The following is a 55449-nucleotide window of genomic DNA, read 5'->3' on the forward strand; positions in this document are numbered from 1 at the left end:
CCGAGATGGACCTCGTCGTCACCCTGGTCAACGACTACGTGCGCGGCGCGGCCCGCACCGCCGTCGACGCCGCCCGCGCCGAAGCCGAGACCGGCCGCACCGACCAGCAGTGGTGGGACGCCTACCAGCCCGCGCTCGCGGACGTCATCGATCCGGCCCGGTTTCCCACCGCCGTTCGCGTGGGCGGCGCCGCGGGCGCCGAATACGGCGCCGCATACGATCCCGACCGCGCCTTCGAATTCGGGCTGCACCGCTTGCTCGACGGCCTGGGACAGTTCGTCGACGCCCGGTGAACCACCCTGTGGGCAGCCGAAATTCGGTGGAGCCGTTGCCCTCGCTCGGCCTAATGTCGGCGGAATGAAGGACAACGCGGCACTGCTCAACGTCGTCGATGTCGAGGCGACGTGCTGGTCGGGCCGCGCTCCGGCGGGCGCGGTGAGCGAGATCATCGAGATCGGCCTGACCGTGGTCGATCTCGCGGCGCGCGAACGAATCGGCAAGCACCGCATCCTGGTTCGGCCCGAGCGCTCGTCGGTCAGCGAATTCTGCACCGAACTGACCGGACTGACCCAGGACGAGGTGGACACCGGCGTCTCGTTCGCCGAGGCCTGTCGAATCCTCGCCGCCGAGCACGATGCCGGAGCCCGCGCCTGGGCGAGCTGGGGCGATTACGACCGCAAGCAATTCGCCAGCCAGTGCGCCATGACCGGTGTCGCGTATCCCTTCGGGCAACGGCACGCCAACGCGAAGCTGGTGTTCTCGGAGGCCTACGAACTCCAGCGTCGCCAGGGCATGGCGGAGGCCCTGCGAATCGCGGGTCTGCCCTTGGAGGGTCGCCACCACCGAGGCGAGGACGACGCGTGGAACATCGCCGCGCTGGTGCTCGACATGGTCGAGCGCGACGCGTGGCGCCTCACCTCGACGACCTACTGACCGCCTGAGACGACGCTGTCGGACGGCAATCCGTCACCAGACCGCGCATGATCTCTGGTCACAGGCCCTCCCGGGACCGCGGCGCGACACCGCTCGATCGTACGGCCCGGACGTCTCAGAAGCGTTGGCGCCGACCGTCATCGATGGTGGCGGGTGAAGAACTGCGCGATGGTGGCGGTCGCGTTCAGGGCCGGGCTGGGCGGGTCGGCGCCCAGGAGGCGTTCGCGCATCGGGGTGGGGTCGGCTCCCGGCCACTGGTGGCCGGCGCCGTCGATGGTGATCAAGGCGACTTCCCGGCCGGTGGGGCAGGTGGCGCGGGAGGTGCTGACCGGGCCCGCGGTGGTCGTCTCCGGATCGGGGCATCCGTTGTGGCGGCGCCATTCGATGTGCAGGTCGGGCACGGGTGGTCCGTCGATGACGGTGCTGGTGTTGTCGCCGGGGCCGCCGTCGTAGCGCACGGCCTCGTCGGCGGTGCCGTGGATGTGCAGTACCGAAATCGGTGCGGGAGTGGGACACTCGGCGAGCTGTGTCGCGGCTACCGGGGCGACGGCGGCGAAGAGCGCGGTGCGGCAGGCGAGGGTGTAGGCCATGATTCCGCCGTTGCTCATGCCGGTGAGATACACCCGGAAGGGATCGATTCCGTGGTCGTTGATGATAGCGGCGACCATCGCGGAGACGAACGCGACGTCGTCGACGGATCGGCGCTCAGCGGGCCCGCAGCAGTCGCCGCCTTCGGTGTTCCATGCGCGTGCCAGGCCGTCGGGGTAGGCGACCACGAAACCGTCGGAGTCCGCTTGTTCGTTCCAGCCATAGGCGCGTTCGGCCTGCGCGCCGGAACCGTATCCGCCGTGCAGGACGACCACCAGCGCAGCGCCGGCGCGCGCACCGGCGGGCCGGTAGACGCGGTAGTCGCGCGAGATTCCCCCGCTTTCCAGCGAGTGCTCGGTCGATCCGGTGGGCTGGGCGGCCGCGTCGCCGGGGCGGGCGGTGCAACCTGCGGCGGTGAGCAGGAGTGCTGCGGCGGTGAGGACGGCCAGCAGCGGTCGAGTCGGAGACATACGCGATTATAGACAAGGGTCTTGTCTATTTGTCGAGGGGCAGAGTGGCCTGCCAGAGTGCTGGTTATGACCATCCGCTCGCACCGCACCGTTCCCGGTCTGGTCCAAGCCCTGGCCGAGGCGAACACCCGTACCTTGCGGGGGGTGTTCGCCGACGAGGGTCTGGACGGGTTGCGTCCTGCGCACGTGCTGGTATTGGCCAGGCTTCTCGGTGGCGGTCGGCGTGCAGTGGATTTGGCCACGGACATCGGGGTGTCCCCCCAGGCGGTCGCGCAAGTCGCGGTGACGCTCGAGCGCGCCGGGTATGTGTCGCGCGTGAGCGACCCCGCCGACGCCCGCGCCAAGCTGCTGTGCCTCACCGACCGCGGCCGGTACGCGCTGCGGGTGACGCGAGCCGCAGGCGAACAGGTCGAACAGCGATGGGGCCAGGCACTCGGCGAAGACGACCTGGACCGTCTGCGCCGCCTGCTGATCGCCGTGCTCGATCTCGAAAGCGGCGAACAGACCTAGGCTCTGTCTAGTCGTTCACGACCGCGTAGGCGAAACCGTCCCAACCCTTCGCGCCGACCGTTTGCAGCACCGTCGCGTCCAAACGCGGTTCGGCAGCGAGCATTTCGACCAGCTCGCGGCTCGCCCGCACCGCCGGATCCTCCGACGCGCCGTCCGCCACCGCTCCCCCGCGCACCACGTTGTCGACGATGATCGTCGAACCGGGCCGGGTCAACCGCAGTGCCCAGCGCACGTAGTTCGAGTTGTTCACCTTGTCGGCGTCGATGAACACCAGATCGAACGGCTCGGGCGCCTCGGCCTCGAGCACCGGCAGGCTTTCCAGCGCCGCGCCCACCCGAATGTCCACCCGATCGCCGACGCCCGCCTTGTCGACGTTCGCGCGCGCCACCTCCGCGTGTCGCGGGTCGAATTCGAGCGTGATCACGCGGCCCGCCTTCCCCACCGCGCGCGCCAGCCAGATCGTGCTGAATCCGCCCAGCGTGCCGATCTCGAGCACCCGGCGCGCCCCGGTCGAGCGGGCGAGCAGCGAGAGGAACTTCCCTTGCGCCGCCGACACATCGATGGCGGGCAACCCGGCCTCGGCGTTCGCCGCCAACGCCGCTTCGGTCTCCGGATCTCGCACCAGATTGTCCACGAGGTAGGTGTCCACGTCGGCCCAGCCAGAAGTCGTCATCCCTGCAGTCTGCCACCGGAACTTGCCGAAAACCGGTCTCGCCTGGTCCGCGCCGCAGTAGTCTCGGCCACAAACAGAGACCAGCGCGTCTCACTTTCAACCTACGACCACCCGGAGTGCCACACCGCCATGACGACCGTCCGGAACCGCTCCCGCGCCATCGCCGCCGCGGGCCTGCTCACCCTGTTCGCGGCGACCATGCACGCCCCGGCATCGGCCACCCCCGCCGACGGCGGCGCCGAATATGTGGCGCTCGGCGATTCCGGCGCGGCGACCACGGGCGTGCAACGGTTCGACACGAGTGCCCCACCGCAGTGCGCGCGCTCCACCGCGAACACCCCCAAGCTGGTCGCCGCCGATCTCGGTCTGCGGCTCGACGACCGCACGTGCAGCTCGGCCCGGATCCCGCACCTGACCACCAGCCAAGGACCCGGCATCGCACCGCAATTCGACGGACTCGGCCCGAACACCCGGCTGGTCACCGTGCACATCGGCGCGAACGACACCGAGATGACCAGGTTCGTGGTCGCCTGTCACCTGGCCGGGCTGCGCGGCGGCACGTGCGCCGACCCGGCGTGGGATTCCGCGATCGACGCCATCTCCGGCGCGTACTCCGCCGCACTGCAACGTATTACGGCGCTCGCCCCGAAGGCGAAGGTGTTCGTGGACGGTTGGCCGCTCTACGTCCGCGACGGCGGCTGCCCCGAACTGGTCGGCCTGCGGCCCCAGGACGCGGCCACCGTGCAGCGTGCCTTCGACCGCCTGAACTCCGTAGTCGCCAGCGCGGCAGCGGAATACGGGGCAACCTATATCGACACCCGCACCCCGGCCGAGGGTCACGACATGTGCGCGCCGGAGGGCGTCCGCTGGTTCGATCCGCTGGTGGCCACCGAGACCCTGGTGCCGTACCACCCGACGCTCACGGGCATGCGCGGCGTCGCCGACGTCATCGTGGCGGCGGTGCGCGCATCGGGATTCGCTGGCTGAGAACGGTTTCCGGCTACACCCCGGCCTCGGCCAGCTCGTTCTCGATGTCCACGACCGCCGCGACGACCTGCGTCAGGTTGCGCACCAGCGCCCCCAAGCCGATCAAGGAGCTCGCCATCTTCATCAGCATTCGGGAGACGGTCATGGTGGCGGTGGAGATCCCGAAGACGGCACGGGCGACGAGCGCCGGGGACGCCGTTCCGGCGCTCGCGATGAGGATGGCGGCGATAGAACTTCGCGAGAGTGATGCCCTTGGCGATATCGTCGGCGATCTCGAAGGCAGGTGACGACCCACCGACTATGACGCGGCCAGGGCACTTTCGGTTCCGTCCGAAAGCCGCGGCGGGCTCACTCCAGCCAGGACTTGCGGCGGTAGTACATGTCGTCCTCGTCCGGCTCGTCCGGCGTGACGGTCCGGTCCCGGTCGGGCTTGCGTGCGCCCTGCGGTGGCTGCGGCGGGGTGTAGGCAGTGGGCGGGGTGGAGACCGGCTCCGGCGGGGTCGGCGGGGCGGTGGGCGCCGGATCGGGGAAACGCTCGGTGTACTGGCCGACGATGGCCTGTCCCGCTCTGTCGTCGCCGACCACGCTGTGCACCAGATCGGTGACCTGGTCGCGCAGCCGGGCCTGGGCGCGGCGGGTGCATGCCATGAGTTCGGCCGCGACGGCGGCGGGATCCATGCCGCGGGTCGCCGCGGCGAGCGTGATGCCGGTGGTGACGCCGTTGGCGTCGACCGTCACGCTGATTCGGTTGTCCGCCGAGCTCTCCGTCACCGACAAGGCTTCCATCCGGCCGTGCAGGTCTTGGTACTTCTGCGCCGTGCGTTGCAGATTCTCCGCCCAGCGGTCCATTTCGTCGGCGGCCTGATTCGGATCGCTCAACACTCGCGTCCCCTTCCACGCAGTGACAACCATGTCGGCCCGAGCGCGAACGAGATCCGCCCCCGGGAGTTTGCTCGCAGGACCTTACCGAGGCCGCGCGGCGGGCGCGTTACGGGCCGCGATGATTTTTCGGGGCGAACGCCGTCGGTATCGGTGTACGACAACGACACGTCGAGGAGAACACCATGCAAGCATTCGCCGCGGGAGCACCCTGCTGGTTCGATGTCACGGCTCCGGACATTCCGGCCTCCGCCGAGTTCTACTCCGCCCTGTTCGGCTGGACCGCCGAGGATCAGGGCGCCGAGGCGGGCCACTACACCATCCTGCGCCAGGGCGACGCCCAGGTGGCGGGAATCGCTCCGGCCGCCGCGCCGGACGGCAGCCGCTTCCCTGCGGCCTGGACGCCGTATTTCTCGGTTTCCGACGCCGCCGCCACCGTCGCCGCGGCGCGGGACGCGGGCGCGTCCGTTTTCTGCGAACCGATGGACGTCTTCGGGCAGCTGACCTTCGCGGTCCTCGTCGATCCGGCGGGCGCTGACTACGCGATCGCCCAACTGATCACGCACCCCGGCACCCAGAACTGGGGCGCCGTCAACGGGCCGTGCTGGGTGGAGTACGCCGCGCCCGGCGTCCCCGCCGACGCCATGGCGCACTACGCGAAGGTTCTCGGTTGGAAGCACACCGACGCCGCCTGGGAGACCGCGGCCGAAAACCCCTACCAGGCACTCTCTCCCGGTTCCGGTGGACACGAGTTCGGCGGCGCCCACCACGCCCAGCCGGGTGAGCCCGCGCCCTCCTGGTCGACGACCATCCGCGTCGCCGATGTGGACGCCGTGGTCGCCCGCGCCGCGGAACTGGGCGGCAAGCTGCTCGCCGAACCGCAGGACATGCCGGGGCCCTCGCGCGTCGCCGCGCTCGCCGATCCGGCGGGCGCCGCGTTCGCGATCATGTCGTTCGGCGCCTGACACCGTCGCCGGGCGTTGCTCAGAAGAGGAAATACCGTTGGGCCATGGGCAGTTCCGTCGCGGGCTGCTCGGCCCACACCTCGCCGTCGACCCGGACGGTGAAGGTGTCGGGCTCCACCTCGATGCGCGGCAACGCGTCGTTGAGCGGCATGTCGGACTTCGTCAGACGGCGAACGTTCTTGACGGGCACCAGCTTTCGGCGCACGGCGAGGCGGTCCGCCAGTCCGGCTTCGACGGCCTGCTCGGACACGAAGTGCAGCGAGGTGGCCGCCGCGACCGGCGCCGCCGCGCCGAACATCGGGCGCGGCAGCACCGGTTGCGGGGTGGGAATGGAGGCGTTGGCGTCGCCCATGGCCGCCCACGCGATCGCGCCGCCCTTGAGCACGGCGTGCGGGCGAACGCCGAAGAACGCCGGATCCCACAGCACGAGGTCGGCGAGTTTGCCGACCTCCACCGAGCCGATCTCGTGGTCCAGGCCGTGCGCGATGGCGGGGCAGATGGTGTATTTGGCGATGTAGCGGCGCACCCTGGCGTTGTCGGCGGCGCCGTCACCGCGCAGCGGGCCGCGGCGGCGCTTCATGACGTGCGCGGTCTGCCAGGTACGCAGCACCACCTCGCCGATCCGGCCCATCGCCTGAGAATCGCTGCCGATCATGGAGATGGCGCCCAGATCGTGCAGCAGGTCCTCGGCGGCGATGGTGGACGGGCGAATCCGGCTCTCCGCGAAGGCGAGATCCTCCGGAATGGACGGGCTCAGGTGGTGGCAGACCATGAGCATGTCCAGGTGCTCGTCGAGGGTGTTGACCGTGTGCGGCCGGGTGGGGTTCGTCGAACTCGGCAGCACGTTGGGATGCGAGGCGACGGTGATGATGTCGGGCGCGTGCCCGCCGCCCGCCCCCTCGGTGTGATAGGCGTGGATGCCGCGTCCGGCGATAGCGGCGAGGATGTCCTCGACGAAACCGGCCTCGTTCAACGTGTCCGAGTGCAGCGCGACCTGCACGCCGGAGGCGTCCGCGACCCGCAGGCAGGCATCGATCGCCGCCGGAGTCGAGCCCCAGTCCTCGTGCAGCTTGAAACCCGATGCACCGGCGCGCAATTGCTCCCACATGGCCTCTTCGCTGACGGTGTTGCCCTTGCCGAGCAGCACGATGTTCAGCGGCCAGTGATCGGTGGCCTCCAGCATCCTGGCCAGGTGCCAGGCACCCGGTGTCACGGTGGTCGCCTTGGAACCCTCCGCGGGGCCCGTGCCGCCGCCGACGAGGGTGGTGATCCCGCCGCCGAGCGCCTCCTCCATCAGCTGCGGGCAGATGAAGTGCACGTGGCAGTCGATGGCGCCCGCGGTGACGATGCGGCCGTTGCCCGCGATGATCTCGGTGGACGGGCCGACCACGAGGGCCGGGTGCACGCCCGACATGGTCTCGGGGTTGCCCGCCTTGCCGATACCGCAGACGCGGCCGTCGCGAATACCGATGTCGGCCTTGACGATTCCCCAGTGGTCGATGATCACCGCCCCGGTGATCACGGTGTCCGGCGCGCCCTCGGCGCGGGTGGCGCGGGACTGGCCCATGGATTCGCGCAGCACTTTGCCACCGCCGAAGACCGCCTCGTCGCCCGCGAGACCCGGTCCGCCGCAGCGGTCCTCGGTGATCTCGATCAGCAGATCGGTGTCGGCCAAGCGGATTCGGTCGCCCACGGTCGGCCCGAACAGTTCGGCGTAGCGGGCCCTGCTCAGTTCGGTCATCGCTGCCCTTCCGCGGTCCGTGGCGCGTCCAGCGTTCCGGGCGGCGACAGGCCGATGCCGTGCACCTCGCGGGTCCCGGCCAGCGGCACCAGCGAAACCCGTTGGCCGAGGCCGGGTTCGAATCGCACCGCGGTACCCGCCGGTATATCGAGCCGACGTCCGTGCGCGGCGGCGCGATCGAAGTCGAGCGCGGGGTTGGCCTGCGGGAAGTGCACGTGGCTGCCGACCTGCACGGGACGGTCGCCGGTGTTCACCACGTCCAGCTCGACGCGATCGCGACCCGCGTTCAGCTCGATCACGCCCTCGGCGCAGAAGTATTCGCCAGGAATCATGTGTACGCCCTAGGCGATCGGATGGTGGACCGTGACGAGTTTGGTGCCGTCCGGGAAGGTCGCCTCCACCTGAACGTCGTGGATCATCTCGGGCACGCCCGCCATCACGTCGCCGCGCGCGAGCACGGTACGCCCGGACGACATCAGCTCGGCGACGGTGCGCCCGTCGCGCGCGCCCTCGAGCACGTGATCGGTGATGAGGGCGACCGCCTCCGGATGGTTGAGCTTCAGTCCGCGGGCCTGTCTGCGCCGGGCCAGCTCGGCGGCGTAGCTCAGCAGCAGGCGCTCCTGCTCGTGCGGCGACAGTCGCATCCGGACTCCTCACCGGTCGACGGACGGGTGACGGTCATTCTGGCACGCCCGTTCCCGTCGCGCCGGTCGACGGCGCGCAGTCGGCGCTCGGGTCAGTCGCGCTTGGGCAGGTTCTGCAGCCGGACCTGACCGCGGGCCACCACGCGCTGTTCCTCGTCGGTGATCACGACCTGCCACAACTGCTGGGTGCGACCCTGGTGCAGCGGGGTCGCCTCGCCGTAGAGAGTGCCCTCGCGTACGGCGCGCAGGAAGTCGGTGTTGTTGTTGACGCCGACGACGGTGCCGCGCTCGCCGTACCAGACGCCGCCGCCGATGCTGGCGAGCGTCTCGATGACGGTGCAGTACACGCCACCGTTCTGGATGCCCGCGGGTTGGTAGAGGTGCGGCTTGACGACCCACTCGCCGCGCACCAGGTCCGGCCGCAGCTCGGTGTAGCGCAGACCGATCAGGTCCGCGAAGGTGCCCTCGCTGACCTTGTTCATCAGCTCCGGCGTGACATCGGCCAGCGAGCGAACGGCCCCGAACTCCTGTTGCGTCATGAACCCAGCTTTACACCACACGAAACCGTCGAACGCGGCGGGTTCAGTTCCCGGCCAGGGTGATGGTCCGGCCGTTGAGCGGCTGGGTCGGCCGGTTGCTGTGCGCGAACAGCGAGTGGTACAGCTCGATCTCCTCCGGCGCGACCGCGACCGGTTCGCTCAACACCGTCCAGGACACGCCCTCGCTGCACGGCGGCGTCGTGAGCGAACCGCGGTAGCGGAACTGATCGCGCACCGCGGGCAGGAACGCCGACGGATCCAGCGGTCCGTCGAAGGCGACCGCCGCTTCCGCGGTTCTCGGCGCGGCGGCCAGCACCGGTCCGAACACCGAGGAGCCCTGGCCTGCCTCCATCAGCACCCCGAGCACGGCGACTCGCCCGTCGGCGTTCTTGTGCACGAGGTGCAACTCCATCGCGGCGCCGTGCCCGTCGACGGTGTGCTCGCTGGGCAGATGGAAGTGGAACTGGAGCAGCTCGTAGGGTTCGCCCGCGACGAGGATGCGGTTGCCGCTGCCCGCGGGCACCTCGGCCTGAACGGTGTGGCCGTTGTTGACCAACCGGACCCCTGGGATCGGCCGGTAGTCGACGTCGATGTGGTCGGCGGGGTCGAGCCGGGCGGATCCGGACAGGTCGATCGGCGACTGTTCGTGGCCGCTGCGGCAGGTCAGGAAGTCGCGGTCCAGGTCGGCCCAGTGGTCGGGCCCCTCGGCGTCGTAGTCCCAGTGCGCGGGCATGTGTGCGGGCGGACTCTCGACGTGGTCGCTCGAGGTCGACTGTTCCGCGCCGCACGAGATCGCGGCGAACACTGCGGTCACGGCCAGCAGGGCGGCAAGCGGACGCGAACGAAACGCTCTAACGGACAAAGCGGATACAGCTCCTCGGCATCGGCACACGGGGTCCCGACACGTGCCCCGAACGGGCCGGTACTCGGCGGTGGTCGACGCGCCGGTCTGTACGGTTTGCGGCGAAAATCCCTTCGAGTCAGGGGATCTCGCGGTTCGTGTCGGCCGACAGAGTAGGACCGCTCCGGCGCGACACGCCAGGGGCGCGGGCGGCGAAAAATGTCACACGACAGGCGCCGAGAAACGACTTGTTGCCAAGTTAGGTAAGCCTGACCTATACTCATCTCGGCGTCAGGATCGAGAGAGTCCCGAGGGCTGCGGTGACCCCGATCCACTGCCGCGGCGGGCTCCACGTCACCACGTGGGGCCCGCCGCTCTTACGTTCGACGCCTTGTTTCCGGCTTCCTCGCGCGCGCGAACATCGCACCGCGACAGTACATGTCGAGTTCGTGTCGGCCGTCGACACACGATCGCAAAGAACTGGACACACGACCGTCCCGGAGCGTTCATCGCCGCGGGCGACGGCGGTTCATCGGGTGGACAACGCGAGTGATCAAGCTCGGGTGCGCCTCGCGGAGGCTTTCCGTCTCCACCCGCGAGGCGCAACGTTCCAACCTGATGAGGGGAAGTATGAGCATGAATCGCTCCAGCGGTCTGCGAAGCGGCGGCCGCGTCGCGGGCGTCGGCGCCGCCGCGGCCGTTGCCATGGGCCTGCTGTCCACCGGCGCGGCCGACGCGGACACCTTTGTGCCACTGCCGAACGGGGAGCGGGTCGGACCGGGCGTCACGATCGCCAGGACCGGTGAGCGCGCGGTGATCTCGCCCTCGCTGGCCGCCAACGGCGCGGGCCGGGTCGCCTGGGTCTCGGGTACCGTCGTCGCCGACGTCACGGTCACCCCGGAGGGCGAGGTCGGCCCCAACAACGGCCCCGCCAACGGAGCGGGCACCAACAACTCCTCGACGCACGGCGCCTCCCAGCTGAACACCGGCTACATCGTCGGCTGCCAGGTGAGCATCGGCGACGACGCGATCAGCGCGGGCCTCTCCGGCGGCATCGACCTCAGCGGCGGCAGCATCGGCGGCTCGATCGGCCTCGAGCTCGGCCCCGGCCAGGTGAAGTTCGTCCAGATCGACTACAAGGACATCCTGAAGCCGGGTGTGTACTCGGTCGAGTACCAGGACGTGGAGATCGAGATCCAGGGCTGCGCGGGCTACGCCCAGGCGCGCGCCTACACCGTCGTCGAGATCATCGGCGACCACTACTCCAAGACCACCCTCTACGGCGCGCCGTTCAGCATCGGCTGACGTCGGCAGTGGTCCACGAAACACACTCGCGCTGAAGCGACTTCAACCCTCGAGGGGCAATACAACCATGATCGATCGCAAGAGCATCGCACGGGCGGCGGGGCTCGGCGCCGCGGCCACCGTCGCGGTGGGCCTTTTCTCCACCGGCGCCGCGCACGCCGACACCTTCGTCCCGCTGCCCGGCGGCGAGATCACCAAGACCCTGTCCGACGGCACCGTCGTCACGGTGCGCCTGGTCGGCGAGTCCGCCACCATCAGCCCGTCGCTCGGTTCGACCCCGGTGCACCGCAACGCCTGGGTGTCGGCCAGCGCGCAGGTCGAGCTGTCCGGTCCGAACGCCAAGGGCGGCAAGATCTACCCGGGTTACGTCGTCGGCTGCCAGGTCAACATCGACGGCGGCGGCGTCGAGGGCGGCGTCAGCGGCGAGCTGGACTGGAGCGGAGACCAGGTGGAGCCGAACGTCGGCGCCGAGAGCGGCGGCGAGCTGTCGCTCGGCCCCGGCCAGGCCAAGTCGTTCTACGTCCTCGACATCGAGGAGGCCGACGACTTCGGCAACGAGTCGCACGAGAAGCGCAACAAGTTCAAGGGCACCAGCGGCAGCGTCACCTGGGCCGACACCACCATCGGCCTGTCCGGCTGCGGTGGGTACGCGCAGGCGCGCTCGTTCGTCAAGGTGAAAGTCGAGACCACCAACGTGATGTCGGTGATCACGCTGTGGGGCAAGCCCTTCAGCATCGGCTGATCTCGCCACCAGAGTCATCGGGGCCCGGCGTCGACACGCCGGGCCCCGGTCGTTTCCATCGAAACGCCCGCGCTGCCAGGCGTTCCGAAACGGTCTCGGCTCGTAGCCGAAAGGCGCTCAGCGGGACCAGAGTTCGGTGTTCGGCAGCGAGGCCAGCTCCGCGTGCACCTGGTCGTCGACGGTGACGCTCACCCCGTAGCGGCCCAGTTCGACGGACAACCTGTGCGCGACGGCCGCGGAGGCGCGATATTCGAGGACGGCTCCCCCCTCGGGGAAGCGCAGCCGCACGCGGACCTCGTCCGCGGACTCGTCGGCCGTCATGACCCCGCTCGACGGGCGCGCACGCCCGTTGGGGCACCGGAACCTCCGGTGGCACACCGCTGGGTTCGTCGGTCGCGCGCTCGGCTCATCGGGCGGTCGATCCGCCGAGGCACTGCGTCCTCCTCCGTGACGAACTACGGTGTCCGGCCGGGGATTCCGGTGTCCGGTTGGGTGCGCAACACTGCGATCGCGGGAACCGCGCACGACTCCACGACCGGGGCTGCCTCACGGTGATCATGGTGACCGAGCTTCATTGCGACGATTCGATCGATCAGTTTGCGATCTCATGACGAACCCGCGACCGCGGGCAGGACCACCACGAAACGCGCACCGCCCCCGGGCCGTTCGACGCATGCGATGGCGCCGCGGTGCGCGGCCACCGTCTCCGCGACGAGGGCGAGTCCGATGCCGGTGCCCGCCGTGGACCTCCTGCTCGTGCGGACCGTCGCGAAACGCTCGAAGATGCGCTCGCGGTCGGGCTCCGGGACGCCGGGACCGGCGTCGTCGACGGCCAGCACGGCGCGCTGCCCTTCCCTGCCGACCCGCACCCCCACGACGCCTTCCCCGTGCCGGTCGGCGTTCTCCAGCAGGTTCGCCACCGCGCGCTCCAGCTCGATCTTGCGGCCCTCGACGACGACGTCCGCCTCGACGTGCAGCAGCGCGGTGTCGTAGTTGCGCGCCGCGAGGGTGTTGGCCAGCAGCTCGCCGAGCGAGAGCGGCTCCAGATCCGAGCGGTGGATGCCCGCCTCCGCCCTGGCCAGCGCGAGCAGATCCTCCAGCAGGCGGCGCAGGTGGTCGAGTTCGGCGTTCACCAGGCCGAGTGCCTGGCGCGGCCGCTCGGGCAGTTCCTCGGTGTGCCTGTTCATCACGGCGACGCCGGTGGTCAGCGTGGTCAGCGGGGTGCGCAGCTCGTGGCCGATGTCGGAGACCAGCCTGCGCTCGCGCTCGATGCGCCGCTGCAGCGCGTCGACCATCGCGTTGAACGCGTCCACCGTGGTCGAGAGGTCCCGGTCGCGGGAGATCGGCAGCCGGATCTCGTGCTCCCCCGCGGCGATTCGGGCGGCGGTCCTGGCGACTTGGCGCAGCGGCTTCAGCGCGTGGTGGCTCGCCCACACGCCGAGCGCCGCGCCGATCGCGACCGCGGCGAGTCCGCAGACGATCAGCACGTTGCGCAGCATGCGCAGGGTGGCCTCCAGTTCGGTCAATGGCGCGAATTCGTAGAGCACACCGCCCTTTTCGCCCAATACGACCCCGGTCCGCAGGAATGACTGCCCGTCGAGAGTGACGCGTTCGGTAGGTCCCGGCCCGCGCCGGCCGTGCCCCTGCGGCAGCACGACCGCGGGATCGGAATCGAAATCCGGGTCGCTGCTGAACCATTCGGAGTTCCACCGCAGCAGCAGCACGGTGTCGGGCGGCGGGTTCAACGCGCTCAGCGCGGTGGCGCCGCTCGCGCCGGGGTCGTCGAGCAGGGCGCGCAGCATTTCGGCGTGCGCCTCCGCACCCCGCTCCACCACCCGGACGCGCTGGGATTCCATGTAATCGCGGCCGATCATGAAGACGGACGCGACGAGAACCAACGCCACCAGGCTCGCGCTGGACGCGAAGGCGAAGACCACACGCCCGCGCAGACTCCGCAGCGGAACCAGCGCGCAGCGCCGGTCAGTCCTGGACATCGAGGCGATAGCCGAGGCCGCGCACGGTGACGATGAGGCGAGGATCGGACGGGTCGCGCTCGATCTTGGTGCGCAGCCGCCGCAGGTGCACGTCGACGATCCGTTCGTCACCGAAGAAGCCGCGGTCCCAGACCCGGTCCAGCAGCACGGGACGACTCAACACGAAGCCGGGGTTCTCGGCCAGTTCACACAGCAGCCGGAATTCGGTGAGCGTGAGGTGCAGGTCGTCCCCGCCGCAGCGAACCGTGCCGCGCTGCGGCGAAAGCACAAGGCGGCGAGCGCCGTCCAGCACGATGTCCTGGGGCGCGTCGCGTTCGGCGGTCAGACCCGCGCGCCTGCGCAGCGCACGCATGCGGGCGGTGATCTCCTTGACCTCGAACGGCTTGGTGACGAAATCGTCCGCACCGGCCTCCAGGGCGGCCACGACGTCGTGGGTGTCGTCGCGGGCGCTGACCACGATGATCGGCACCTGGTGCTCGCGCCGGATCTCGCGGATGCAGGTGAACCCGTCCATGCCGCCGAGCATCAGATCGATGATCATCACGTCCGGTGCGCCGTTGTCGCGCAGATGATCCAGCGCTGTCTCGGCCGCTTCGGCCTCGGCGACGTCGTAGCCCTCGTCCTCCATCGCCAGCCGCAACGCGGTCCGTACCCGGTCGTCGTCCTCGACGATCATCAGCTGCGTACTCATCGCCACTCCTCGCGCTGACAATCAGAGCCTCCCGAGACACCGACGCGCCGCGTCAGCATCGGCCGCGGTTCACCGGCGCGCAGAATACCCAACCCAGATGACGGCGAAACGCCTCCGCGGCGAACGCGGGTGAACTCAGCGAACCAGGCAGGCGGCGCGGCGGACCGGCAGTCCGCGCTCCTCCAGCGCGAGCAGCAGTCCTTGTCCGCGCCGGGCGCCGTCCTCGGCGTTCGTGCGGGCCAGATCCGGCACGTAAGTCGCGGCGCCGACTAGGGATTCGCCGACCAGCGACCAGAACCGCCGCGCGCTCAGACCGGCACAACGGGCGAGGCCGTGCTGGATCAGGGTCAGCGACGGTTCGCAGCGATGCGCCAGCCAGACGAACATGGCGCGCTCGCAGGGCAGCGTCACCACACCGGGCTCCCCGCTGGATCGTTCGCCGTCGATCGCGCGAATGGTGATGTCCTCCACACCCGCCCAGTCGATGCCGCCGTCGTTGTCGTGGTGCACCCAGAGGTTCTCCAGGCCGGGATCCCATGCTTTGCCCTCGGCGACGAGCAGCGCGGCAACCCGCCCGATCACCGCGTGGATCAGCGCGGTCGCGACCACTTCGGCGGCGGTGTCGGCGCTGATCATCTCGGCGACGTGGCGGCGGTACATCAGCTCGATGCGACCTTCGCGCAGGCCTTCGGAAAGCTTCCACCACCGGCGTTTGCCCTGATCACCCATGGCGGCAACGGCATACACTCGCGGATGCTCCGGTTGCAAGGCCCGCAGCCGGGTGCAGGCACGACCGAACGCCACCTCGGCGTCGCGGACCTGACGGGTTGTCATTGGCTCGAGCATCGAACCTCCTCGGGATCGGCTCCTCATAGAGTCGAGTTCGGAAGATAGGTTAGGCTTACCCAACCTGGCAACCCCGGGGCACAACATCGGTTCAGCACCACAACGAGTCAGGAGCAGTACGTCGCCGTGACACCCCTTGGCACCGTGAGGCGGCGTCGCCTGACCGGCCTTGTCCTCCTGTTCGCGCTGTTGTTCCTGGCCGCGGTGGCCAGCATCGCGCTCGGTTCCCGCTCGCTCGCGCCCGGCACCGTCTTCGACACCGTGCGCGACGCGTTGACCTGCCCGGGCGGCCCTTTCAGCTGTCCGGCGCAGACCGCCGAGGACCAGATCGTGCGGTCGCTGCGGTTGCCGCGCACGGCGCTCGCGGTGCTCACCGGCATCGCGCTCGGCGTCACCGGCGCGCTGGTCCAGGGCTACACCCGAAACCCGCTGGCGGACGCGAGCCTGCTCGGACTGAATTCCGGCGCCGCGTTTCTCGCCGCGCTGAGCATGTACGTATTCGGCTTCACCATGCCGGAGCAGTACATCTGGTTCGCGTTCGCCGGAGCATTGCTGACCGGACTCGCCGTCTTCGGTTTCTCGTCCATCGGCGGCGGCAAGGCCAGCCCGCTCAGCCTGGTGCTCGCGGGCGCCGCGCTCACCGCGTTCCTACAGGCCATGACGAACGCCATTGCGCTGCTGGACCCCGCGGCGCTGGACACCTATCGCTTCTGGGTGGTCGGCGCGGTCGCCGGGCGGGACGCGCACGTGTTCTGGCAGGTGCTGCCGTTCTTGGCAATAGGTTTGGTGCTCGCCGTCGTGGCCGCGCCCGGTCTCAATCTGCTCACCCTCGGCGACGAGGTCGCGCGCGGACTCGGCGTGCACGTCGGCCGCAGCCGCGCGCTCGGGCTCACCGCGGTGGTGCTGCTGTGCGGAGGCGCGACCGCGGCCGTCGGGCCGATCGCCTTTCTCGGACTCATCGTCCCGCACGCCGCGCGGATGTTCACCGGACCCGACTTCCGCTGGCTCATCCCCTATTCGGGATTGCTCGGCGCACTGCTACTGCTGGTCGCCGACGTCGCGGGCAGGCTCGTCGCACGGCCCGGCGAGCTCCAGGCCGGTGTGATGCTCGCCCTCGTCGGCGCGCCGTTCTTCATCGCGCTCGTGCGCCGCCGAAAGCTGGTGAACCTGTGAGACTCGAACGCTCCGGCACCGCGACCACCGGGAGGACACGGTGAACGTCGACGTGAGAACCACGGACGCGCAGCCCGATTCGGCAGGCCTGCGGAAGGTGCGGCCCGCCTTGCGGATCGGTCCGGTCTCGCTGGTGCTGCGACCGGTGATGGTCGCGACCGTGCTAGCGCTCGCCGCGCTCGCCTTCGCGCTGTTCTGCGTGGACATCGCCGTGGGCGACACGCACATTCCGATCGGGCGGGTGCTCGACGTGCTCTCCGGCGGCGGCAGCCGATCGCAGCGCTACATCGTGCTGGACTCGCGGCTGCCGCGGGCACTCACCGCCCTGGTCGTGGGCGCGGCGCTCGGCCTGGCGGGCGCGATCACGCAATCGATCCTGCACAACCCGCTGGCCAGCCCGGACATGCTCGGCATCACCACCGGCGCCAGCCTCGGCGCGGTGTCGGTGCTCGTCGCCACCGGCGGCGCCACGACAGGTTTCGCGGCCACCCTCGGCGCGCCGCTGGCCGCGCTGCTCGGCGGATTGCTCACCGCCGCCGTGATCTACGCGCTCGCGCTCGGACGCACGGCCACCGGCGAATTCGGCGCGACCGGTCTGCGGCTGGTGCTCATCGGCATCGGCGTCAACGCGCTGCTCATGGCGGGCATCAGCTGGGTGCTCACCCTAGGGACCTGGCAGGACGCCTCCCGCGCACAGCTGTGGCTGACCGGATCGCTCAACGGTTCCACCACGAACCAGCTGGTGCCCGCGACACTGGCGCTGGCTTTCGTCGCGCTCGTCGCCGTGGGTTCGGCGCGCACACTGGCGGCGCTGCGGCTCGGCACCGAGACCACCCGTGCGCTCGGCGTGCGAATCCAGACCCAGCAGGCCATCCTGATCGGCTCGTCGGTGGTGGCCGCCTCGGTCGCGACCGCGGCCGCCGGTCCGATCGCGTTCGTCGCGCTGGCCGGGCCGCAGATCGCGCGGCGGCTGCTGCGCACGCCGGGCGAACCGTTGATCGGTTCGGCGCTGATCGGTGCGATCCTGGTGGTCGGAGCGGACGCGGCCGCGCGCACGCTGTTCCCGATCGACCTGCCCGTCGGCATCGTGACCGCCGGGTTCGGCGGACCGTTCCTGCTGTACCTGCTCGTGCGTCTGAACCGGAAGGCGACCCTGTCATGACCGTCACCACCACCGCCACCGCGCACCAGCTGGCCGCAGCGGACATCAGCCTCGGCTACGGCGACCGCGTCATCGTCGACGGACTCACCCTCGACATCACCCCCGGCGTGATCACCACCGTCATCGGCCCCAACGGCTGCGGCAAGTCCACCCTGCTGCGCTCGCTCGGCCGGTTGCTGCGGCCGCGCGAGGGCCGGATCCTGTTGGACGGCAAGGCCATTTCCTCGATGAAGACCAAGGACGTCGCGCGGGTGGTCGGCATGCTGCCGCAGACGCCGGTCGCGCCGGAGGGATTGACGGTCGCCGACCTGGTCGCGCGCGGGCGTCATCCGCACCAGTCCTGGATCCGGCAGTGGTCGGCGGCCGACGAGACGGAGGTGATGACCGCGCTCGAGCAGACCGGCATCGCCGACCTGGCCGACCGCGCGCTCGACGAGCTCTCCGGCGGCCAGCGCCAGCGCGCCTGGATCTCCATGGCGCTGACGCAGGGCACCGACATCCTGTTGCTCGACGAGCCGACGACCTACCTCGATCTCGCGCATTCGCTCGAGGTCCTCGATCTGGTCGACCGGCTGCACGACGATCTCGGCCGCACCGTGGTGATGGTGCTGCACGACCTGAACCTGGCCATCCGGTACAGCGATCAGCTCGTCGTCATGCACGCCGGACGGATCGTCGCGCAGGGCGCCCCCGGCGACATCGTCACCGCCGCACTGCTGAAAGAGGTCTTCGGGTTGGACGCCTCGGTGCTCGAGGACCCGGTGTCCGGCAGGCCGATGATCGTGCCGATCGGCACCCGGCACGTGCTGCCCAGCGCGACCGCGGATTGATCCATCCGGTTCGCGAGGTATGACCAATACCACACAGCTACCGGACAGTTACGACAGGGTGTAGTACGCATTCGTGTCGTTGGGTCCGTAAACTTGGGGAATGGCAGGACTCGGTGAACTCGAGAAAGCGGTCATGGACCAGTTGTGGTCGAGCGACGAACCGCAGACCGTCCGGCAGGTGCACGAGGCACTGGCCGCGCGCCGCGAACTCGCGTACACCACGGTGATGACCGTGTTGCAGCGACTCGCCAAGAAGAACTTGGTGGTCCAGCGGCGTGACGACCGCGCGCATCGGTACGCGCCCGTGCACACTCGCGACGAACTGGTCGCCTCGCTCATGGTGGACGCGCTGCAACAGGCCGACGCCGCGGGCAGCCGCGCCGCCGCGCTGGTGCATTTCGTGGAGCAGGTCGGACGTGACGAAGCGGATGCGCTCCGCGAGGCACTCGCTAAGCTCGAAGCATCCGAAGGCAACCAACCACCGCCCAAGTAGTATCGGGGATGGCCGCACGGCCCCCGGGCCTCACAAAGCCGTGAGCGCCAGGCCCCACAACGCAGTGAGCTGAGTCGATGAACGCAACCGCGCCGGTCTTCGCCGGTCTCGCCTTGCTTCTCGCGGGGCCCGCCCCTGCGCTGCTCAGCCGCGCGACCTGGCCGTATCGGACACCCCGCGCGGCACTGGTGTTGTGGCAGGCCATCGCGCTCGCCGCCGTGCTCAGCGCCTTCGGTTCCGGTCTCGCCATCGCCGCCGAACTGCTGGTGCCCGGGCCCGACGGACGTCCCACCACCTCCCCCACCCGCGAGATCGACGCGCTGGGCCTGCCACTGTGGCTGGCCTACGTCACCGTCTTCGCGCTGACCCTGTTGATCGGCGCGCGGCTGATCTTCTCGGTGATCCGCGTCGGGGTGCACACCCGCAGGCGCCGGGCACGGCACCGGATGCTGGTCGACCTGCTCGACCAGAGCGGTCCACACCGGCCCGCGCACGACATCCGGGTGCTCGCCGCGCCCGAACCCATCGCCTACTGCCTGCCCGGTCTGCGCCAGCGGGTCGTGCTCAGCGCGGGCACGCTGACCAACCTGGATCACTCCGAGGTCAAGGCGATCGTCAGCCACGAGCGCTCGCACCTGCGGGCCAGGCACGATCTGGTGCTCGAGGCGTTCACCGCGGTGCACGAGGCGTTTCCGCGGGTGGTGCGCAGCAAGGCCGCGCTCGGCTCGGTCAAGCTGCTCATCGAGTTGCTCGCCGACGACTCCGCCGTCAAGGTCACCGGTCCCAAACCGCTCGCGCGGGCACTGGTGGCGTGCGCGAAGTCGACCGCGCCGCAGGGCGCGCTCGCCGCGGGCGGTCCGACCACGCTGATCCGCATCCAGCGGCTGAGCGGGCGGATCGGCGATTTCCGGATCGCCTCGGCCGCGTACCTCGGCTCGGTCGCCATCCTCGTCGTTCCCACGTTGGCCGTCGCGGTACCCTGGCTGGTCGAACTCAGTCGGTTGTTCCGCCACTGACCTCCTCGATCCGGCGGTCGCGCCGGTCGCCTCGCTTCACCCCGTTCAGGACGTCGCGGTCCGCCGCGCCCGTTCGCGTGCCGAGCAGTCGTCGCGCACGTCGAAACACGAAAGGCCCCCACCCTTTGACTCCCTCGCCCGCCGCCGCGGCGCCCAGCGTCACCTTCGCTGATCTGGGCCTGCCCGTTCCGCTCGTCCAGGCGCTACGCCGCGACGGCATCGAGGCGCCCTTCCCCATCCAGGCCGCGACGGTCCCGGACACGCTGGCGGGCAAGGACGTCCTCGGCCGCGGCCCGACCGGATCCGGCAAGACCCTCGCCTTCGGGCTACCCATGCTGGCGCGGCTCGCGGGCGGCGCCGCCAAACCGGGACGGCCGCGCGGACTGGTGCTGGTGCCGACCAGGGAGCTGGCCGCGCAGATCGAGCGCGCGCTCGACGAGCCCGCGCTCGCGCTCGGCCTGCGCATCGCCTCGGTGGTGGGCGGCTCGCCGATCAAGCGCCAGGCCGATCGGTTGGCGCGCGGCGTCGACCTGCTCATCGCCACCCCCGGCCGGTTGCAGGACCTGATCCTGCAAGGCTCGGCCGACCTATCCGACGTGCTGATCACCGCGCTGGACGAGGCCGACCACATGGCCGACATGGGCTTCCTTCCGCAGGTCACCAAGTTGCTCGACCGGACGCCGAAGGACGGTCAGCGCCTGCTGTTCTCCGCGACCCTGGACGGCGAGGTCGACAAGCTGGTCAAGCGATACCTGCGCTCGCCGGTGACGCACTCCACCGCGCCGCCGTCGGCCGCTGTCGCCACCATGTCGCACCACCTGCTGTACGTGCGCAAGAACGACAAACGCGACGTCGTCGCCGAGATCGCGTCCCGCGACGGGCTCACCATCCTGTTCGTGCGCACCAAGCACGGGGCGGACCGGCTGGCCAAGCAGCTGCGCGCGGCCGGTGTGGCGGCGGGCGCGTTGCACGGCGGCAAGGCGCAGAACAACCGGACGCGCACGCTCGCGGCCTTCGCGGACGGCAGCGTCCCGGTGCTCGTCACCACCGACGTCGCCGCGCGCGGCATCCACGTCGACGGCATCTCCCTCGTCGTGCACGTCGACCCGCCCGCTGAGCCCAAGGCCTATCTGCACCGGGCGGGCCGCACCGCCCGCGCGGGCGAGGACGGCGTCGTCGTCACCTTGGTCACCGAGGTGGAGCGGACCGACGTGGAGAAGATGACCCGCAAGGCGGGGGTGGATATCGAGGGTCTCGAGGTCGCACCCGGGGATCGCCAGCTGGCCGCGATCACGGGTGCGCGGAGGCCGTCGGGAGTTCCGATCATCCTGTCCGGCGCCGCAGTGGTGAAGTCCGAAGGGGCAGGCGAACGCGGGGCAGCGAAGTCCAACGGACGCCGGGCGTCCTCGAGTGCGAAGTCCACCAGGAACCGGACTGCCGCGGGTGCGGATACCACCGGGCACCGGGCTGCCACAGGCGGAAAGTCCAGCCGACGTGGGGCTGCCGCAGGCGCGAAGCTCGGCGGACCTCGAGCCGCCGTGGCGACGAAGTCCGATGGACGCACCGCTGCTGTACGTGCCGACGGTGTTCGTTCGACCGAAAGCCGCGGCCACGCAGTCGAACCCGCGCGCCGATCGACCGCGGACGGCACGTCGGCTCCGAACCGCCGCCGCACCGACACCCGCGACCGCATCGCGCCCCGCTCCGACGGCTCCGCTCCGGCCCCCCGCACTCGCTCCGGCCGCCGCTCCGCCGACCCCACGCCGACCCGCGACACCACGGGCCAGCCCCGTCGCCGCGGCACCGGCGGCCAGCGCCGCCGCAGCAGCTGACCACCTCGCGCACTGGGTTTCGCTCACCGACACACGGTCCCGGCTCGGCGTGTCCCGCACACCTCTCGCACGCCTCGCGCGAGCACCGCGGCTGTACGGCCGGTAGCTGGTGGATGGCAGGCGCGACACGCCCGGGATGCATGGGCGACGCGCCGAATGGGTGCCCGCGTATCGGCAGGTCCGCTAATTCGGGGCAAACTGCATTGATGCCGCATCATCCGTTGGGGGCCGTGGTTTGCGCGCTCGTCGCCGCGTTGTTGTTCGCGGTGGCGGCGGTGGCGCAGCAGCGGGCTGCGGCGGCGGTGCCGGAGGAGCAGTCGCTGGTCGGGGCGCTCGTGCGCAGTCCGCGGTGGTGGGCCGGTGTCGGCGGGGACGTGGGCGGGTACGGGATGCAAGTCGCGGCGCTCGCGCTGGGGCCGGTGCTGCTGGTGCAGCCGATTCTGGTCAGTTCGCTGGTGTTCGCGCTGCCGCTGTCGGCGCGGCTCAATCGACGGCGGGTCGGGGCGCGCAACTGGGCGGCCGCGTCGGCGCTCGTCGCGGCGCTGGCCTGCTTCCTCCTCGTCGGCAATCCTTCCGAAGGCGATTCGACTGCGCCACTGCGGGATTGGGTGGTCCCGCTGGCGATCCTGCTCGGCGCGATCGCCGCCGCGGTCGCCGTCGCGCTCGGCAGTGCCGACCGCGGCCGCCGCGCGTTGCTGTTCGGCGCGGCGGGCGGCGCGCTGTACGGGCTGGCCGCCGCGCTGACCTCCTACGTCACCGATCTGTTCGAGCACGGCATCGGCCATGTCCTCGGCAGCTGGCAGACGTGGGCGCTGGTCGCCTCCGGCCTGGTCGGCGTCTACTTCCAGCAGCGCGCGTTCCAAGCCGGTTCGCTCACCGCGTCCCTCCCCGCCGTCACCATCGCCGAACCGCTGGCCGCCGCCTTCCTCGGCCTCACCGTGCTCGACGAAAACCTGCGCACCAACGATTTCGGAGTGCTGATCACCGCGCTCGCCGTAGTCGTCATGTGCGCCACCACAATCCAACTCTCCCGCGCACAAGCCGCCGCCTGACCACTCGAGTCGCACACGGGACGGTGCCGATCCCCTGTCGGCGTTGTCCGCTCGAGGCACCGGCGACGAGTCCGACACACGGACGCCCAGTCCCGCCAGTTGGGACCGGCGCCCCGCTGCGCCGGAGAATCGCCGCGCAGCCCCGAGCTCACGGTTAGTATGGGTCAAGTGCAGTTTCTCCCTGGACACCAGCCGCCGTACGACCTCACCTACGACGACATCTTCCTCGTCCCGAACCGGACCGACGTCGCGTCCCGATTCGACGTGGACCTGTCGACCGTCGACGGTTCCGGCACCACCATCCCCATCGTCGTGGCGAACATGACCGCGGTCGCGGGCCGCCGCATGGCCGAGACGGTCGCGCGGCGCGGCGGCATCGTCGTCCTACCGCAGGACCTGCCGATCAGCGCGGCCGCCGACACCATCGCGTTCGTCAAGAGCCGCTCGCTCACCGCCGACACCCCGGTCACGCTGGACCCGGATCGGTCGGTCTCCGAGGCCGTGGCGCTGATGCACAAGCGCGCGCACGGAGCTTTGGTCGTGGTCGAGGGCGGCAAGCCGGTCGGCGTGGTCACCGAGGGCTCCTGCACCGATGTGGACCGTTTCGCCCGGCTGCGCGAGGTGGCTGTCACCGATTTCGTGCAAGCACCCGCCAGCACCTCCCCCCGCGAACTGTTCGATCTGCTCGAGTCCGAGCACGCGCATCTTGCCGTGCTCACCGCCGAGGACGGCTCGCTGACCGGCGTGATGACCCGCACCGGCGCCATCCGCGCGGGCATCTACCAGCCCAACGTCGACGGCAACGACCAGCTGCGCGTCGCGGCCGCGGTCGGCATCAACGGCGACGTGGCCGCGAAGGCCAAGGCGCTGGTCGACTCGGGCGCCGACCTGCTCGTCATCGACACCGCGCACGGCCACCAGGCGAAGATGCTCGAAACGTTGCGCGCAGTCGCCGATCTCGGCCTCGGCGTGCCGCTGGTCGCGGGCAATGTGGTCTCGGCGGAGGGCACCCGCGATCTCGCCGCGGCGGGCGCGGACATCGTCAAGGTCGGTGTCGGCCCCGGCGCCATGTGCACCACGAGGATGATGACCGGCGTCGGTCGCCCGCAGTTCTCGGCCGTGGCCGAATGCGCCACCGCCGCAAAGGAACTCGGCGTGCACATCTGGGCCGACGGCGGTGTCCGGCACCCGCGCGACGTGGCGCTGGCGCTGGCCGCGGGCGCGTCCAACGTGATGATCGGTTCCTGGTTCGCGGGCACCTACGAGTCCCCCGGCGATCTCCGGGTGGACCGCGACGGCAACGCCTACAAGGAGAGCTTCGGCATGGCCTCCAAGCGCGCCGTCGCCGCGCGCACCGCGACCGACAGCGGCTTCGATCGGGCGCGCAAGGCACTGTTCGAGGAGGGCATCTCCAGCTCGCGTATGCGACTGGACCCCGAGCGCCCCGGCGTGGAGGACCTGATCGACCACATCTGCTCCGGCGTGCGCAGCGCCTGCACCTACGCGGGCGCCCGCACCCTCACCGAGTTCCACGACAAGGCCGTGCTCGGCGTGCAGTCCGCGGCGGGTTTCGCGGAAGGACGTCCGCTGCCCAGCGGATGGTGAGCACCGACACGCGAACAGCGCCGTTACCGGCCGACGCGCTTCACCGCGTCGGCCGGTAACATGGTGGTTGCCGGGTTCGCCCGGCGCCACGATTCCGCATGCCGAAAGGAACAAGTTGTCACCCGCGTCCGAGGGCGCCGCACAGGAGGGCTCCTCTACCGAGCCGGGTGACAAACCCGGCGCTCTCCTTCTCGCAGCAAGCCAGCCCGAACCAGCTCGTCCCCGCGCGTCCCGTGATTCCGCGCTCCGCGGGCGGTGTTGATCGTGTCCACCGTCCTCACGATTCTCAGCCTGGTCGGGTTCGTCGCACTCACCGCAGGCACCGCGCTGTTCGTCGCGGCCGAATTCTCTCTCACCGCCCTGGAACGCAGCACCGTCGAGGCGCACGCCCGCACCGGTGACGTGCGCTCGCGGATGGTCCGGCAGGCGCACCGCACGCTGTCGTTCCAGCTGTCCGGCGCCCAGCTCGGTATCACCATCACCACGCTGATCACGGGTTACATCGCCGAGCCGGTGATCGCGCGACTGCTCGCGCCGGTGTTCACCACGATCGGCTTGAACTCGAGTGCGGCCAACGGCGTCTCACTAGCGCTCGCCCTGGTGCTGGCCACCTCGCTGTCGATGATCTACGGCGAGCTGGTGCCCAAGAACATCGCCATCGCCAAGCCGATGGCGACCGCGCGGATGACCGCGGGCCCGATGGTCGGCTTCTCGGTGGTGTTCAAGTGGATGATCCACTTCCTGAACAGCACCGCGAACTGGGTGGTGCGCCGCCTCGGCGTGGAGCCCGCGGAGGAGTTGCGCTCGGCGCGTTCGCCGCAGGAGCTCGGCTCGCTGGTGCGCACCTCGGCGCAGCGCGGCGCGCTCGATCAACGCACCGCGCTGGTGATGGACCGCTCGCTGCAGTTCGGCGAGCGCAGCGCCGAGGAGCTGATGACGCCGCGGGTGAAGGTGGAGTCGCTGGACAAGTCCGACACCATCGCCGACCTGATCGCCGCCGCCAGCCGCACCGGCTACTCGCGGTTCCCGGTGATCGACGGCGATCTCGACAACACCCTCGGCGTGGTACACGTCAAGCAGGCGTTCACCCATCCCGCGAACGCGCGGCGCACCATCCCGCTGCAGCTGCTGGCGCGTCCCGTTCCGGTGGTGCCCGCCAGCCTCGACGGTGACGAGGTGCTCGAACGCGTCCGCGCCGACGGCATGCAGGTCGCGCTGGTCGTCGACGAGTACGGCGGCACCGCGGGCATGGTCACCATGGAAGACCTGATCGAGGAGATCCTCGGCGACGTGCGCGACGAGCACGACGAAGAGGAGCGCGACGTGCGGCGGGTCTCCGACGGCTGGGACTGCTCGGGCCTGCTGCGCATCGACGAAGTCTCCCGCGCCACCGGCTACGACGCGCCCGAGGGCGAATACGAAACGCTCGGCGGCCTGGTGCTGACGGGTCTCGGCCGCATCCCGGTGGTCGGCGACGAGGTGGTGCTGCCGAATTCGAACGCCAACCACCGACACTCGTACGAAGCCGACCAGGGCGGCTGGATCGCCAAGGTCGAACGCATGGACGGCCGCCGCATCGACCGCGTCCGCCTGATTCCCGTCACCCCGGAGGCGCTGATCGCCCACACGTCGCAGGAGCACAGCCATGGGTGATCTGTTCGGTGTCCTGCTCACGGTGGTGCTGCTCGCGGGCAACGCCTTCTTCGTCGCCGCCGAATTCGCGCTGATCTCCGCGCGGCGCGACCGCCTCGAGGCGCTGGCCGCCCAGGGCAAGCGCAACGCCACCACGGTCATTCGGGCCGGTGAGAACCTGTCGATGATGCTGGCCGCCGCGCAGCTCGGCATCACGATCTGTTCGATCCTGCTCGGCCGCGTCGGTGAACCGGCCGTCGCGCACCTGCTGGAGGGGCCGTTCGAGCTGCTCGGCCTGCCCGACCAGCTGCTGCATCCGGTGGCCTTCGCCATCGCGCTGACCATCGTGGTGATCCTGCACATCCTCTTCGGCGAGATGATCCCGAAGAACATCGCGCTGGCCGGACCGGAACGCAGTGCGCTGCTGCTCGTTCCGATGCACCTGGTGTGGTTGCGGATCGCTCGTCCGCTGATCGCGATCTACAACCTGGCGGCGAATCTCTCGCTGCGGCTGCTGCGCATCGAGCCCAAGGACGAGCTCGAGGCCACCGTGTCCAGCGTGGAGCTCGCCGAGATGATCGGCGAGTCCCGTTCGGAGGGTCTGCTCGACGAGGAGGAGCACCGCCGCCTGACCCAGGCGCTCGGCACGTCCGATCGGATCGTCGCCGACGTGATGGTGCCGCTGGCCACGACCCGCTCGGTGCCGTTGCGCGGCAACGGAACCACGCTCGGCGACATCGAGACCGCGGTCACGGAGACCGGCTTCTCCCGCTACCCGGTGCGGGCGAGCGACGGTTCGCTGGTCGGCTACCTGCACGTGAAGGACGTGCTGGACAAGGTCGCCGACGAGTCGGCGGGCCCGAACACTCCGATCCCGCGCACCGACATCCGCCCGCTGCCGACGGTCGGCACGGGCACCACGCTCTTCGAGGCACTGGCCCGCCTGCGCCGCACCAGCAGCCACTTGGGTCGCGTCGTCGACACCCGCGGCAATACCGTGGGCATCGTGGCGCTGGAGGATCTGGTCGAGGAGTTCGTCGGCACGGTTCGCGACACCACCCACCGGATCGCCGAATGACGTGGGGCGTCACCGTGGTCCGGCGCGGTATCCAACCGCGCCGCGCGGTGGCGCCGTGCGGGTTCCCGACCGACGGTTCGGCAGCGCCCGTCGTCATGGGCGACGGTGGGGTACTGCCGCTGGTCATCGCCCGCGAATGCGCGCCAGGTGGCTCACCCGGACTCCGCCCGGCGGACTTCGCACCCGGATCGCCTTCACTCGTCCAGCCCGCGCGACGCTCGGTGACGGCGTCGTTGGTACGGCGGCGGTTCGCGGACGGCCTGCGTATCTCGCCCGATCGTCACGAGTCGCGCGAGGAGTCGGCGTGACGGTCGACAGGGTGCTGGCGGAATCGGAGTGGCGCGAGCGCGCCGCCGCGTATCGGGCGCGGTTGGACGAGCTCGTCGGACCGTATCTGGAGCGACGGGCCGCCGGTAACACGCATCCGGTGGTCGACTTCCTGTTCACCTATTACGGCAACAAGCCCGCCCAGTTGCGCCGGTGGCATCCCGGGTTCGGTGTCGCGTTGGCCGGGGCCCGCGAGTACGACGGGGCCCGGGGCTACCGCCGGGTCTCGGAGGCCGAGTGGTCCGGCCAGCTCGGGGCGCACGAGCTGTCCCCGCAAGTCGCCACAGCCGAGCGGTCCGGCCCGGCGGGTGCTTCTGAGCGCCCCCACCAAGTCGCGATACGCGAGCGGCCATACCTCGCCGCGGCGCTGGAGCAGTCCAGCCCGGCCGCGGCACCCGAGCGATCAAGCCCTACCGCGGCACCCGAGTTCTCCAACCAGGTCGCAGCGAGCGGGCAGACCGGCCCGGCCGCGCTGCCCGACGGAACCGGCCGGGTAGCAGCGGACGAGCTGACCGGCGAACGCATGGCCGGGCGGGGTCCGTGGGTCGTGTACGCGGCGGATCCCGCGTACCTCGCGCGCCGCCGCGACACCCTTGAATTCGTCGCGAACCTGTTGCGCGCCACGGCCTCCCGGCCCGCGCAGCTGTCTTGTTTCGGACTGCACGAGTGGGCGATGGTCTACCGCACCGACGACGTCCGCCACCGGCAGGTGCCACTGCGGCTGGGATCCGCGGGCACTGATGCGGTGGTCGAAGCGATGTCGTTGCGCTGCACCCACTTCGACGCGTTCCGCTTCTTCACGCCGGAGGCCGTCGGCCGCAACGCCCAGCCGCTCACCCGCGCCGACCAGGTCGCCAGGGAACAACCGGGTTGCCTGCACGCGAACATGGATTTGTACAAGTGGAGCTTCAAACTCGTTCCGCTGGTCCCCTCCCGGCTGGTCTTGGACTGCTTCGAATTGGCCTGCGACGCACGCGAACTCGATATGCGCGCCAGCCCCTACGACCTCACCGACTTCGGCTACATCCCGATCCCCATCGAAACCCCGTCCGGGCGTGCGGAGTACGTCCGCCGCCAGGCCGAGATCGCCGAGCGAGCCGCGACCTTGCGCACTACCTTGCTCGACGCCTGCGAACACCTACTCGCGGCGAGTGCCGATCACGTCGCCAGGTGATCAGGCTGCCGAAAGCATAGAGAAGTCTCAACCGGCGCGCCGCAGACTCCGCACCCAGGTCATTTCACCGGTCCCCATTCGCCTTCACATTCCGGCAAGTCCGCCTGAGCTGAGAGGTGGGCTGGGGGTGGCACCGCGCAGCGATGCCACCCCCGGGTTGCCTACGCGGACCTAGCCGCGCCTGCGCTTGTTGTAGAAGTACATGGTCAACGGGAAGAAGATCACCAGTAGCACAGCCGAGGACAACAGCACGAGCAGCAACTGCCCCGCGGTCACGTCACCCTTCATCAGGCCACGGGCGGCAGTCGCCGCGTGACTGACCGGATTGATGTCGACGATGAACTGCATCCAGCGGGGCATGGTTGCCGAGTCGACGAAGACGTTGCTGAGGAAGGCCAGCACCATCAACAACATGCTGCAGGTGAGCAGTGTTTCCGTCTTCTTGGCGAGCACGCCGATCACGGTGAAGATCCACGCGAACGAGAACGAGAACACCAGCAGCAGCAGGATGGCGAAGATCAGACCGATCGCGCCCGCCTCCGGCCGGTAGCCGAGCAGCATCCCGAGACCGGCGGTGAACACCAGCGCGAACAGGTACCGGCCCAAGTCGGCGACCATGGTGCCGACCAGAACGGCCGGCTGCCAGAACGGCATGGACCGGAACCGGTCGAAGATGCCCTTGACGATGTCGGAATTCACCGCGATGCCGGTGCTCGCCGTCTGCGTCACCGCGCCGACGACCAGCACGCCCGGCAGAAAGTACTGCAGGTAGTCGTCCGTCGATCCGGCGAACGCACCGCCGAACAAGTATTGGAATACCAGCAGGAAGATGATCGGCATCAGCATGATGTCGAAGAGGACTTCGACTGCCGAGTTCTTCATTTTCAGCAGCGCCCGCTCAGCCAGGGCGAACGTGGCCGTGACGGGATTGGACCGCGGCGGTGCCCCGTTGGCCAGCAGAACCGAATCCAGAGGGTCGACGATGCCTGCTCGCGGGGAAACTGTCATGTTCGGGGTGCTCACGCCGCATCCTCCTCGTTCTCAATGGCGGTGTCGTCTTCGGCGGGATGACCGGTCAGTTCCAGGAACACCTCATCGAGGCTCGGCTGGCCGAGCGCGTAACTGACGATGTCGATTCCGGACTGTGCGAGCACGCCGAGCGCGTGCGCGACCCGTCCGGTATCGGAGACGGCGGCCGAGAGCGTCGCCGGATCGGATCCGAGGTGCACCGAGACGCCGAGCAGCTCGGCCAGAACGGATTCGGCTTCGCCCCGCTGCTGCGGGTCGCGCACCCGGACGTGCAGCGCGCCCGAGCCGACAGAAGCCTTGAGCTCGCTGGGGGTACCCTCGGCGACGACCTTGCCGTGGTCGATCACCGCGATTCGGTCGGCGAGTTGGTCGGCCTCGTCGAGGTATTGGGTAGTGAGCACCACCGTGGTCCCCCGGGCGACCACCCCGCGGACGAGATCCCAGACCTGGTTGCGGCTGCGCGGATCCAAACCGGTGGTCGGCTCGTCGAGGAAGATGAGCAGTGGGGTGCTGACGACGCTCGCCGCGATGTCCAGCCTGCGGCGCATCCCGCCGGAGTAGGTCGAGGCCTTTCGGTCGGCCGCATCGGCGAGGCCGAACGCGTCCAAGAGGTCGTCGGCCTTCTGTTTGGCCGTAGCGCAGGGGTACCCGAGCAACCTCGCCAGGAGCACCAGGTTCTGGCGGCCGGTGAGATCCTCGTCGACGGAAGCGAACTGGCCCGTCAGACCGACCAGTTTGCGCACCGACTCGGCTTCGGCCACGACATCGTGACCGAAAACCCGTGCCGTACCACCATCCGGTTGTAGCAGCGTGGCGAACATCCTGAGCGCGGTGGTCTTCCCGGCCCCGTTTGGGCCGAGAACGCCGTAAACATGTCCGCTCTGCACGGCAAGTTCGAGACCGTCCACCGCACGAGTTTCTCCGAAAACCTTGACGAGGCCATTGGCCTCCAAGGCAAGAGAGGAATTCACTTTCAGCTCCCCAGAGAATAGTTGACCCACTCCGTGGACGAATGCGTTCTTACCGTTGAATCCATTGATCGGGCCCACGGGTCGGGTGGAGCGCGCTGCCCCGATCAGGAGGCTACACGAGATGCCTTCCGACCGCCTATGAGTGTCACGAACTTATAACAAACAGCCTCTGAGCTGCGCTGGAATACGCGCCCTATAGCGGCAGTCCCTATTGCAATATTATCCGACTAATAGGTCTGTTTAATAGCGCTATTCGACTGTGGATATAGCCGACCGATGCTTGTCTGTCAGCTGCCCCAGCAACGGAACGAGCTCGTTGGGACTCGGCTCGGCCAGCATTTCCTGGCGGATACGTTCCGCGCTTTCGGTGAACGACGGCTCAGCCAGTACCCGCTGGATCTGCTCGCGCAGGACAGAAACTGCACGGCGTGCCCCAGGTCGACCTTGCTCGACGCCTGCGAACACCTGCTCCCGGCGAGTGCCGATCACCTCGCCAGGTAGATCCCGCACAACTCGACCGTGACATGCGGCACCGCGAGGTCGGCGAGATCCAGCAGCCGACATCCTCGGCCCACCACGCCGGATTGTTACCGTGAAATATGCCCAGCGAATCCCCGGTAGCGGCGACTCTGCGTCGCGAGCAGCTCCGCGACTTCCTTCGCACCCGCCGCGCCCGGCTCACCCCCGGTGACGTCGGCCTGATCGCCGCGGGCAAGCGGCGCACGCCGGGGCTGCGCAGGGAGGAGGTCGCGATGCTGGCCGGGGTCGGCGTCTCCTGGTACACGTGGCTCGAGCAGGGACGCGACATCAACGTGTCGGCCGAGGTGCTCGACGCGGTCGGTCGCGCACTGCGCCTGACCGAGCCCGAGCGCGCGCACCTCTACGTGCTGGCCGGTCTCAATCCGCCCCGCGCGGGTGCGGCGCGCGACACCGAGGTCTCGTCTCAGCTTCGGCAGGTGGTCGACGCGTGGGCGCCACGTCCGGCGATCCTGCGCGACCGCTATTGGAATCTGCTCGCCGTCAACGAGGCGACGCGCATCGTCTTCGGCTATGACGACACCGACCGCAACTGCATCGTCTCGTTCTTCACCAACGCCCGCTACCGCGGCATGCACGACCCGTGGACGTTTATCGCGCCCGCGGTCGTCGCCGCCTTCCGCGCCGATGCCGACCAAGCCCCCGACGATCCGGAGTTCCGCCGCGTCATCGACGAACTCGCCGCGGTGAGTACCGAATTCGCCGAGCTGTGGGCCCGGCACGACGTCGGCGTCCCCGCGCAGGGCGTGAAAGCGGTGCGCCATCCGGCGGCGGGCGAGCTGTTCTTCGACGTGACGACCTTGGTGGTCGCGGACCGCCCCGATCACCACCTCGAGCTGTACCACCCGCGGCCGGGCACCGCGACCGAGGAGCGGGTCGCCCAGCTCTTGCGGAGCCCGGTAGCCGCCTCGGTCTGATCACCAGGGTGGTGTTGCCGGACCCATGTCGACCACGCACTGTTCGCCACGCGTCGGGCTCGGCAGGCTGAATGCCATGACGCACAACACTTCCGGCACATTCCGATTCCAGGACAAGATCGCGCTCGTCACCGGCGGCTCGAGCGGGATGGGCCTGGCGACCGCGCGACGACTGCTGGCCGAGGGCGCCTCCGTGGTGATCACCGGCCGGGACAAGACCCGGCTCGATGCCGCGGTCCAGGAACTCGGCGGCGGTGACCGCCTGCTCGCGATGCCCGGTGACGCGTCCAGCCTCGCCGATCTCGACGCATTGGCCGACGCGATCCGGGAACGCTTCGGACACCTGGACGTGGTCTTCGCCAATGCCGGTGTCGCTTCGTTCCAACCGCACGCCGACGTCACCGAGGCCGAGTTCGACCGCGTGGTCGACATCAACTTCAAGGGCGTGTTCTTCACGATCCAGAAGACTCTGCCGCTGCTGTCCGACGGCGCCGCGATTGTCGTCAACGCCTCGTGGACCCTGCACCGCGGCATGCCGGGCGCTTCGCTCTATGCGGCGACCAAGGCGGCGGTGCACAACCTCGCGCACACCCTCGCCGCGGAGCTGGGCCCGCGGCGGCGAATCCGCGTCAACTCGGTGAGCCCCGGCTACATCGAGACCCCGATGTTCCACGCCGAAGTGTCCCCGGAGGCGCAGACCGCCGTCGTCGGCGAGGTGGTCGCCGGACGCGTCGGCACCGCCGAGGACGTCGCCGACGCCGTCGCGTTCCTCGCGTCCGCGGAGGCGTCGTACGTCAACGGACAGGACCTGATCATCGACGGCGGTCTGGTCGCCTCGATCCCGGGCAAGCTCCTTTGAGCTCGTCAGTGCGTCACTTGACGTCCAATGGCTGGAAGGCCGGGGCGCGCTTCTCGAGGTAACTCCGCACCCCTTCGGCCGCGTCGGGGCGGCGGAAGGATTCGACCATCAGCCGGTCGGCGACCTGAACGGCGGTGTCGAAGTCGATGTCGAGCCCCTGGTACACCTGCTCCTTGATGACGCTCATCGAGGTGGGCGAACTGAACCGCGCCAGCTCGGTGGCGTACTCGACAGCCGCCGTCAGCAGGTTCGCCGAATCGACGACTCGGTCGACCAGACCCAACCGGTGGCCTTCTTCGCCGTTGATCACACGTCCGGACAACAGCAGGTCGAGGGCTCGGCTCGTACCGATGAGCCGTGGCAGCAACCACGCCATGCCGTACTCGGCGATCAGCCCGCGCCGGGCGAACGCCGTGCCGAGCTTGGCCTCGGGCGTGCTGAACCGCAGGTCGCAGTACAGCGCCTCGACCAGGCCGAGGCCGACCGCCGCACCGTTGATGGCGGCGATCAGCGGTTTGCGCACGGTCAGCGGAAACGCGCGCGGCCGTGGCCGTTTCATCGGCTGCAGATCGTCGGCGGTGCTGGCCTCGTGCAGGTCTTCCATGTCGGCTCCGGCGCAGAAGCCGCGCCCGGCGCCGGTGACGACGATGGCCCGCACGTCGGGGTCGGCTTCGGCTTCGTCCAGGAGCTCGAAGTATCGCCGCTCGAGTTCGTCGTTCCAAGCGTTGAGGCGTTCGGGTCGGTTCAGAGTGAGTATCAGGACCGCACCGCGCCGTTCCGCCAGGACCGGCTGTCTCAGCTCGGTCGCTGGGCTCTGCTCGCTCATTTGGTTCCTTTCTGATGAACCACTGCACAGTGATTCAGGGGCGGCGCGCATCAGCGGTACTTGCGCAGTTCCTGTTTGGCGATGGCGCGCTTGTGGACTTCGTCGGGGCCGTCGGCCAGGCGCAGGGTTCGAACATCGGCCCAGGCACGAGCGAGCGGGAAGTCGTCGGTGACACCGGCGCCACCGTGTACCTGGATGGCTCGATCGAGGATCTTCAGCGCCATGCTCGGCGCGGCCACCTTGATGGCGGCGATCTCCGTGCGCGCGGCCTTGTTGCCGACGGTGTCCATCATCCACGCGGCCTTCAAGGTGAGCAGCCGGGTTTGTTCGATCTCGATGCGCGCCTCGGCGATCCAGTCCTGGATGTTGGCTCGCTCGCTGAGCGGCGACCCGAAGGTGGTACGGGATTCGGCGCGGCGGCAGAGCAACTCCAGTGCCCGCTCGGCGACACCGATCGCGCGCATGCAGTGGTGGATCCGGCCCGGCCCGAGCCGAGCCTGACTGATCGCGAACCCCTCCCCTTCACCGGCGAGGACGTCGGCCGCGGGCACTCGCACGTTGTGGAAGTCGATTTCGGCGTGCCCCTCGCGATCCATGTAGCCGAAGACCGGCAGGCTGCGCAGGACGGTGATACCCGGCGCGTCGATCGGCACGACCATCATCGACTGCTGGCGGTGCGCCGGGGCGTCCGGATCGGTCTTGCCCATCACGATCAGCACCGTGCAGTTCTTGTGCATGGCGTTGGAAGCGAACCACTTTCGACCGTTGAGCACGTATTCGTCGCCATCGCGGGTCATGCTGAGCTCGATGTTGGTGGCGTCCGAGCTGGCGACCGCGGGTTCGGTCATCGCGAAGGCCGAGCGAATCGTGCCGTCCAGCAGTGGCCGGAGATACTTCTCCTTGTGGGCTTCGGTGCCGAAGAGCGTGAGGACCTCCATGTTGCCGGTGTCCGGCGCCGCGCAGTTGGTCGCCTCTGACGCGAGGTGCGGGCTGCGGCCCATGATCTCGGCCAGCGGCGCGTATTCGAGGTTGGTCAACCCGGGCCCCCATTCCGGGTGCGGGTGGAACAGATTCCACAATCCGCGGCGCCGCGCTTCCGCCTTGAGGTCTTCGATGATCGGCGGGTGGAAGTGCGGATCACCGGCCTTGTGCATCTGCTCCTCGTAGACGGACTCCGCCGGATAGACCCGTTCCTCCATGAACGCGAGCAGGTCCGTCCGGTAGCGCTCGGCGCGCTCGGAAACATCGAATAGCTGCATGAGAACTCCTGTGCGAAAGCGGAACCCAGAACCTGCGCGATGCAGGGGCCGCACTCCCGTTGTACTTGACTTCGACGTCAACTTCAAGTCTCTGCTTCGGCTTGACCGAAGGCATGAACCCGAGTCGGCCGATCGGGACGCGAGAAGGTTCGCGATACGCACGCGCGCCTGTTTCCCTTCGCGCGTGGGGAACAGCGGGTAGCAATGTTGGCCGCCGACGCACTCGTGGTAGTCGATGTCCACTCCCGCGGCCGCCGCGCGCGCCACGAGCGCACGAGCGTCGGCGTTGACCAGGTCCGCGGTCCCGCAGAACAGCGAGATCGGGCCGAGACCCGACAGCTCGCCGTGTATCGGACTGACTCGCGGATCGTCGAGCGGCAGATCCCCGGCATACAAGCGACCGGCTTCGAGCAAGCCGGGAACGTCGAGCATCGCGTCGACGCGCGCGAGCCGAGCCACGTCGGGATCGCTGAAGGTGATATCCAGCCAGGGGGCGATCAAAATGATTCGTCGCGGCTGCGGCACCCCGCGAAGGCGCAACTGCTGGGCGACGGCGAGCGCCATGCCGCCGCCCGCGGAATCGCCGAGCAACTGGAAACCGGAAGGGTTTTCGGCCGACATCTCCGCCGCGATCGCCGTCGCGGTGGCCACGACGCGTTCGGCGGTGGCCATCGGCGCCAGCGGATAGATGGGCACGGTGATCTCGACGGACGCGGCCCGCGCGATCTTCGCCACCGCCCACCACTGCACCGGGGAGATCTCGGCGACGTACGCACCGCCGTGGAAATACAGAACGCCCGGGGATGCCCGCACCCCTCGTGGCGTAAGGCGGTAACACACCCACCCGCATCGACTTTCGACGGCGATGTCTATGCCGCGTCGCAGTCGCTGCGGCGGCGCCACCCACGCCGGTCGCCTTCGCATGGCTTCGAGAGCGCGATGGAGACCCTCGGCGTCGGCGAGGAGCTTCTTGCGCCCCGAAGCGCACAACAGGGCGGTGACGATATGACTGGAAGGACTGGGCACGGCGGCTCCGATCGGTGACGAACCGTCGGATCGAGGGCATGCCGACCCGACGTGCATACGGATGCCGTACGAGTGAAACATTTCAGCGATATGTTTCACAAGCCTCCGGCGTCACTCCGGCTGGAGCACCCCTTCGACCAGGGCGGTGACGAGCGTCGACGCCGTGGCGACGCTCGATTGCCGACCCGTCAAACGGTCTGCGTACAAGATGGATTCACCCAGTCGCACCACCGCGAACGCGAGGGTGTCCAAATCCACCGAGGGCCGGAAGCCGCCCTCTTGGATATCGCGATCCAGCAGGTCCCGGATCGCGGCGATCATCCGGGGCTGGACCGCGCCCGCCGGATCGGTCAACGCCCGGATCGCCGCGATCGGCTCTTCCTCCAGCAGCTTCTGGAAACCGGCGTCGCGACCGGTCCGCACACCGTGATCGGTGACGATCCACATGCTGCGCAGCGCTCCGGTCTTGTTGCGCACCACGTTGCCGTGCGCCCGCCGCCAGCGACCGGCGGAGTGCTCCAGGTTGCGCCGACTCAACCACCACAGCGCCTCACCGAGGAGCTGATCACGGTTGCCCGCGCGCCGGAACAACGTCACACGCGAGATGTGCAATTCGGCGGCCAGTGCCCCGAGGTCGAGACGCTGCCCCGCCACGATCGCGCGCGCCGCGCAACGGATGATGTCTTCGCTTTCCACCGGCATAGCTCCCTACCGTATGCGCAGGCGCCATGACCGACGCCGCCGCCGGTGTGACCCGCCGATTTCCCTCGGTAAGAGGTAGACGTCAGCCCACATCTCCCGAGGGGTTCACCGTCTCGCGCTCAGACGACCTCGAAGAGTCCGGCGGCGCCCATTCCGCCGCCGACGCACATCGTGACCACGACGTAACGCACGCCGCGCCGTTTGCCCTCGATCAACGCGTGGCCGACCAACCGCGCGCCGGTCATCCCGTAGGGGTGGCCGACCGCGATCGCGCCGCCGTCGACGTTGAGCCGGTCGGGATCGATGCCGAGCTTGTCACGGCAGTAGACGGCTTGGGAGGCGAAGGCCTCGTTGAGTTCCCACAATCCGATGTCGTCGACCGAGAGGCCGTGCTGCTGAAGCAACTTCGGGATCGCGAACACCGGACCGATGCCCATTTCGTCGGGTGCGCACCCGGCCACCGCGATGCCACGGTAGACGCCAAGTGGCGTCAGATCGCGTCGTTCGGCTTCGCCTCGTTCCATCAGGACGCACGCCGAAGCGCCGTCGGAGAGCTGCGACGAATTACCTGCGGTCACCGTCGATTTCACGGTGATCTTCCCGTCCTCGAGGACGGTTCGAAGGCCGCCCAGATCCTCGATGGTCGTGGTGGGCCGGTTGCCCTCGTCCTGGCTCAGTGTCACTTGCCGCAAGGTGACGGTTCCGGTTTCCCGGTCGGTGACCGACTGCACCGTGGGCAGCGGCACGATCTCCGCGTCGAAGCGCCCTGCCGCCTGTGCCGCGGCGGTCCGCTGTTGCGAGACAAGGGCGAACTCGTCCTGGGCGTCGCGGCTGACGCCGTATCGCTCGGCGACGATTTCGGCCGTGTGCAGCATCGGCAGGTAGATGGCCGGCTTGTGTTCGACCAACCACGGATCCTCGGACCGATGCATGTTGAGGTGCTTGTTCTGCACCAGCGAAATGGATTCGACCCCGCCCGCCACGGTGACCTGCATGCCGTCGACGATGATCTGCTTGGCCGCGGTCGCGATGGCCATCAGTCCCGACGAGCACTGCCGGTCGATCGTCATGCCCGCCACACTGTCGGGCAGTCCGGCGCGCAGCACGGCCTGCCGGGCGATGTTCGGCGCGGAAGAACCTTGCTGCAGTGCGCATCCCAGCACCAGGTCTTCGATCTCGGTGCCGTCCAGCCCCGCTCGGCGCACGGCATGTGTGATGGCGTGCGCGGCCAACTCCTGCGCCTGCGTGTCGTTGAACGCGCCGCGATACGCCTTGGCGATCGGAGTACGTGCGGTGGAAACGATGACTGCGTCTCTCATGTATGTCTGTACTTTCTTCTCTGGAACGGAATTTCGGCAGGGGCTATGTCGTCGTCACTGCGCCCCGGAGGACTCGGTGATCCCCAACTTCTTCATCTCCTGCTCGATGTAGACCTGGTGGCGGGCCTCGTCCTCGCGCGCTCGTTTCGGGCTCCAGCGGCCCGCCATGACGAAGACCAAGGGGATGAAAGCCAGCTGCCCGATCAGGCACACGAACCACCAGCGCTGCCACTGCGCTGGGTTGTCCTTCATCGCCGCGGTGACGACCGGGCCTTCGGTGGCGAGGAACTCCTGGTCCGCGCGCGGGATGGGATCGGTGGCGAGTTGCCGCAGCCGCGCGTCGGCCGTCGCGACGTCCGCGGCAAGGCCGGACCGGACGAGCTGTTCCACGGCGACCTCGCGAACCCCCGGGTCCTGCGTGCCGGAGAGGATCGCCGTCTTGGTCGGCGGTTCGAGCGCGCGCAGGGTCTCGAGCTGGGGTTGGTAGCGCGCGGAGATCTCGCTGACGTGGTGGCCTTGGTCGACCAGCGTCGAGACGGCGGGCAGCGCCAGTGTGAACCCGGCGAGCGCGAGGGTGACGACGATCCGGTTGATCCACGCCCACACCGCGAGCCCGGTCGCGGTGGCGGCGGGGTTGTGGCGTTCGACGGTCTCGGTGAAGCTGGCCATCCACGCGCAGTAGGCGAATCCGGTTCCGCTGCCGATCAATACGAGCACCGTCGCGAAGTGGTAGTAGCCGGTTTCGGTTTCGGTGGACAGGCTGGCGAAGACCGCGATGGCGCCCGCGCTGAGGAGGGCTCCGCCGATCATGAACGGTTTGCGGACCCGGAGGCGGTCGGACAGGAAGCCGGAGGCGACCAGGGCGATGGCGGTGCTGAGCCAATACCAGTTCGCGAGGGCGTTCGCGCGAGCTTCGGGATAGTCGAAGACGGTGGCGAAGTAGACGACGAAGAAGCCCACCGAGATGTAGTAGAAGATCAGGTACACGCTGATGGCGAAGGCCGAACCGAGCACATCGAGTTTGAGCATCTGCCGCCACTGACCTTCCAGCGCGCGGTCGGGATCGATTCCGGCGGCGCGCGCTTCGATCAGGGCGCGGTCGCGCAGACTGACCATGAGCTGGTCGCGGAGGGCGGGAGAGAGTTCGCGCAGTCCGAGCAAGGCGATGACGGCGACGATCACACCGATCGCTCCGCACACCCGGAACTGGAACTGCCAATCCGGGTGACTGTCCAGGGTATTGCTGGAAATCGTGGTCACCAGCAGGCTGCCCAGCACCGGGCCCAGCGTCCAGAATCCCATGGCCGTCGCCCTGCCCATTTGCGGGGAGAAGTCGCGGATCAACGCGGGTGTGGCGACCAGGACCATGCCCTCGACGATGGAAAGCAGGATGAAGAACGCCGCGTACACATCGACATTCGGCGCCATCGGCAGCCCGAACAGGACGAGCAGACCGGTGACGAACAAGCCGCCGGTGACGAGATTGGCACGGCCCCACCGATCGGCGAGTCCTGCGGCGAGCGAAGCGAAGGCGCCCAGCAGACTGCCGACGACGGCGATCATCACGAACTTGGTGAAGCCGACGCCGTACGTGGTGATGATCGTGGTGGCCACCGCTCCCTGGACGTAGAGCTCGTAGTAGAGCACCACCGTGGACAGCACGGTGATCGCCAAGTACGAATATCGCTGCCGGGCAGGCGGATAGTGGTCGAGTTGGCGGCGCCACAGTCGGCTGAGGTCGAATGGAGTCCTCGCGGTGATGCTGCTGGGTTTCTCGGCCGATGAGATGTCTTGCGCCATCGATCGTTTCCTTCGTGTGATGCGAGTGGCCGCGATGTGTTCGGCCACCGGACACCGCGCGCCTCTGAGGCGTTCGCGGAGACTTGCGCCAGCGCGGATGATCGGCTGGCGATGTGGCTCAGGATCGTTCGAACCACCGGCGTGGATTGTCGACCAGCATGGCGGTGATATCGCCTTGCTCGACGCCGCGCTGTTCGAGCGCGGGTACGACGTCGTCGAGGACGTGTTGGTAGTGCCAGTTCGGCAGGAGGTCGAGCAATTCCGGTGCGATCCAGTCGATGTGGCACGCCGCGTCCTGGGACAGCACCATGCTGCGGGCGAAACCGCGACGGCACATCTCGGCGACGGTGGCGACGCGATCGTCGAAGCCGAGAATCACGTCTACTCCGAAACGGTCCATGCCGAGCAGGTATCCGGCCTCGGCCAGCTCGCTGAGATGATCGACGTCGGTCGTGTCGCCGCTGTGGGCCAGCTGCACCGCCGCGGGCGGCACACCCTCGCTGTCGAGGACGCGCTGCACCTCGAGCACGGTGCGGGTCCCCGGATGGGTGTGCACCATGATCGGCGTGCCGGTTTCCCGATGCGCCGCCGCCACCGCGCGCAGGACACGCTCGACACCGGCGGTCATGCCCTGTTCGTCGATCGCGCATTTGAGCAGGCACGCTTTGACATCGGTGCCTTGGATACCTTCCCGGATGTCGCGGACGAACAGCTCGACCATCGGCTCGGGAAGATCCCGGTACCGATTCGGGCCACGGTAGGAGAAGTACGGCGGGACGTCGCCGTAGGTGTAGATCCCCGTGGCGACCAGGATGTTGAGGTCGGGCACCTGCTCGGCGACGGTGAGGACGCGGTGGATGTCACGGCCGAGCCCGTCCACCGTCGGGTCGACGATCGTGCGAACCCCGCTGACGCGCAGCCGTTTCAGGCGATCGATCGCGTCGGTGATCTGCTGGCGTTCGTCCCAGTCGCGGACCCAGTTGATCTGGCTGTCGGGACTGAGCACGAAGAGGTGTTCGTGCATCAAGGTGATGCCGAGGTCACCGGTCGCGACCTCGCCGAGCGCGCTGGGTATCGTCCGCGTGCTCACAGCGACCGCAATTCCCGTTTCAGGATCTTCCCGGACGGCCCCTTGGGCAGTTCGTCCAGAATCCTGACGGTCCTGGGGTATTTGTAGGCGGCCATCCGCTGCTTACAGAAGTCGATGATGTCCGCCGGTTCGGCCCGGCTGTCGGTCTTCAACGCGACCACCGCGTGCACCTCCTCGCCCAGGCGCTTGTCGGGAACTCCGATGACCGCGGCCTCGGCGATCGCCGGATGGGTGTAGAGCACCTCCTCGACTTCCCGCGGATAGACGTTGTAGCCGCCGCGGATGACGAGGTCCTTCTTGCGATCCACGACGAAGACGTAGCCGTCGGCGTCGCGGTAGCCGAGGTCGCCGGTGTGGAACCAGCCGTTCGTGAAGGCGGCCTGCGTCGCGGACGGCTGCCGGTAGTAGCCGTCGATGACGATGTGGCCGGAAAGCACGATCTCGCCGATGTGATCCTGCCCGGCGGGCAGCGGCCTGCCCTCGTCGTCGACGATCCGGAGTTGGACTCCCCAGATCGGTTTGCCGACCGAGCCGAACCGTCGATCGCCCGCCCGGTTGGCCGTGGCCGAGCTGGCGGTCTCCGACAGCCCGTACCCTTCGACGACCGCGACACCGAAACGCTTCTCGAATTCGGTGAGGATCTCCGCGGGCATGGACGCGCCGCCGGAACAGGCGATCCGCAACCGGCGCAGATCGCGACCGGAGGAGTCCGCGGCCAGCAGCGCGAAGTACATCGTCGGAACGCCGAGCATGACGCTCACGCCGTCCCGCTCCATCGCCACCAGCGCCGCGTCCGCGTCGAACCTGTCCAGTACCGAAAGCGACGCTCCCGCGCGGATCGCGATGTTCACCATGGCCGACAGACCGAAGACGTGGAACATCGGCAGCGCCGCCAAGGCCACGTCGTCGCCGCGCACCCCGACGACTTCCGCCGAGACCGTACAGTTCATGAAGAGCTGAAAGTGGTTCAGCGGAACGCCTTTGGGATTTCCCGTCGTTCCGCTGGTGTAGAGCAGCACGGCGGTATCGGTGGGGGCCGTGTGCGCGATGTCGACGTCCAGCGGCTCGGCCTCGTCGGCGTCCGCGCTCAGCAGTTCCGAATAGGGCTGCGCCCCAGCGGGAATCGGCGCACCGGCCGGGTCCGCGACGACGAAGAGCCGCGCGTCGTCCACCGAACGAGTCGCGTGCCGGATCTCGTCCACCGAATCGGGGTGGGCGAGGATCGTCCGCGCTCCGGAATCGGTGAGATAGTAAATGATCTCCCGCGCCTTGAGCATCGGGTTGAGCGGCATGAAGACGACGCCGGCTTTGACGGCGCCGAAGTAGGCGACGACGAACTCGGCGCTGTTCGGCAGCGACACCGCGAGGACGTCCCCGGCGTCGAGTCCGAGGCCGAGCAGCCCGCGCGCGAAGCGGCTCGACTCCGCATCGACCTCGGCGTAGCTCAGCGTTCGGTCGCGCAGAATCAGACAGGGAGCGTCCGGGGCCGCGTCGCGCGACTCGCGCAGGATCGTGGCGAGGTTGAAACTCATCTAGAACTCCTCATCCCGCGGCGCCGACACAGTGCCGGGCGCCGCGGTGCCGCTGCCGTTGGCAGGCAATGGATCAGAAAACGACCAGCGCCAAGGTGTCGGCGACGCAGGCGGGTTTGGTCGAGCCTTCGATTTGGATGGTGTGGCGCATGGTCAGCCGGGCGCCGTTGTCGGTGTGCGTGACGTCGAGCAGTTCGGCCTGGTCACGCAACCGCGAGCCGACCGGCACCGGCGCGGGGAAACGAACTTTCTCGGTGCCGTAGTTGACGCCCATGCGCGCGCCGGTGACCGAGAACAGTCGCTCGCTGAAGTACGGGATCAGCGAAAGGGTCAAGTACCCGTGCGCGACCGTGGCGCCGAACGGTCCGGACGCCGCGCGTTCGGGATCGGTGTGGATCCACTGGTGATCGCCGGTCGCCGCGGCGAACTGGTCGATCTGCTGTTGGGTCACGGTGTACCAGTCGCTGACGCCCAGCGGCTTGCCCACGGCGGCAACGAGTTCGTCGAGGTTGTGAAAAACCGGCATGAGTTCTCCTTCGGTGATGTGGTCCGTGCCGGGAGGCGGCGCGGGTCAGGCGGTGGACGACAGACCCAGCAGATCGGCCAGCCTGTTCCGGTGGGCGTCGACGGTGCCGAGCGCCAACTGGTCGGCCTTGGCCCGCTTGAGATACAGGTGAGCGGGATGTTCCCAGGTGAAACCGATTCCGCCATGCAGTTGCAGCGCCTCCTCCGCGGCACGCAGCGCGACTCGGGAGCAGAACGCTTGGGCGACTCCGACCGCGATCGCGGTATCGGGATCCTCGATCGCCACGCAGGCGGCGGCGTACCGCGCGACCGCGCGCGCTTGCACCAGATCCAGGTACATGTCGGCCAGCCGGTGTTTGATCGCCTGGTAGGAACCGATCTGCCGACCGAACTGGTAACGAGTCTTGGCGTAGGCGACGGTGGATTCCAAGCAGTACTCGGTGATTCCGACTTGCTCGCAGGCCAGCATCGCGGCGGCGACGGTCAGGGCTCGGTCCAGCGCGGGTTGCACATCGTGGCCGTGCGCGATGAGCGTGCCCGCCGCGGAGTCCAACCGCAGGCTGCTCAGTGGCCTGGTGAGGTCGAGGGAGCTTCCCCGGGTGATGGCCACCCCGGCGGCACTCGGGTCGACGGCGTAGAGACTCAGCGTTCCGTCGATTTCCGCGCTGGGCACGAGGATCAGGTCGGCGGCGAAGAGATCGGCGACGGAGGTGACGCTGCCCGTCAGCTCCAGCCTGCGCGCCATCACGGTGACGGTGCCCAGGGAAGCGGGCGCCGTGGACAGGGGAACTGCCAGTGTCGCGGTGATCCGTCCCTCGGCGATGTCGGTGAGCAGTTTCGGAACCGTGCGGTGATTGGTCAGCGCGAGCAGCGCCGCGGTGGCCAGCACCGCCGAGCCGAGGTAGGGCAGGGGGGCGATGGCCCGGCCGATCTCTTCGGCCACAACCCCTGCTTCACGCCAGCTCGCGCCCGCCCCAGACCAAGTCTCGGCGATGGGCAGGCCTGCGGCGCCGATCTCGTAGGCCAGTGTCGACCAGGCCGAACTGTCGTAGGGCTCTTCGGTTTCGATCCGCGCCAGGATCGCGGGCACCGACACCGCGGCGGTGAGGGAATCGCGCACCGCGGCGCGCAGATCGTCTTCGTCCGAGCTGTAGATCAGGTGCTCGGCGGGCGTGGTGAAAGTGCTCATCGGGGCAGGTCCTTCCAAGCGACCGAGGTGTCGTGCCGAACCTCCGGCGGTAGGCCGAGGACCCGTTCGGCGATGATGTTGCGCAGGATCTCGGTGGTTCCGCCCTCGATCGAGTTGCCTTTGGCGCGCAGGAACCGGTAGCCAGCGCTCCGTACCCGGAAGTCGACCGATTCGGGCCTGCGCATCGCCCAGTGCTCGTAGTGCAGCCCCTCCTCGCCGAGCAGGTCCAGCTCGAGCGAGGACGCCGCTTGATTCAGCCGCGCGAAAGCGATCTTCGCGCCGGCGCCCTCGTTGCCGGGCCGGCCGGTGGCCTGCAATACCCGTGCCCGCTCCCCCGCCAAGCGAGCCGCCTCGGCGTCGATCCACAGTGTGATGAGGCGTTCGCGCAACCCCGCGGTGCGCAACTCCGGCCTCCGTCGCCAGAGATCGGTGACGATGCCGATCAAGCCGTCTTCGCGCGGCGCGGCGCCGCCGATGAAGACTCGTTCGTTCTGCAAGGTGGTCATCGCGACGCTCCAGCCGGCGCCGAGGTCACCGATCCGGTCCGCGTCCGGTATCCGCACATCGGTGAGGAAGACCTCGTTGAACTCGGCTTCTCCGGTCGCCTGCCGCAGCGGACGCACGTCGACGCCCGGCTGGGACATGTCGCAGGCGAAGTAGGTCAGCCCTCGGTGCTTGGTCGCGCCGGGATCGGTCCTCGCGACGAGGATCGCCCACCGCGCCACGTGCGCCATGGACGTCCACACCTTCTGGCCGTTGACGATCCAGCTGTCGCCATCACGGACCGCCCGGGTGGATACCGCCGCCAGGTCCGAGCCCGCGCCTGGCTCGCTGAACAACTGGCACCACACCTCTTCGCCGGTCCACAGCGGCCGCAACCACCGCTTCTGCTGTTCGAGTGTGCCGTGCGCGAGAATCGTCGGGGCCGCCATCCCGAGGCCGACGCCGATGCGCCCGGGGTCGTGCGTCGGCGCCTGGGCCGCCGCGAACAACGCGTCGACTCGCGGCTGCGACGAACGGGGGGCACCGAGACCGCCCAGGCCGGGCGGGTAGTCGAGCCAGGCGAGCCCGGCATCGAATCTCGCTCGCAGGAAGGTCAGCGGTTCGGTCTCGCGCGGGTCGTGCTCGGCGAGAAACCGCCGGACACGTTCGTCGAGTTGTTCGGGGGCGCCGGACTGTTCGTCGCTGCCGGTGGAAGGAGGGGAAGTGGCGGTCATCGCTTGTCGTCCTCGTGCTGCTGTGTGGTGGCCGGGTAGCTCATGCCGCCGGTCCGCCGGAGACGTAGAGCACCTGACCGGAGACGAAAGCGGCATCTTCGCTGGCGAGGAACGCGATGACATTGGCGATGTCCTCGGGCTTGCCGACGCGCCGGACCGCGATCTGGGAGGCCATCGTCGATTTGAGTTCGTCGAAGTCGACACCGGCGCGAGCGGCCGCGGCGGCGGTCATGTCGGTGACGGTGAATCCCGGTGCGACGGCGTTGACCGTCGCGCCGAATCGGCCGAGCTCGATGGCGAGAGTCTTGGTGAACCCTTGCAGACCGGCTTTGGCCGCGGCGTAGTTGGCCTGGCCGCGGTTGCCCAGCGCCGAGGTGCTCGACAGGTTGACGATCCGGCCCCAGCCCACGGTCGTGATGTGGCTCTGGACCGCGCGCGACATGAGGAACGCGCCGCGCAGGTGCACGTTCACGACCGTGTCCCAGTCGTCGTCGGTCATCTTGAACAGCAGGTTGTCTCGCGTGACTCCGGCATTGTTCACCAGCACGGTCGGGGCGCCGAGCTCGTCGGCGACGCGCTGGACGACCTTGTCCACCTGCTCGGCGTCGGTGACGTCGGCGTCGAACGCCGCGGCGCGGCCGCCGGCGGCCTCGATCGTGTCCACCGTCGAGGCGCAGTTGTCGGCGTCGAGGTCGAGCACGGCGACAGCCATGCCGTCGGCGGCCAGCTTGATCGCCGTGGCCGCACCGATTCCTCGGGCCGCGCCGGTGACGATCGCGGTGGGCGCCGCGGGCGTGCGGACTTCGGTCATCTGTGAACTCCTTCGATTACAGGGGGGACAAAATGTTTGGTTCGCATCAGTGCAGCCATGCGCGCGTGCCGGGGCTTCGCCAGCACGCGTTCGCCTCGGCCGGGCTAGGTGGTAGCAGCGGAAACACGCCGAACCGGACGGCGAGTTCCTCGGCCGTCGTGCTCACGTTCCCGTGCAGGATGCCGTCGATACCGGCGCGTCTCGCGCCGTCGATGTTGTGCGGCAGGTCGTCGATCATGACCGCTTCGCCGGGCTCGACTTTCAGTCGGGCGCAGGCCAATTCGTAGATCTTGCGATCCGGTTTACGCAGTCCGACTTCGGCCGACACCACGGCCACATCGACAAGAGCGGCGATGTCTACGTCGTCGTAAGCAGCCACTGCCCAGAGAATTCGACACCAGCGCGACCGGATGACCGGCGGCCCGCACACCCGCGATCAACTCGATCATCTCGAAGTCGGGCTCGAGCTCGGACCGCAGAAGACCGAGCAGGCCGTCCGCTTCGACGGTGCCCCCGCGTTCGGTCAGAGCCTTGGCGAGCACCTCTTCGAACTGTTCGTCGCCGAGATGGCCCGCCTCGAACTCGGTGAAGGCGGAATGGACCACCTCGTCGGAGGCGAGCAGGCGCAGCGGCAGATCCGGATCCACACCGATGCGCGCGCCGAAAGCGCGGAATCCGGCGAACACGCTCGTGGTGAGCACTCCGCCGAAGTCGACGAGAATCGCCCTGCGCCGCTTGACTTCGACGACGGGTGGCCTCACCCCCGGCCCCCGGATGCCAAGAGGGATGCCTGGTAGCGGCGCATGCCGTGCAGCCACCGGTCGTAGTCGGTGACCTTCTGTTGGTACAGCTTCGCCACTTCGCGGTGCGGAAGAATCAGGAATCGCTCGTCGTCGATGGCGGCGAGCACCTCGTCGGCGACCTGTTCGGGTGTCAGAACCGATCCCGCCTCGGTGACGGCCCGCAACGCGGCGGCGCTCCAGGGACTCTCGCCCTCGGTTCCCGCCTGAAGCATCGCGGTTTCCACGCCCATCGGACACAGGCAGCTCACCCGAACTCCCTTGTCGCCGTACGTCACACTGAGCCACTCGGCGAACGCGACCGCGGCATGTTTGGTCACCGAGTAGTTGGCGGTACCGATCTGCGTCAACAAACCGGCCGCGGAGGCGGTGGAGACGAAATACCCTTCACCCCGCTCGACCCACTCGTCCACCAGCAGCCGCGCGGCACGGACGTGCGAGTGCACGTGGACCTCGAAGGCGGTGACCCAGTCGCCGTCCCCCGCTCCGAGGCCGGGAGTCCCCGCGATGCCCGCGTTGGCGAAGAACAAGTCCACCGAACCGAAGTGGTCCTTCGCCGTCGCGATCAACCTCCCGAGATACGCCTCGTCGGTGACGTCGCCGGCCAGGGCGACCGCGGCATCCAGGTACTTGGCTCGCAGCGAGGCCGCGACGCCCTCGGCAGCGTCACCATCGCGATCGGCGACGACGACTCGGGCGCCCGCCTCCACCAGACGTCGACTGATCGCGGCGCCGATTCCTCGGCCCGCTCCGGTGACGATGGCGGTTTTGCCGTTGACCTTCATGCGAGGTCCCTTCGATTCGAAACGTGTTGACACTCGGGCATGGTCGAAAGACCGACGTCAGGCGGCCCGGAAGAATTTGAATCTGACGTCAATTTCACAATGTATAGACGCCCCTTCCCGGCGAAGTCAAGGCCGCTCCCCGCCCGCCGCCCCAACGTCAGATACTTGGCCGCATCCCGCCACCGAATGGATAGCACAAAGTCAAGGATTGCGAAACTAATGCGATAGATGTTTCATGTCTGGAGGGCGGCCGGGTCCCTTCCTACAGCGACTTGGCGGATGCCCGGGGTCCACGAAGAACGTGGACCCGTTCGTACATCGACATCCCGAGGACGCACTGATGAAACGCATCGGCCGACGATCACGGCCTTCGCTCGCGCGACGGCTGGCAATGGTCACCTCCGCTGTCGCGCTGGGGGCGAGTTCGGTCGCCGGAGTGGGCGCGGTCAACGCCGAAGGACCGCCCGTCGGTAGCGCTCCCGGCGATCTGATCAGCGTTCAGCCGTACGCGTTCAGGGTGCTCGGAGGCCTGCCGACACCGACCAAGGCGTGGAAGATCCACTACCGCTCCACCGATGCGCTGGGCAATCCCAACGTCGTTTCTGGCACCGTGATCGTGCCGGAGGACGGCGCCACCGGCATTCGCCCACTGGTGACCTACGCGGTGGGAACAGTGGGTATGGGTGATCACTGCGCGCCCTCCGCCACTTTGGCCCAGAGCGCGAACCTCCAAACACCGTCGGTCGCCATGTTGCTCGGCCGCGGCTGGGCCGTCGCCATCACCGACTACCCGGGACTCGGCACTCCGGGCGACCACACCTACCTCGTCGGCCGTTCCGAGGGCACCGCGGTCCTGGACGCCGCGCGCGCCGCGCAGCGCCTGCCCGAAGCGCCGCGGCTAGGCATCTCGACGGACTCCCCCGTCGGGATCACCGGCTACTCCCAAGGTGGCCAGGCGAGCGCGTGGGCGGCCGAACTCTCATCCGAATACGCACCGGAACTGCGGGTCAAGGCGGCCACGAGCGGTGGCGTGCCCGCGGACATGCTGAAGGACGCACTCGACAAGAGGGGCGGCGGCGGCAACCCCGCTGCGGCGCTGATGCCCGCGATCGGCCACGACGCCGCCTACCCCGAGCTGAAGCTCGACTCCTACCTGACCGAGGCGGGCCGCGAGCTGGTGCGGAAATTGCGTGGCGGCTGCGTACTCGACAACCTCGCGGCCGGCGCCGGCAAATCGCTCGACGATATGCTGGTAAGCGATCCGCTGGAGACACCCGAATGGCGGCAGCGACTCGGCGAAGACAAGCTGGGCACCCGGGCGCCCGGCTACCCGGTCTATCTGTTCCACGGAATCAGTGACGAGATCGTGTCCTACAGCCTCGGCGAGCGACTCCGTTCCGACTGGTGCGCCTCGGGCAACACCGTCGAATGGCGTTCCTATCCGCTGACCGACCACGTGAGCACCGCGCTGGTCGGCGGTGGCCCCGCGCTCGACTGGCTCGGCCAGCGATTGGCCGGTGTGCCGACACAGGGCAACTGCGGAGCCTGACCGCCCGAGGCTTCGCCGGATCGGCCGTAGCCGTTCGCCGCACTCGCACAAGCCACCTGATCCCCCACATATCCCGCAAAGCTGCGACTGGGCAGCCTTGGTCTCTACCGGCAAGGAACCTCCGATGATGCGTAAGTCGTGCGCCGCGATCGCACTGACCGTGGCCGCTGTCGTCAGCGGGTCGATCTCGAATGCCGCCCCGGCACACGCGGACGAATGGAGCGATCGAGTTCTGGCCGAGCACAACACGGCGCGGTCGAACCACGATGCGCGACCGCTGACGTGGAGCCCCGACACCTATTCGGCCGCAATGGAATACGCCCAACGCTGCGTGTTCGGACATTCGGACACCCTGGGTCGCTACGGCGAGAACCTTTATATCAGTACGGATCTGAACACCGGCATCGAGGACGCCGTGGCGGCGTGGATGGCCGAATCGTCGAGGTACAACTACGAGCAGCCGGTCTTCTCCCTCGGGACCGGACACTTCACCCAGGTGGTGTGGAGGGCCACGACACAGGTCGGCGCGGCAAGCGTCATCTGTCCGGCGGGCACCATCTTTCCCCAGCCCAGTAGGTTCATCGTGGCCCGCTACACCCCGGCGGGGAACGTGCTCGGACAGTTCGCGGAGAACGTGGGCCGACCCGAGTAAGCGTCCGATCAGCGAATCACGTTGCGGGCCAGCATGTCACCGCGATTACGCCGCCACTCCACTGCGGCACACCTCGATCCCGCGGGTTCGTTCGCACATTAAGTTACTAACCATTGCACATCTTGACCGGTCATCTACGTCCGCGACAACCCGGCGGTTCGCGGCTCGCCCGCAGGCGGCGTGAGGCGCGGCGAAGTCGCGGAAGAACCCGTAGAGCAGGGGACAACAGCCCTATTGACGTGGTGATGCAACCTATCGCGGGCCGCAGGGGATCGCACGGAACTCGGGTCGAGCAAAACGCGGACAGCACTCCAGCGAGCTGTTAAGTTAATAACTATTCCTCGGTTCATGACGGTAGGCATGGGTTGCTCGCCGCCGGATCGAGGTCTGCTCGTACTCAATGAGGAGTGACGTCATGGATGGACTCAACAGACGTGATGCGTTGAAGGCCAGCGGGATCCTCGGGGCGCTCGGCGCCTTGGCGATCGTTTCGCCCGCGCGGGCGGAGCCGTGGACCTGGTCACCGCAGGGCTCGGTGGCCGGATCCGGTTCCGGCGCCGACCCGATGACGGTGTGGGATCCCGAGGCCGACCAGTTGGTCGCCGGATTGATCGATAGAGGCGAAGTCCCCCGGGTCAACGAGTTGTTGCGGACCTGGACCAGGAACGGTCAACCCCTACCCGGCGGATTACCCTCGGAGCTGCGCGATTTCATGGAGTACGCGCGTCAGCTGCCGCAGTGGACCGATCGGGCCAAGCTGGGTACCGCGATCGAGTTCAACAAGAAGCGCGGACTGTATCTCGGTGTGCTCTACGGTTTCGCCAGCGGCATGATGAGTACCGTCATTCCCAAGGAGGCGCGGGCGGTCTACTACTCCAAAGGCGGTCAAGACCTCAAGGACCGCATCTCCAAGACCGCCAAACTCGGGTACGACATCGGCAGCAACAATGCCTACGGCCCCGACGGGGAGATGGTCGTCACCTGCGTCAAAACCCGGCTGGTCCACGCGGCGGTGCGACATCTGCTGCCGCAGTCACCGCATTGGGTGCACTCCGCCGAGGAAGACGTTCCGATCAGCCAGAACGACATCATGGTCACCTGGCACAGCCTGCCCACGACCGTCATGAAGCACCTGACCGCCTGGAAAGTGCCGATCCCGCCGCACGAATCGGAGGCATTCCTGCACTCCTGGCAGGTGGCCGCGCACATGCTCGGCGTCCGCGACGAGTACATCCCCAATTCGTGGGCCGAAGCCAATTCGCAAGCGGCGCAGGTCCTCGACCCCATCATCGCGGCGACGCCCGAGGGCGCCAGACTGGCCGACCGACTCCTCGGGCTGGGCGCCAACATCGACTTCGCGATCCTCAGCAAACCGGTCCTCGGCGCGTTCACCCGCTTCTTGCTCGGCGACAAGATCGCCGACGGACTGTCCATCCCGAGGGAACCGGTGTGGGATCCGCTGCTCCGATTCAGCTGGGGCCCTTTCATCGCCGTGCGCGAGGGTCTGCTCACCGCTGTCCCACCCGCGGCGGACGCCTACTGGCTCCTCGACGAATTTCTCCGCAAAGCCGCCCTGATCTATCTGGCCGAATTGCGGATGCCGATCAGCATCGAACTCCCGACGATGAACCGCGATATGAGCGTGCCGCCGCGCTGAATCACGGTCAGATTTTGAAACGACTTCTGCCGTCTTTTCTTTCGAGCCCATTCACTGACAAAGGAGCGCGATGATGCGTACCACCCTTCGCCTCGCCGCCGCCTCGGTCGCGGCGGCGAGCCTCGTCGGCACCGCGGCGGGTGCGACAGCCGAACCCAACCCCGCCCCAGCCTTCGCGCCGGTCGCCGCCCCCGAACCCGGAACCGGCTCGTCAGCGGTCGACTCCGGATCGGCGGCGGCCCGCTCGGCCGTCGATTTCCTCCAGCACGGCGACATCATCGGAATCATCGTCCTGCTCGGCGTCACCCCCTTCCAGATGCTGACCGGCGGCATCTGCGATCTGGCCACGCTGTCGGCACTCCCGAATCCGTGCAGACCGGGGATTCCCCGATACCCGGCGACGAGTCCTGTCTCGAATTAGGACCACAGCTCACGACTCCCTCGGCCACGGGTACGCGAGCATCCCCGGGATTGGGCAATGACGGGCATTATTAAATTGGTCGACGCGGCGACTTCTGGAGCCCGGCGAAAACGCGTAGAATTCCAGCAGGTCGGGACAGCATTTTCGGAGTCCTATCATGATCACGAGAAAGAATTCACACGCGAAGCTCGCTCGATTGGCGACCGCCGTCGGCATAGCCGCAGTCGCCGCGATTCCGGTCGTCGCCGCCGCGCAAGCGCCTACCGCGAACGCAACGCCCACGTCGGCAACTCAATTCGTCGAAAGTCCTGGTTGGGGCGGTGGCCACGGTTGGGGTCACGGCCCTGGTTGGGGCTGGGGTTGGGGCCGCGGCTGGGGTTGGGGCGGCTGGGGTTGGGGTTGGGGCGGCTGGGGTTGGGGATGGGGCGGCTGGGGTTGGGGCGGCTGGGGGAGCTGGGGTCGCTGAGTCGGCTTGTAGTGCCGGTGACTGAGCCCGGACACGCGCAGCGTGCCGGGCTCAGCCGCATCGAGTAACCGATGCCGTGAAGCCCGGATTCAGACCAGGCTGGAGCTGGTGACGAGATGAAGATCGTGTGTATCGGTGGCGGGCCTGCCGGGTTGTATTTCGCTATTTCGATGAAGCGGCGCGACCCGGCCCATGACATCACAGTGATCGACCGCGATCCCCCGGGGTCCACCTATGGCTGGGGCGTCGTGTACTGGGACGACCTGCTCGACATTCTGTATCGGAACGACCCCGACAGCGCCCAGGCGGTGCGTGCCGGGTCGGTCCTATGGCGGGAACAGGCGATCCATGTGCGCGACGAGACCGCACATTTCGGGGGCTACGGGTTCAGCATGGGGCGCGCGGCCTTTCTCGATGTGCTGTCCCGACGGGCGAGCGACGTGGGCGTCGATGTCCAGCACGGCCGAGAGGTCCACGATCTGTCGGGCTTCGACGACACCGATCTCATCGTCGCCTCCGACGGCGCGAACAGCCGGGTACGGCAACTGGCCGATCATCGTTTCGGCACGTCCATCGCACTCGGCGAGAATCCGTATGTCTGGCTCGGCACGGACAAGGTCTTCACCCGATTCACCTTCGCCTTCGAACACACCTCGGCCGGTTGGATCTGGTTCCACGCCTACCCGTCGGTCGCCGACAAAATCAGCACCTGCATCGTCGAGTGCCAACCGCGGACTTGGCATGGACTGGGCTTCGATTCCCTGGACAACCAGGAGAACTTGCGCGCTCTGGAGAACATCTTCGCGCGCCATCTCGACGGTCACTCGTTGATCAGCAAGACACGCGGCGAGTTCGCGAAGTGGAGCCGTTTTCCCGAAGTAACCAACAAGAGTTGGTATCACGACAACGTGGTGCTGCTCGGCGACGCGGCGCACACGACGCACTTCACCATCGGTTCGGGCACCCGGCTGGCCATCGTCGACGCCGTCGTGCTGGCACAAAACCTGTACGAGCATGCCGAAGTCGCCGACGCGCTGAAGAACTACGATGCGCAGCGGCGCGCTGCGCTGCGCCCGATCCAGGCCTCCGCCCGTGCCAGCATGATCTGGTTCGAACACGCCGACCGATACCTCGACCGCAGCGCCGTGCAGTTCGCCTATGCGATGGCGGCTCGGCACGGGCTGCAAATGCCGTGGCGATATCAGCAACACCTGCTGACACAGGTATCCACCGTGCGCAAGATCCGGCGTGCCATCGACTCCGGACAGCGGCGGTGGCGGGCCGCCCGACGAGGGGAAATCGCGATGGCACTGCCTCCACCACGACGACCACCGGAACCGATCCCGACCGATCAGCCGATCTTCTGATCCCCGCCCGAGCCGGGCACCGGACACAGGGCAGCGCACCACACGCGACGACTTACCCGGCCAGCAGCGCTGTAGCTGTCGCGATCAGCGTGTCGTCCGTCGCCGAGTCGGCTCGGTCGGCGATCCCGGAGCGAAACAACGCCGCGCCTTCGATGAGCATGGTGAAGACGCGGGCGCGTATTCGGCAGATGTCTTCGGGCGCTTCGGGACTGCGCGCCCGGATGAGGCCGACGACGTGGTCCTGGTAGGTGCGGTAGAAATCGCGCACCGCTTCGGCTGTCGACTCGTCACGCGCGGCCAGCGCCCAGATTTCGGTGTATACGCGGACAAGACAGAAGTCGTCCTGCTCCACCAGTAGCATTCGGACCATATCGGCGACCGGCTCGGTCGAATCGGCGGAGGCCAGCAGTGGGGCGAGCCGTTGCAGGGTTCGTTCGAGGGTACGGCTCAGGACCGCGGCGATCAGTTGGCCGCGGTTCGGAAAGTAGTACTGCAGGTGGCCCAGCCGGACCTCGGCCGCCGCGGCGACCGCGCGCATAGTGAGCTCCCCGTGCCCTGACTCGATGAGGATTCGTTCGGCGATGTCGAGGAGTTCGGCGCGGCGTTGCGTTCCCTTGCCGGTGCGCGGCGGACGGTGGTCGGTCATGCGGCTACGCCGGTGGTGGCGGACTCGATCTCCACAGCGACGCCGTGCGCAGCCAGCATCGCGGGAATCTCAGCAGGCAGGGGTGTCTGTTCGGGGAAGGTCACGCCCGCGGAGACCGGTGCGCCGTCCAGACCGAGAACCCGCTGAAGCCCGAGCAGTGCGCCCACCGCTGTCAGGTGAGCCTGCCCGGCCGGGTCGGTCACCACAGCACTGCGAGCGAGCCCGCCGTGCGTGACATCGACGCGCAGTCGCGCAATGCCGCCCTCTCCTCCCGCGCGCAGGATTGCCCGTCGTAGAGCGGTGAAGTTGTCGCCGCGGCCCCAGCGGAAGAAACCAAGCCGCTCGAGAGCGAGCAACGCCGAAGTCGATGCCGCCGAATCGAATCCGATGCGAGTGGCCGCGGTCCTTGTGTCGAGCGTCAAGGGCAGGGTGAACTGTTCGGGAGTGTCGATGCGCGCGACTCGGGTGATCGTGCCGCCCATGCGGATTCGGCGAGTATCGCTCAGCGGCATGATGTTTCGCCGCTTCCCGTTTTCGATCACCTCGTAGTCCAAGCCGAAGCGGTCCATGAAATCGATCGAGTCCGCACCCGCTCGATCTCGCAGATCCCAGCGGATCGCCACCTCGACCGTGTCGGCGCCGCCGAGCTCATGGGCGAGACAGGCGGCGACAAGACTGGTGACACCGCCCATCCATGCCGAGGACAGCAGCACAGGCGCGGCCGGGGTGAGCATCGCGGCCACGGTGGCGGCTCGTTGCAACCGGGCGGTCCACC

The 55449-nt window shown here is 68.5% G+C and carries 56 protein-coding genes and 2 pseudogenes (2 of these 58 running past the window's edge); 27 read left to right on the forward strand and 31 right to left on the reverse strand.

The features are described 5' to 3' along the window. Together AB0H49_RS09305 and AB0H49_RS09310 are read left to right on the forward strand one after the other, a co-directional pair. Window positions 1-293, forward strand: partial view of a TetR/AcrR family transcriptional regulator gene (locus tag AB0H49_RS09305; RefSeq protein ID WP_357249190.1) — the 3' end only. The gene continues 460 nt to the left of window position 1, outside the view; the window shows 293 of its 753 coding nt (coding positions 461-753); its start codon lies beyond the left edge, outside the window; the stop codon is at window positions 291-293. A 64-nt stretch (window positions 294-357) separates the two neighbouring features. Then, window positions 358-933, forward strand: a complete 576-nt coding sequence (locus AB0H49_RS09310) for a 3'-5' exonuclease (protein WP_357249192.1) — start codon at window positions 358-360, stop codon at window positions 931-933. 137 nt (window positions 934-1070) lie between these two features. Here AB0H49_RS09310 and AB0H49_RS09315 read toward each other — a convergent pair whose 3' ends face one another. Next, complete coding sequence (locus AB0H49_RS09315) at window positions 1071-1991, reverse strand: PHB depolymerase family esterase (protein WP_355003650.1); 921 nt, start codon at window positions 1989-1991, stop codon at window positions 1071-1073. Window positions 1992-2057: 66 nt separating this feature from the next. Here AB0H49_RS09315 and AB0H49_RS09320 point away from each other — a divergent pair, with 66 nt between their 5' ends. Next, window positions 2058-2501, forward strand: a complete 444-nt coding sequence (locus AB0H49_RS09320; RefSeq protein ID WP_357249195.1) for a MarR family transcriptional regulator — start codon at window positions 2058-2060, stop codon at window positions 2499-2501. Between the two features lie 7 nt (window positions 2502-2508). On the opposite strand, the gene AB0H49_RS09325 is transcribed toward AB0H49_RS09320, so the two are convergent. Next, window positions 2509-3174, reverse strand: coding sequence for an O-methyltransferase (locus AB0H49_RS09325; protein WP_357249198.1), 666 nt, complete (start codon window positions 3172-3174; stop codon window positions 2509-2511). Window positions 3175-3303: 129 nt separating this feature from the next. On the opposite strand from AB0H49_RS09325, the gene AB0H49_RS09330 reads away from it, so the two are divergent. Next, a complete protein-coding gene (locus AB0H49_RS09330; protein WP_357249201.1) occupies window positions 3304-4161 on the forward strand; it encodes an SGNH/GDSL hydrolase family protein in 858 nt (285 codons plus the stop codon). Window positions 4162-4174: 13 nt separating this feature from the next. Here AB0H49_RS09330 and AB0H49_RS09335 read toward each other — a convergent pair whose 3' ends face one another. Next, window positions 4175-4306 (reverse strand): hypothetical protein, encoded by a 132-nt coding sequence (locus AB0H49_RS09335; RefSeq protein ID WP_357249204.1) that lies wholly within the window; start codon window positions 4304-4306, stop codon window positions 4175-4177. On the opposite strand from AB0H49_RS09335, the gene AB0H49_RS09340 reads away from it, so the two are divergent. Next, complete coding sequence (locus AB0H49_RS09340) at window positions 4305-4448, forward strand: hypothetical protein (protein WP_357249207.1); 144 nt, start codon at window positions 4305-4307, stop codon at window positions 4446-4448. The genes AB0H49_RS09335 and AB0H49_RS09340 overlap by 2 nt on opposite strands. Window positions 4449-4509: 61 nt before the next feature. Here AB0H49_RS09340 and AB0H49_RS09345 read toward each other — a convergent pair whose 3' ends face one another. Then, entirely contained in the window at window positions 4510-5043 is a 534-nt protein-coding gene (locus AB0H49_RS09345) for a YbaB/EbfC family nucleoid-associated protein (RefSeq protein WP_357249210.1), read from the reverse strand. 182 nt (window positions 5044-5225) lie between these two features. Here AB0H49_RS09345 and AB0H49_RS09350 point away from each other — a divergent pair, with 182 nt between their 5' ends. Then, window positions 5226-6005: a VOC family protein gene (locus AB0H49_RS09350; protein ID WP_357249213.1), complete on the forward strand. Its 780-nt coding sequence runs from the start codon at window positions 5226-5228 to the stop codon at window positions 6003-6005. 19 nt (window positions 6006-6024) lie between these two features. Here the strand turns inward: AB0H49_RS09350 and AB0H49_RS09355 are convergent, their stop codons facing one another. From AB0H49_RS09355 to AB0H49_RS09375, 5 genes are all read right to left on the reverse strand, one after another. Continuing rightward, a complete protein-coding gene (locus AB0H49_RS09355; RefSeq protein WP_357249216.1) occupies window positions 6025-7746 on the reverse strand; it encodes an urease subunit alpha in 1722 nt (573 codons plus the stop codon). After that, window positions 7743-8078 (reverse strand): urease subunit beta, encoded by a 336-nt coding sequence (locus tag AB0H49_RS09360; protein ID WP_355003658.1) that lies wholly within the window; start codon window positions 8076-8078, stop codon window positions 7743-7745. The genes AB0H49_RS09355 and AB0H49_RS09360 overlap by 4 nt, the downstream gene beginning before the upstream one ends. A 9-nt stretch (window positions 8079-8087) precedes the next feature. Next, window positions 8088-8390 (reverse strand): urease subunit gamma, encoded by a 303-nt coding sequence (locus AB0H49_RS09365; protein ID WP_355003659.1) that lies wholly within the window; start codon window positions 8388-8390, stop codon window positions 8088-8090. 92 nt (window positions 8391-8482) lie between these two features. Next, window positions 8483-8929 carry a PaaI family thioesterase gene (locus AB0H49_RS09370; RefSeq protein ID WP_355003660.1) on the reverse strand — a complete coding sequence of 149 codons (447 nt, stop codon included), beginning with the start codon at window positions 8927-8929 and terminating at the stop codon, window positions 8483-8485. 43 nt (window positions 8930-8972) lie between these two features. Further along, window positions 8973-9743 (reverse strand): carbonic anhydrase family protein, encoded by a 771-nt coding sequence (locus AB0H49_RS09375; protein WP_355003661.1) that lies wholly within the window; start codon window positions 9741-9743, stop codon window positions 8973-8975. A gap of 657 nt (window positions 9744-10400) precedes the next feature. Between AB0H49_RS09375 and AB0H49_RS09380 the strand changes: the two genes are divergently transcribed. After that, entirely contained in the window at window positions 10401-11075 is a 675-nt protein-coding gene (locus tag AB0H49_RS09380) for an MspA family porin (RefSeq protein WP_355003662.1), read from the forward strand. Window positions 11076-11142: 67 nt separating this feature from the next. After that, the gene (locus AB0H49_RS09385; RefSeq protein WP_355003663.1) at window positions 11143-11817 is read left to right on the forward strand and encodes an MspA family porin; all 675 of its coding nucleotides are present in this window, start codon (window positions 11143-11145) and stop codon (window positions 11815-11817) included. Between the two features lie 117 nt (window positions 11818-11934). Here the strand turns inward: AB0H49_RS09385 and AB0H49_RS09390 are convergent, their stop codons facing one another. The 4 genes from AB0H49_RS09390 to AB0H49_RS09405 form a co-directional block, all read right to left on the reverse strand. Beyond that, on the reverse strand, window positions 11935-12138 hold the full coding sequence (locus tag AB0H49_RS09390) for a hypothetical protein (RefSeq protein WP_355003664.1): 204 nt from the start codon (window positions 12136-12138) through the stop codon (window positions 11935-11937). Between the two features lie 284 nt (window positions 12139-12422). After that, complete coding sequence (locus tag AB0H49_RS09395; RefSeq protein WP_357249222.1) at window positions 12423-13811, reverse strand: ATP-binding protein; 1389 nt, start codon at window positions 13809-13811, stop codon at window positions 12423-12425. Further along, a complete protein-coding gene (locus tag AB0H49_RS09400) occupies window positions 13798-14502 on the reverse strand; it encodes a response regulator transcription factor (protein ID WP_355003666.1) in 705 nt (234 codons plus the stop codon). Before AB0H49_RS09400 ends, AB0H49_RS09395 begins: the two co-directional genes overlap by 14 nt. 135 nt (window positions 14503-14637) lie before the next feature. Next, complete coding sequence (locus AB0H49_RS09405) at window positions 14638-15336, reverse strand: hypothetical protein (protein WP_357249225.1); 699 nt, start codon at window positions 15334-15336, stop codon at window positions 14638-14640. Window positions 15337-15474: 138 nt separating this feature from the next. On the opposite strand from AB0H49_RS09405, the gene AB0H49_RS09410 reads away from it, so the two are divergent. From AB0H49_RS09410 to AB0H49_RS09460, 11 genes and pseudogenes are all read left to right on the forward strand, one after another. Continuing rightward, window positions 15475-16521 (forward strand): iron ABC transporter permease, encoded by a 1047-nt coding sequence (locus AB0H49_RS09410; RefSeq protein WP_357249229.1) that lies wholly within the window; start codon window positions 15475-15477, stop codon window positions 16519-16521. Between the two features lie 52 nt (window positions 16522-16573). Continuing rightward, the gene (locus AB0H49_RS09415; RefSeq protein WP_355003669.1) at window positions 16574-17683 is read left to right on the forward strand and encodes an iron chelate uptake ABC transporter family permease subunit; all 1110 of its coding nucleotides are present in this window, start codon (window positions 16574-16576) and stop codon (window positions 17681-17683) included. After that, window positions 17680-18513, forward strand: a complete 834-nt coding sequence (locus AB0H49_RS09420) for an ABC transporter ATP-binding protein (RefSeq protein WP_357249232.1) — start codon at window positions 17680-17682, stop codon at window positions 18511-18513. The genes AB0H49_RS09415 and AB0H49_RS09420 overlap by 4 nt, the downstream gene beginning before the upstream one ends. 100 nt (window positions 18514-18613) lie before the next feature. Continuing rightward, on the forward strand, window positions 18614-19006 hold the full coding sequence (locus AB0H49_RS09425; protein ID WP_067778283.1) for a BlaI/MecI/CopY family transcriptional regulator: 393 nt from the start codon (window positions 18614-18616) through the stop codon (window positions 19004-19006). A 77-nt stretch (window positions 19007-19083) separates the two neighbouring features. Then, window positions 19084-20022: a M56 family metallopeptidase gene (locus AB0H49_RS09430; RefSeq protein ID WP_355003672.1), complete on the forward strand. Its 939-nt coding sequence runs from the start codon at window positions 19084-19086 to the stop codon at window positions 20020-20022. Window positions 20023-20147: 125 nt separating this feature from the next. Then, a pseudogene (locus AB0H49_RS09435) lies at window positions 20148-21338 on the forward strand (DEAD/DEAH box helicase); the annotation flags it as partial. Window positions 21339-22060: 722 nt separating this feature from the next. Further along, window positions 22061-22906 carry a DMT family transporter gene (locus tag AB0H49_RS09440; RefSeq protein WP_357249236.1) on the forward strand — a complete coding sequence of 282 codons (846 nt, stop codon included), beginning with the start codon at window positions 22061-22063 and terminating at the stop codon, window positions 22904-22906. A gap of 168 nt (window positions 22907-23074) precedes the next feature. After that, window positions 23075-24511: a GuaB1 family IMP dehydrogenase-related protein gene (locus AB0H49_RS09445; RefSeq protein ID WP_355003675.1), complete on the forward strand. Its 1437-nt coding sequence runs from the start codon at window positions 23075-23077 to the stop codon at window positions 24509-24511. A gap of 264 nt (window positions 24512-24775) precedes the next feature. Beyond that, window positions 24776-26164, forward strand: a complete 1389-nt coding sequence (locus tag AB0H49_RS09450) for a hemolysin family protein (RefSeq protein ID WP_357249239.1) — start codon at window positions 24776-24778, stop codon at window positions 26162-26164. Further along, entirely contained in the window at window positions 26157-27221 is a 1065-nt protein-coding gene (locus AB0H49_RS09455; protein ID WP_355003677.1) for a hemolysin family protein, read from the forward strand. The genes AB0H49_RS09450 and AB0H49_RS09455 overlap by 8 nt, the downstream gene beginning before the upstream one ends. Window positions 27222-27525: 304 nt before the next feature. Next, window positions 27526-28722 carry a hypothetical protein gene (locus tag AB0H49_RS09460; protein WP_357249243.1) on the forward strand — a complete coding sequence of 399 codons (1197 nt, stop codon included), beginning with the start codon at window positions 27526-27528 and terminating at the stop codon, window positions 28720-28722. Window positions 28723-28893: 171 nt separating this feature from the next. Here AB0H49_RS09460 and AB0H49_RS09465 read toward each other — a convergent pair whose 3' ends face one another. Together AB0H49_RS09465 and AB0H49_RS09470 are read right to left on the reverse strand one after the other, a co-directional pair. Beyond that, window positions 28894-29745 carry an ABC transporter permease gene (locus tag AB0H49_RS09465; RefSeq protein WP_357249246.1) on the reverse strand — a complete coding sequence of 284 codons (852 nt, stop codon included), beginning with the start codon at window positions 29743-29745 and terminating at the stop codon, window positions 28894-28896. After that, window positions 29742-30728 (reverse strand): ATP-binding cassette domain-containing protein, encoded by a 987-nt coding sequence (locus AB0H49_RS09470; RefSeq protein ID WP_357250055.1) that lies wholly within the window; start codon window positions 30726-30728, stop codon window positions 29742-29744. The genes AB0H49_RS09465 and AB0H49_RS09470 overlap by 4 nt, the downstream gene beginning before the upstream one ends. Before the next feature lie 593 nt (window positions 30729-31321). Here AB0H49_RS09470 and AB0H49_RS09475 point away from each other — a divergent pair. Together AB0H49_RS09475 and AB0H49_RS09480 are read left to right on the forward strand one after the other, a co-directional pair. Further along, a complete protein-coding gene (locus tag AB0H49_RS09475; protein WP_357249249.1) occupies window positions 31322-32176 on the forward strand; it encodes a helix-turn-helix transcriptional regulator in 855 nt (284 codons plus the stop codon). Between the two features lie 76 nt (window positions 32177-32252). Next, window positions 32253-33035, forward strand: coding sequence for a glucose 1-dehydrogenase (locus AB0H49_RS09480; protein ID WP_355003682.1), 783 nt, complete (start codon window positions 32253-32255; stop codon window positions 33033-33035). A 13-nt stretch (window positions 33036-33048) separates the two neighbouring features. Here the strand turns inward: AB0H49_RS09480 and AB0H49_RS09485 are convergent, their stop codons facing one another. The 13 genes and pseudogenes from AB0H49_RS09485 to AB0H49_RS09545 all read right to left on the reverse strand — a co-directional run bounded on the left by AB0H49_RS09485 (window position 33049) and on the right by AB0H49_RS09545 (window position 46710). After that, window positions 33049-33861, reverse strand: coding sequence for an enoyl-CoA hydratase-related protein (locus AB0H49_RS09485; protein WP_357249252.1), 813 nt, complete (start codon window positions 33859-33861; stop codon window positions 33049-33051). A gap of 50 nt (window positions 33862-33911) precedes the next feature. Next, entirely contained in the window at window positions 33912-35120 is a 1209-nt protein-coding gene (locus tag AB0H49_RS09490; protein ID WP_357250058.1) for an acyl-CoA dehydrogenase family protein, read from the reverse strand. 210 nt (window positions 35121-35330) lie between these two features. Next, a pseudogene (locus tag AB0H49_RS09495) lies at window positions 35331-36227 on the reverse strand (alpha/beta hydrolase fold domain-containing protein); the annotation flags it as partial. Between the two features lie 30 nt (window positions 36228-36257). Further along, window positions 36258-36848, reverse strand: coding sequence for a QsdR family transcriptional regulator (locus tag AB0H49_RS09500; RefSeq protein WP_357249255.1), 591 nt, complete (start codon window positions 36846-36848; stop codon window positions 36258-36260). 119 nt (window positions 36849-36967) lie between these two features. Next, window positions 36968-38167 (reverse strand): acetyl-CoA C-acyltransferase, encoded by a 1200-nt coding sequence (locus tag AB0H49_RS09505; protein ID WP_357249257.1) that lies wholly within the window; start codon window positions 38165-38167, stop codon window positions 36968-36970. 54 nt (window positions 38168-38221) lie between these two features. Beyond that, window positions 38222-39967 (reverse strand): MFS transporter, encoded by a 1746-nt coding sequence (locus AB0H49_RS09510; protein ID WP_357249260.1) that lies wholly within the window; start codon window positions 39965-39967, stop codon window positions 38222-38224. A 118-nt stretch (window positions 39968-40085) separates the two neighbouring features. Beyond that, window positions 40086-41057, reverse strand: a complete 972-nt coding sequence (locus AB0H49_RS09515; protein ID WP_357249262.1) for a phosphotriesterase-related protein — start codon at window positions 41055-41057, stop codon at window positions 40086-40088. Continuing rightward, the gene (locus AB0H49_RS09520; protein ID WP_357249265.1) at window positions 41054-42589 is read right to left on the reverse strand and encodes a long-chain fatty acid--CoA ligase; all 1536 of its coding nucleotides are present in this window, start codon (window positions 42587-42589) and stop codon (window positions 41054-41056) included. Before AB0H49_RS09520 ends, AB0H49_RS09515 begins: the two co-directional genes overlap by 4 nt. A gap of 73 nt (window positions 42590-42662) precedes the next feature. Further along, window positions 42663-43115: a MaoC family dehydratase gene (locus tag AB0H49_RS09525; protein WP_357249268.1), complete on the reverse strand. Its 453-nt coding sequence runs from the start codon at window positions 43113-43115 to the stop codon at window positions 42663-42665. Window positions 43116-43160: 45 nt separating this feature from the next. Next, the gene (locus AB0H49_RS09530; protein ID WP_357249270.1) at window positions 43161-44303 is read right to left on the reverse strand and encodes an acyl-CoA dehydrogenase family protein; all 1143 of its coding nucleotides are present in this window, start codon (window positions 44301-44303) and stop codon (window positions 43161-43163) included. Further along, complete coding sequence (locus tag AB0H49_RS09535; RefSeq protein ID WP_357249273.1) at window positions 44300-45520, reverse strand: acyl-CoA dehydrogenase family protein; 1221 nt, start codon at window positions 45518-45520, stop codon at window positions 44300-44302. The genes AB0H49_RS09530 and AB0H49_RS09535 overlap by 4 nt, the downstream gene beginning before the upstream one ends. Window positions 45521-45560: 40 nt before the next feature. Beyond that, the gene (fabG, locus tag AB0H49_RS09540) at window positions 45561-46331 is read right to left on the reverse strand and encodes a 3-oxoacyl-ACP reductase FabG (RefSeq protein ID WP_357249276.1); all 771 of its coding nucleotides are present in this window, start codon (window positions 46329-46331) and stop codon (window positions 45561-45563) included. A 46-nt stretch (window positions 46332-46377) separates the two neighbouring features. Then, window positions 46378-46710 carry an HAD-IA family hydrolase gene (locus AB0H49_RS09545; protein WP_357249279.1) on the reverse strand — a complete coding sequence of 111 codons (333 nt, stop codon included), beginning with the start codon at window positions 46708-46710 and terminating at the stop codon, window positions 46378-46380. A gap of 31 nt (window positions 46711-46741) precedes the next feature. Between AB0H49_RS09545 and AB0H49_RS09550 the strand changes: the two genes are divergently transcribed. After that, complete coding sequence (locus AB0H49_RS09550; protein ID WP_357249282.1) at window positions 46742-47128, forward strand: hypothetical protein; 387 nt, start codon at window positions 46742-46744, stop codon at window positions 47126-47128. Here the strand turns inward: AB0H49_RS09550 and AB0H49_RS09555 are convergent. Beyond that, entirely contained in the window at window positions 47089-47916 is an 828-nt protein-coding gene (locus AB0H49_RS09555) for an SDR family NAD(P)-dependent oxidoreductase (protein ID WP_357249285.1), read from the reverse strand. The genes AB0H49_RS09550 and AB0H49_RS09555 overlap by 40 nt on opposite strands. A gap of 340 nt (window positions 47917-48256) precedes the next feature. Here AB0H49_RS09555 and AB0H49_RS09560 point away from each other — a divergent pair, with 340 nt between their 5' ends. The 5 genes from AB0H49_RS09560 to AB0H49_RS09580 all read left to right on the forward strand — a co-directional run bounded on the left by AB0H49_RS09560 (window position 48257) and on the right by AB0H49_RS09580 (window position 54028). Continuing rightward, on the forward strand, window positions 48257-49465 hold the full coding sequence (locus AB0H49_RS09560) for a lipase family protein (protein ID WP_357249288.1): 1209 nt from the start codon (window positions 48257-48259) through the stop codon (window positions 49463-49465). Between the two features lie 124 nt (window positions 49466-49589). Then, window positions 49590-50117, forward strand: coding sequence for a CAP family protein (locus AB0H49_RS09565; protein ID WP_357249291.1), 528 nt, complete (start codon window positions 49590-49592; stop codon window positions 50115-50117). Window positions 50118-50532: 415 nt separating this feature from the next. Then, on the forward strand, window positions 50533-51774 hold the full coding sequence (locus AB0H49_RS09570; protein WP_355003684.1) for an oxygenase MpaB family protein: 1242 nt from the start codon (window positions 50533-50535) through the stop codon (window positions 51772-51774). Window positions 51775-51847: 73 nt separating this feature from the next. Beyond that, window positions 51848-52195, forward strand: coding sequence for a hypothetical protein (locus AB0H49_RS09575; RefSeq protein WP_355003685.1), 348 nt, complete (start codon window positions 51848-51850; stop codon window positions 52193-52195). A gap of 582 nt (window positions 52196-52777) precedes the next feature. Continuing rightward, complete coding sequence (locus tag AB0H49_RS09580) at window positions 52778-54028, forward strand: FAD-dependent monooxygenase (protein WP_357249294.1); 1251 nt, start codon at window positions 52778-52780, stop codon at window positions 54026-54028. Window positions 54029-54080: 52 nt separating this feature from the next. Here the strand turns inward: AB0H49_RS09580 and AB0H49_RS09585 are convergent, their stop codons facing one another. Next, window positions 54081-54674: a TetR/AcrR family transcriptional regulator gene (locus tag AB0H49_RS09585; protein ID WP_357249297.1), complete on the reverse strand. Its 594-nt coding sequence runs from the start codon at window positions 54672-54674 to the stop codon at window positions 54081-54083. Further along, window positions 54671-55449 carry the 3' portion of a saccharopine dehydrogenase gene (locus AB0H49_RS09590; RefSeq protein WP_357249300.1) on the reverse strand. Its footprint extends 304 nt past the window's final position, so only the last 779 of its 1083 coding nucleotides appear in the window; its start codon lies off the right edge, out of view; it ends in the stop codon at window positions 54671-54673. The genes AB0H49_RS09585 and AB0H49_RS09590 overlap by 4 nt, the downstream gene beginning before the upstream one ends.

The sequence above is a fragment of the Nocardia sp. NPDC050713 genome (assembly GCF_040654315.1).
Lineage (GTDB): Bacteria > Actinomycetota > Actinomycetes > Mycobacteriales > Mycobacteriaceae > Nocardia.

Coding starts and splice junctions, on each gene's coding strand:
- AB0H49_RS09535 (WP_357249273.1), bottom strand. CDS start 45,520: ATGACCGCCACTTCCCCTCCTTCCACCGGCAGCGACGAACAGTCCGGC.
- fabG (WP_357249276.1), bottom strand. CDS start 46,331: ATGACCGAAGTCCGCACGCCCGCGGCGCCCACCGCGATCGTCACCGGC.
- AB0H49_RS09395 (WP_357249222.1), bottom strand. CDS start 13,811: ATGTCCAGGACTGACCGGCGCTGCGCGCTGGTTCCGCTGCGGAGTCTG.
- AB0H49_RS09350 (WP_357249213.1), top strand. CDS start 5,226: ATGCAAGCATTCGCCGCGGGAGCACCCTGCTGGTTCGATGTCACGGCT.
- AB0H49_RS09335 (WP_357249204.1), bottom strand. CDS start 4,306: ATGACCGTCTCCCGAATGCTGATGAAGATGGCGAGCTCCTTGATCGGC.
- AB0H49_RS09340 (WP_357249207.1), top strand. CDS start 4,305: ATGGTGGCGGTGGAGATCCCGAAGACGGCACGGGCGACGAGCGCCGGG.
- AB0H49_RS09520 (WP_357249265.1), bottom strand. CDS start 42,589: ATGAGTTTCAACCTCGCCACGATCCTGCGCGAGTCGCGCGACGCGGCC.
- AB0H49_RS09500 (WP_357249255.1), bottom strand. CDS start 36,848: ATGCCGGTGGAAAGCGAAGACATCATCCGTTGCGCGGCGCGCGCGATC.
- AB0H49_RS09580 (WP_357249294.1), top strand. CDS start 52,778: ATGAAGATCGTGTGTATCGGTGGCGGGCCTGCCGGGTTGTATTTCGCT.
- AB0H49_RS09390 (WP_355003664.1), bottom strand. CDS start 12,138: ATGACGGCCGACGAGTCCGCGGACGAGGTCCGCGTGCGGCTGCGCTTC.
- AB0H49_RS09365 (WP_355003659.1), bottom strand. CDS start 8,390: ATGCGACTGTCGCCGCACGAGCAGGAGCGCCTGCTGCTGAGCTACGCC.
- AB0H49_RS09385 (WP_355003663.1), top strand. CDS start 11,143: ATGATCGATCGCAAGAGCATCGCACGGGCGGCGGGGCTCGGCGCCGCG.
- AB0H49_RS09530 (WP_357249270.1), bottom strand. CDS start 44,303: ATGAGCACTTTCACCACGCCCGCCGAGCACCTGATCTACAGCTCGGAC.
- AB0H49_RS09355 (WP_357249216.1), bottom strand. CDS start 7,746: ATGACCGAACTGAGCAGGGCCCGCTACGCCGAACTGTTCGGGCCGACC.
- AB0H49_RS09380 (WP_355003662.1), top strand. CDS start 10,401: ATGAGCATGAATCGCTCCAGCGGTCTGCGAAGCGGCGGCCGCGTCGCG.
- AB0H49_RS09455 (WP_355003677.1), top strand. CDS start 26,157: ATGGGTGATCTGTTCGGTGTCCTGCTCACGGTGGTGCTGCTCGCGGGC.
- AB0H49_RS09430 (WP_355003672.1), top strand. CDS start 19,084: ATGAACGCAACCGCGCCGGTCTTCGCCGGTCTCGCCTTGCTTCTCGCG.
- AB0H49_RS09425 (WP_067778283.1), top strand. CDS start 18,614: ATGGCAGGACTCGGTGAACTCGAGAAAGCGGTCATGGACCAGTTGTGG.
- AB0H49_RS09315 (WP_355003650.1), bottom strand. CDS start 1,991: ATGTCTCCGACTCGACCGCTGCTGGCCGTCCTCACCGCCGCAGCACTC.
- AB0H49_RS09405 (WP_357249225.1), bottom strand. CDS start 15,336: ATGACAACCCGTCAGGTCCGCGACGCCGAGGTGGCGTTCGGTCGTGCC.
- AB0H49_RS09565 (WP_357249291.1), top strand. CDS start 49,590: ATGATGCGTAAGTCGTGCGCCGCGATCGCACTGACCGTGGCCGCTGTC.
- AB0H49_RS09420 (WP_357249232.1), top strand. CDS start 17,680: ATGACCGTCACCACCACCGCCACCGCGCACCAGCTGGCCGCAGCGGAC.
- AB0H49_RS09575 (WP_355003685.1), top strand. CDS start 51,848: ATGCGTACCACCCTTCGCCTCGCCGCCGCCTCGGTCGCGGCGGCGAGC.
- AB0H49_RS09560 (WP_357249288.1), top strand. CDS start 48,257: ATGAAACGCATCGGCCGACGATCACGGCCTTCGCTCGCGCGACGGCTG.
- AB0H49_RS09475 (WP_357249249.1), top strand. CDS start 31,322: ATGCCCAGCGAATCCCCGGTAGCGGCGACTCTGCGTCGCGAGCAGCTC.
- AB0H49_RS09485 (WP_357249252.1), bottom strand. CDS start 33,861: ATGAGCGAGCAGAGCCCAGCGACCGAGCTGAGACAGCCGGTCCTGGCG.
- AB0H49_RS09370 (WP_355003660.1), bottom strand. CDS start 8,929: ATGACGCAACAGGAGTTCGGGGCCGTTCGCTCGCTGGCCGATGTCACG.
- AB0H49_RS09325 (WP_357249198.1), bottom strand. CDS start 3,174: ATGACGACTTCTGGCTGGGCCGACGTGGACACCTACCTCGTGGACAAT.
- AB0H49_RS09440 (WP_357249236.1), top strand. CDS start 22,061: ATGCCGCATCATCCGTTGGGGGCCGTGGTTTGCGCGCTCGTCGCCGCG.
- AB0H49_RS09400 (WP_355003666.1), bottom strand. CDS start 14,502: ATGAGTACGCAGCTGATGATCGTCGAGGACGACGACCGGGTACGGACC.
- AB0H49_RS09525 (WP_357249268.1), bottom strand. CDS start 43,115: ATGCCGGTTTTTCACAACCTCGACGAACTCGTTGCCGCCGTGGGCAAG.
- AB0H49_RS09330 (WP_357249201.1), top strand. CDS start 3,304: ATGACGACCGTCCGGAACCGCTCCCGCGCCATCGCCGCCGCGGGCCTG.
- AB0H49_RS09480 (WP_355003682.1), top strand. CDS start 32,253: ATGACGCACAACACTTCCGGCACATTCCGATTCCAGGACAAGATCGCG.
- AB0H49_RS09490 (WP_357250058.1), bottom strand. CDS start 35,120: ATGCAGCTATTCGATGTTTCCGAGCGCGCCGAGCGCTACCGGACGGAC.
- AB0H49_RS09320 (WP_357249195.1), top strand. CDS start 2,058: ATGACCATCCGCTCGCACCGCACCGTTCCCGGTCTGGTCCAAGCCCTG.
- AB0H49_RS09570 (WP_355003684.1), top strand. CDS start 50,533: ATGGATGGACTCAACAGACGTGATGCGTTGAAGGCCAGCGGGATCCTC.
- AB0H49_RS09505 (WP_357249257.1), bottom strand. CDS start 38,167: ATGAGAGACGCAGTCATCGTTTCCACCGCACGTACTCCGATCGCCAAG.
- AB0H49_RS09555 (WP_357249285.1), bottom strand. CDS start 47,916: ATGAAGGTCAACGGCAAAACCGCCATCGTCACCGGAGCGGGCCGAGGA.
- AB0H49_RS09550 (WP_357249282.1), top strand. CDS start 46,742: ATGACCGGCGGCCCGCACACCCGCGATCAACTCGATCATCTCGAAGTC.
- AB0H49_RS09510 (WP_357249260.1), bottom strand. CDS start 39,967: ATGGCGCAAGACATCTCATCGGCCGAGAAACCCAGCAGCATCACCGCG.
- AB0H49_RS09310 (WP_357249192.1), top strand. CDS start 358: ATGAAGGACAACGCGGCACTGCTCAACGTCGTCGATGTCGAGGCGACG.
- AB0H49_RS09585 (WP_357249297.1), bottom strand. CDS start 54,674: ATGACCGACCACCGTCCGCCGCGCACCGGCAAGGGAACGCAACGCCGC.
- AB0H49_RS09360 (WP_355003658.1), bottom strand. CDS start 8,078: ATGATTCCTGGCGAATACTTCTGCGCCGAGGGCGTGATCGAGCTGAAC.